A 57671-nucleotide genomic window follows, 5' to 3' on the forward strand; every position below is an offset into this window, starting at 1 on the left:
CGGACGGCGGCGCGCCCACGCCCAGGCTCAGCGGGGTGCCGCCGGCGGTGAGGAACCTGATCCGCTCGGTCAGGGTGTGGAACAGCTCCTCGAGGCCCTTGCGGTCCTGGGCGACCACGTCGAAGGAGACGAAGGCCGCGTAGCCGGGCGTCGGGTCGGTGACACCGGCCTGGTGGTCGCCGTGGAACGGGACGACACCGCGCTTGGCCGGGCTGCTGGTATCGGCGCTCGCCGAACCTGCCGAGACGGTGAAGGCGCCACCGGCTATGGCGGCGGCACCGGCGCCCGCGCCGAGCGCGGCCTTGACGAAGCTGCGGCGCGCGGGCCCGGCGGGGCAGCCGTCGGCCACCGGAGCGGCGGCGTGCGGGAAGGGGCAGGAGCCGGTAGCGGTCTGGTCGGTCATCAGGCGGACTTCCGGATCTCGAGCAGGTCGGGGATGGGTGCGAGGTCTTCGAGCAGTTGGCCGGTGGCGGCGTTCAGCTGCTGACGCGTGGTGGCGGCGAGCCGGTCGACCGGCGTCCAGCCGCCGTCCTGCAGGTGCGCGGCGGCGAGCAGGGCGTTGACCCGCAGCATTCCGGCGTCCACCTTGGTCAGCAACTCGGGCGACCGCTCCTTGATCAGGGGCTGGAGCACGGTCAGCAGCTCCTGGGTACCCGCCAGATTGGCCTGAGCGGTCGCCAGGTTGGTGCCGCTGCCCTGGTCGGTGTCACCGGTGAGCTCGAACTGGAGGGTGTTCTCCAGGATTTCGTGGGTCCGCAGCGGCAGGTCACCGACGTCGAACTGCTGGGTCGGGAAGGCCTTGGCGAGCCCGTCCACGTCGGTGACCAGCTGGTCGGCGACGGGGGTCAGGTCGGCGGCGCTCTGCTGGTGCCACAGGCCGTACTCCAAGCGGAGGAACCCGGCGAAGTCCTTGTCCTGGGACTTGTCGGGCAGGCCGTCGGGGCGCCCGTTGATCTTGCCGTCGAAGTCGGCGAATGTGCCGTACGCGGCGCCCAGCGCGGAGTACTGAAGGTGCGCGGTGAGCCAGTCGGCCCGGGCGGCGTTCAGGTCCCCGGCGTGGATGTCGGCCTGGAGCTTGCGGGTCTCGGTCTGCAGGGTGGCCAGGCCCTGGCCGACGTACGTCCGGTAGGCGGCCAGCGGCGCCTTCAGGTCGTCCTCGGCCACCGGGGCGACGGCCTTGACATCGGCTCCGCCGGTGACGTGGACGGCCGCCGAGGTGACGCTCTTCCCGCCGGTGGGGACGCAGCGCCAGGCGTAGTCGCCGGTGCCGATGGTGGCGGTCAGCGAGCGGGTGGTGGCGGGGGCCAGGCCCTCGATCTCGCCGTAGACGGCGCCGCTACCCGGGTTGATCAGGTAGACCTCGGAGGTCTTGTCACCCGTGTTGTGCATCTGGAAGACCTGCTGGCCGGGCTGCGGGGCGCCGAAGCCCTTGCCGCACTCCGTCTCGGAGACCGCGACGGTCGAGGCACCGGCGGGCTTGCCGTCACTGACCACGATCACCACGCCCGCCAGCACGGCGGGGGCGGCGACGAGCACGGCGGGGACCAGCCAGCGCGGGCGGCCGGCCTTCGCCTCGACGGCCTCGGCCTGAGCAGGGGCCTCGGCGGCAGGCGCAGGCACGGCGGAGCCCCGGACACCCTCGACGAAGAGGGTCATCACGATCGACAGGTAGGCGACGTACGCGACGACCTGAAGGACGGTCATCCTGACGGTGAGGTTGAGGACGCCCTGCACCAGGGTCGCGTACCAGGAGCCCTGGTCGAGGTGCGCGCCGAGGTCGAAGGCGTACGTGGAGCCGCCCGGCAGGACACCGGACTCCTGCAGGTCGCGCAGGCCGTAGCTGAGCACGCCCGCCGCGATCACGATCAGGACGGCACCGGTGACGCTGAAGAACCTGGTCAGGTTGATCTTCAGCACCCGGCGGTACAGGCCCCAGCAGAGCCCGATGGCGAGCAGCAGTCCGACGGCGGCACCGATCAGCGGGCCGGTCGAGCTCCTGGCGGTCTGGATGGTGCTCCACAGGAAGAGGGAGGTCTCCAGGCCCTCGCGGCCGACGGCCAGGAAGCTGGTCAGGACGAGGGTCCCGGCGCCCATGGCGAGCGCGGCGGCGACCTTCTCGCGGATCTCCGAGGAGAGGTTCCGGGCCGAACGGCGCATCCAGAACACCATCGCGGTGACGAAGGTGACGGCGATCAGGCTGAGCGCACCGCCGAACGCCTCCTGCGCGGGCCCGGAGAGCTTGGCGGCGGTGAAGGTGAGCACGGAACCGAAGCTGAGGGCCAGGGCCAGCGCGGCGAGCACGCCCGTCCAGACCTGCGGGAGGCGGGACTTCTCGCCGGAGCGCACCAGGGTGGCGACCAGGATGGAGACGATCAGCCCGGCCTCCAGGCCCTCACGTAGACCGATCAAGAAGCTTGGAAACGCGTCGTCCCACATGGCCTTACCCGTCCGATTGCCCGACGCCCCGGGCCACCTCGGACCGGAACGGCTCAGCCCGACGCCCCGGGCAGGGGGACTGCCCAGGGCGTCGCTACTTAGCTTAGGCATACCTTAGCCACAGCGAGGCCGGGCGTCCACGTTGGGGTACGAACGCTGGATGCTCCAGACCGGACGATCACTCAGGAAACGGCGCGTGAGTCGGCCCACACGCCTTCGAACTCCTCGCGGTAGACCTCCAGCAACCCCGGCTCCTGACCGCCCGACCGACCGCCCGGCTGGCCACCCGGCTGACCGCCTGTCTGCCCACTCGTCCCCAGGGCCACCGACCCCCGCAGCACCAGCGCGGGCGACTCGATCCCCCGGGACCGCCGTAGGTAGGGCTGGACCACCCCGATGTCCGTCGAGCGCCGTCGGCTCCCGGCCGGGCCGGCCACCCGGGGGCCCTCCACCAGGTAGGCGGTGAACCTCGGCGTCTCGTCGAAGACCCGGATCTCGAAGCCGCCCTGGTCCCGCAGCCCGGCCCGGACCCGGCGGACGTGCATGATGTTCATCTCGATCGAGCGGGCCAGTTCGCCCCGCCCGATCCCCAGCTCGCGCTCCCGGCGGCGCACCGCGCTGCTGGCCGGGTTGAGGAAGAGCAGCCGGACCCGGCAGCCGCCGGAGGCGAGCCGCACCAGCCGCTTGCCGGTGTAGTTCTGGCAGAGCATCCCGAGTCCGATGCCGACGGCGTCCAACCGCCGGGCCCCGTCGAGCAGGTCCTCCACCGGCAGGTCGCGCTGCAGCCGGACCCGGTCCGGGTGCACCGCGACCACGTCCGCGTACCGTCCGGCGACCAGCTCCTCGACCACGTCGGCGGGCACCCCGCCGGTGCCGCCGTCCAGCAGTACCAGCAGCCGGGCGGCGGCCCGCTCGGCCTGGGCCAGCACGGTCTGCGAGAGGCTGCGGTTGCGCGAGACCACGTGCCGGGCGACCTCCAGCTCGTCCAGCGCGAGTTCGACCTCGCGGCGGTCCAGCACGTACGGCTCGAAGCAGGGCCAGTGCTGCACCATCAGTTCGCGCAGCTGGGGCATGGTCAGGAAGACCAGCGGGTCGTCGTCGGACGGGTCGAGCAGGTAGCCCTTGCGGCGGCTCACCTCGCGGACCGCGCCCGCCCGGTGCACCCACTCCTCACCGGCGGGCCCGGCGGCGGCCGTCACCCAGTCCTCGCCGTGGGCCGGTGCGTAGACCGGGCGCAGCACCTCGTCCACCAACGCGCGCAGCCGCTGCTCGACCAGGTTCAGCCAGACGTACGCCCGGCCGGTCAGCCGGACGCGCTGGTGGGCCAGCTCCCACTGCTCGGCGGACCAGGCGAGCGGCAGCCCGTCGGGCGGCCCGGGCTGGGCCGGCACGGTGGCCCGGCCCGCCATGGACGCGCGCATGACCATCGTCGGCGCCTCGCTCCGCCCGGGGCCCTCGGACCCACCCCGGCCGTCGGAGGGGACCACCATGCGCTACCTCACCTCTCGGCCCGCCGGCCCCGACCCGCCGGGGTGACGCACCGTCCGCTGACACAGTCTTAGGCCACGGCGGCCTCGGCCTGGGCAGAGGCTGTCTCCGCTGGCGATTCCGGCGTGGAGTCCGGAGCGCGCCGGAAGATCACAGGGTACTGCGCGGGCCACGCGGGCCGCAGCCGCTTCCCGGCATCGCGGCGCGTACCAGGAGTCGGCGGCACCACCGGCGCGACCGCGCCGCCGTCCGGAATCCGAGCCGCGCACAACCCCCACCACGGACACCCGTTCGGGCGAACAACGAGTGAAAGCGCCCTAATGGCGGGCAGGCGTTGGGGAGTATGCCCCTGTGTCGTGTATCACGGTACGAACGGACTCGGCCTACCCGGGCAACCGGCCGGGCAGAGCCCAGTGGAGCGCCAATTCCCATGACGCCAAGGGAGTTTGAGGACTTATGCAGGTCTGGCCAGGTCAGCCGTACCCCCTCGGCGCCACGTACGACGGAGCCGGCACCAACTTCGCGGTGTTCTCCGAGAGCGCCGACCGGATCGAGCTGTGCCTGCTCTCCGAGGACGGCTCCGAGACGGCCGTCGAGCTCCGCGAGACGGACGCCTTCGTCCGGCACGCCTACCTGCCGGGCATCCAACCCGGCCAGCGCTACGGCTTCCGGGTGCACGGCCCGCACAACCCCGGTCTCGGCCAGCGGCACAACAGCTCCAAACTGCTGCTGGACCCGTACGCCAAGGCGATGAGCGGCCAGATCGACTGGGACGAGTCGGTGTACGGCTACCACTTCGGCGCGCCCGAGCGCCGCAACGACCTCGACTCCGCGCCGCACACCATGCACTCGGTGGTGATCAACCCGTACTTCGACTGGGGAAACGATCGTCCGCCCCGGACGGACTACCACCGCACGGTGCTGTACGAGGCCCATGTGAAGGGCCTGACGCAGCTGCACCCCGGCATCCCCGACGAGATCCGGGGCACGTACGCGGGCCTGGCGCACCCGGCGCTGATCGAGCACCTGGCCAAGCTGGGCGTCACCGCGATCGAGCTGATGCCGGTGCACCAGTTCGTCCGCGACCACCGGCTGCGGGACCTCGGGCTCTCCAACTACTGGGGCTACAACACCATCGGCTTCTTCGCGCCGCACTCCTCCTACTCCTCCGGGGGTGACCGGGGGCAGCAGGTGCAGGAGTTCAAGTCGATGGTGAAGGCGCTGCACGCGGCCGGGATCGAGGTCATCCTCGACGTGGTCTACAACCACACCGCCGAGGGCAACCACCTCGGGCCGACGCTCTCCTTCCGGGGCCTGGACAACGTCTCGTACTACCGGCTCGCCAAGGACCAGCGCTTCTACGAGGACACCACCGGCACCGGCAACAGCCTGCTGATGCGCAGCCCGCACGTACTCCAGATGATCATGGACTCGCTGCGCTACTGGGTCACCGAGATGCACGTGGACGGCTTCCGCTTCGACCTCGCGGCCACGCTGGCACGGCAGTTCCACGAGGTCGACCGGCTCTCCTCGTTCTTCGACCTCGTCCAGCAGGACCCGGTGGTCTCGCAGGCCAAGCTGATCGCCGAACCGTGGGACCTCGGCGAGGGCGGGTACCAGGTCGGCAACTTCCCGCCGCTCTGGACGGAGTGGAACGGCATGTACCGGGACACCGTCCGCGACCTGTGGCGCGGCGAGAACGCCAGCCTGGCCGAGTTCGGCTCCCGGCTGACCGGCTCCTCCGACCTCTACCAGGACGACGGCCGGCGGCCGATCGCCTCGATCAACTTCGTCACCTGCCACGACGGTTTCACCCTGCGCGACCTGGTCTCGTACAACGACAAGCACAACACCGCCAACGGCGAGGACAACCGGGACGGCGAGAGCTTCAACCGCTCCTGGAACTGCGGCGCCGAGGGCGACACGGACGACCTCGCCGTCCTGGAACTGAGAGCCCGTCAGCAGCGCAACTTCATCGCCACCCTGCTGCTCTCCCAGGGGGTGCCGATGCTCTCGCACGGCGACGAACTCGGGCGCACCCAGCGCGGCAACAACAACGCCTACTGCCAGGACAACGAACTCTCCTGGGTCCAGTGGCAGTCCGGCGACACGAAGCTGCTGGAATTCACCCAGGGCATGATCTGGCTCCGCCGCGACCACCCGGTCTTCCGCCGCCGCCGCTTCTTCCACGGCCGCCCGGTCTCCGGCACCCACGACGACCTCACCGACATCGGCTGGTTCACCCCCGCCGGGGAGGAGATGACCAAACGGGACTGGAGCACCAGCTACGCGAAGTCGCTGACGGTCTTCCTGAACGGCAACGCCATCTCCGAACCCGACCGGCGCGGCGGGAAGATCGTCGACGACTCCTTCCTGCTGATGTTCAACGCCCACTTCGAGCCCCTGGAGTTCACCGTCCCCGCCGACCACGGCCAGGAGTGGCAGGTCGTGGTCGACACCTCCGAGCCCATCCTCCCCGCCCCGGGCACCGGCACCCGGGTCAAGGCCGGCGACTCCCTCTGGCTCACCGACCGCTCCCTCCTCGTCCTCCAACGCCCGGCGTGAAGTTTTACACGTGGGCCAGTTGCACTATCAAGGGGCGCGGGAAACCGCGCGAAACCGGAAGGCGACAACCCGCACCCCCCGCAGCGAGCACCCCCACACCCGTTAGGGCCAACGCGGCGATAGCCAAGCCCCCGCAGGGGTAGGCATGTCCTCATGACCTCCGCCGAAGCCTCCGCTCAGCCACGCCCGGCCGGGGCCACCCCTCCCCCGACAGCCAGCTACCGCCTCCAGCTCCAGCCGGGCTTCACCCTGCGGGACGCCGAACGCGCCGTACCCTACCTCGCCGCGCTCGGCGTCTCCCACCTGCACCTCTCCCCGCTGCTGGCCGCCGTCCCCGGCTCGACCCACGGGTACGACACCGTCGACCACGGCCGGATCAGCGAGCAGCTCGGCGGCGAGAGCGCCCTGCGCGCGCTCGCCGCAGTGGCGCACCGGCACGGGCTGCGGCTGATCGCGGACGTCGTACCCAACCACATGGCGCTGCCGGTGCCCGAGCAGCTCAACCAGCCGCTCTGGCAGGTGCTGCGGGACGGGCCGGACTCGCCGTTCGCGCCCTGGTTCGACATCGACTGGACGGCCCAGCCGGGCCCTTCCGACGCCCCCGAGCGCGGCCGGCTGCTGCTCCCGCTGCTCGGCGGGCGGCTCGGTGAGGTGCTCGACGAGCTGACGGTGGACGGGGAGGTACTCCGCTACCACGACCACGCCTTCCCGCTCCGCCCCGGCACCACCGGGCTGCCGCTGCCCGAGCTGCTGGCCCGCCAGTGGTACCGGCTGGCCTGGTGGGAGCTGGCCGGCAGCGAGCTGAACTACCGCCGGTTCTTCACCGTCAACGAGCTGATCGCCGTTCGGGTCGAGGTGCCCGAGGTCTTCGAGGCGACCCACCGCACCCTGCTGCGGCTGCACGCGGACGGCGTCCTGGACGGCTTCCGGATCGACCACCCGGACGGCCTCGCCGACCCGCGCCGCTACCTGGAGCGCCTGGCGGCGGCCACCGGCGGGGCCTACACGGTGGTCGAGAAGATCCTCACGGGCGGTGAGCGGCTGCCCGCCGACTGGCCCTGCGCGGGCACCACCGGGTACGACGCGCTGCGCCGGATCGACGGCGTGCTCACCGACCACCTGGGCGCCGAGCACCTGATCACCGCGTACCGGCACGACACCGGCGCCGGCTCCGCACCCGAGGCGGCGCGGCAGGGCCGGGCCGAACTGACCGGCCCGCACGGGGAACTGGCCGCCGAGGTGGACCGGCTGGTCCGCCTCGCCCAGCGGATCTGCGCCGCCGAACCCGCGCTCGCCGACCACTCACCGCTCGCCCTGCGGGAGGCGCTCGGCGAGCTGCTGACGGCGTATCCGGTCTACCGGCCGTACGTCCGGCCGGGCGAGCCCGCTCCCCCGGAGGCCGTCGCGGACGTCGAGGCGGCGCTCGACGGCGATTCACCGACCGCCGCGCTGGTCCGCGAGCTGGCGCTCGGGCGGCTCGGGCGCAGCCCCGCGAAGGACGAGTTCTGCGCACGGCTCGGACAGACCGCCTCCGCCGTCGCGGCGAAGGGGGTCGAGGACACCGCCTTCTACCGTTGGAACGCCCTGCTCAGCCTGAACGAGGTGGGCGGCGACCCGGGCCGGCCCGGGGTGAAACCCGTCGACTTCCACCGCTGGTGCGCCTACCTGGAGGAGCACTGGCCGCACTCGATGACGGCGCTCTCCACCCACGACACCAAGCGCAGCGCGGACGCCCGCGCCCGGCTCGCCGTGCTGGCCGAGCTGCCCGAGCACTGGGCCGCCGAGTGCGCCGCCTGGACGACGGCGGCCGGGCTCTGTCCGGACCGCAGCTCGGCCTGGCTGCTCTGGCAGACCCTGGTCGCGGCCTGGCCGCTCGACGCGGACCGCCTGGTCGCCACCCTGCTCAAGTCCGCCCGCGAGGCCAAGCAGCAGACCTCCTGGACGGCCCCGGACGCCCGCTTCGAGCGCGCCCTGACCGACTACGCGCACGGCGTGCTGGCCAACGCCGGGCTCTGCCCGAGGATCGACGGCTTCGTCCGGATGCTCGCTCCGTACGCCCGCAGCAACAGCCTCGCGGCGGCCCTGCTGCACCTGACCGTGCCGGGCGTGCCGGACCTGTACCAGGGCAGCGAGGAGCCGCTGTACACCCTGGTCGACCCGGACAACCGCGCGCCGGTGGACCTCGGCGCGCTGGCCGTACGGCTGACGGACTCGCCTACGGACCGGGCGGGTGATCTGGCCCGCGAGAAGCTCCACCTCACCACCACCGCGCTCCACCTGCGCCGCGAACTCGGCCCGTACCGCCCGCTGGCGGCCGAGGGGCCCGCCGCCGACCACCTGCTGGCCTTCGGGCGCGGCCCCGGGGTGATCAGCGCGGTGACCCGGCTGCCGTACGGGCTGGAGCGGTCCGGCGGCTGGCGCGACACCGTGCTGGACCTGCCCGCCGGGCGCTGGACGGAGCAGCTGACGCAGCGCACGTTCGGCGCCGGGCCGGTCCGGTTGGACGCGCTGTTCGCCGTGCACCCGGTGGCGCTGCTGACGGAGGGCCCGTGACGGACTATCAGGTGTGGGCGCCGGACGCCGTCCTGGTCGAGGTGGAGGTGGACGGCACGGCGTACCCGCTGCGGCCGGATCCGGGCCGCCTCGGCTGGTGGCAGGCCGAGGCGCCCGCCGGGGACTACGGCTTCCGCCTGGACGGCGGCCCGCCGCTGCCGGACCCGCGCTCACCGCGCCAGCCGTACGGGCCGGACGGCCTGAGCCGGGCGGTCGACCACGCGGCATTCCACTGGTCGGACGTTCCCTGGCAGGGCCGGGCGCTGCCGGGTGGGGTGCTGTACGAGCTGCACGTCGGCACCTTCACCCCGGCGGGGACGTTCGAGGCGGCCGCCGAGCGGCTCGACCACCTGGTTGAACTCGGCGTGGACTTCGTGGAGTTGATGCCGGTCTGCCCCTTCTCCGGACGGCACGGCTGGGGTTACGACGGGGTGTCGCTCTGGGCCGTGCACGAGCCGTACGGCGGCCCGGACGGGCTGAAGCGCTTCGTGGACGCCGCCCATCGCAAGGGGCTCGGCGTGGTACTGGACGTGGTGCACAACCACCTTGGCCCGTCCGGCAATTACCTCCCGGCGTTCGGCCCGTACTTCACCGACCGGCACCACACGCCCTGGGGTTCGGCGGTCAACCTGGACGCGCCCGGCTCGGACGAGGTGCGGGACTACCTGATCGGCAGCGCGCTGGCCTGGCTGCGCGACTACCGGATCGACGGGCTGCGGCTGGACGCGGTGCACGCGCTGGCGGACGACCGGGCCGTGCACTTCCTGGAGGAACTGTCAGCCACTGTGGACAAGTTGGCCGTGTCGACCGGCCGGCCGCTGTTCCTGATCGGCGAGTCCGATCTCAACGATCCGCGCACCACCAACCCCCGGCAGGCGGGCGGCCACGGTCTGGCCGCGCAGTGGAGCGACGACTTCCACCACGCCCTGCACGCGCTGCTGACCGGTGAATCCCAGGGCTACTACGCCGACTTCGCCGAGCGTCCGTTCGCCGGGCTGACCAAGACGCTGACCCGGGGCTTCTTCCACGACGGCAGCTGGTCGTCCTTCCGCGGCCGGATCCACGGGCGCCGCTTCCCCGCCGGGTACGGGCACCGGCTGCTGGGCTACCTGCAGACCCACGACCAGGTGGGCAACCGGGCGACCGGCGACCGGCTCTCCGCCACTCTCCCGCCCGGCCGGCTCGCCGCCGGGGCGGCGCTGGTGCTGACCTCGCCGTTCACCCCGATGCTGTTCATGGGCGAGGAGTGGGGGGCAGGTACACCCTGGCAGTACTTCACCAGCCACACCGACCCCCAGCTCGCCGAGGCCGTCCGGCAGGGGCGGCGGCGGGAGTTCACCGAGCACGGCTGGACGGCGGAGGAGATCCCCGACCCGCAGGCCCCCGGCACGGTACTCGCCTCGACGCTCGACTGGACCGAACCGGCCCGCGCACCGCACTCCGAACTCCTCGACTGGTACCGCAGGTTGATCCGGCTGCGGCGGTCCTGCCCCGAACTCACCGACCCGGACCTCGCGGCCGTCCGGGTGTCGTTCGACGAGGAGCAGCGCTGGCTGGTGGTGCACCGGGGGCCGTACCGGATCGTCATCCGGATCGGCGGTGCCGCTCCGCTCGCGGTGCCGCTGGACCGGCCCTACGCCGGGACGCTCGCGCTGTTCGGTGACGCCTGGCCCGCTTCGGCCGAAGGCTCGCTCTTCCTCGCGCCGGACTCCACGGCGGTGGTACGGGTGGAGGCTCAGCGGAGGTAGCCGGTGATCCGCCCGCGCAGACCGGGCGCGTCCAGGCCGTAGGCGGCGAGGTGTTCGTCGATGGAGCCGTAGTGGCGGTGCTCCTCGCGCGGGACGCCGAGGCCGAGGACCCGGTGCGGGAGGTCGGCGAGCGCGTCGTGCGCCTCGTTGTTGGAGGTGCCCACGAGGTAGGGCTCGACCAGCACCACGTCGGCCTTCTCGCCGACGGCCGCGCGCAGCCCGGCCGCGTCGAACGGGCGGACGGTGGCGGCGTACAGCACGGTCACGTCCAGGCCCTCGGTGGCGGCGAGCACCGCGTCCAGCATCGGTCCGACGGCGAGCACCACGCCACGCGTTCCCTGGCGAACCGTCACAAACCGTCCTGGCGCGACCGGCTGAGCATCGGCGTTGCTGTGGTTGGAGAGCCGGACGTACACCTTGTTGTCTCCGTCGGCGGCGGCGTGGCGCAGCAGCGTCTCGGCCTCGTCGGGGTGTCCGGGCACGTGCACCGTCCAACCGGGCAGGGTGTCGAGCAGCGCGATGTCACCGGGTGCCATGTGGGTCCGGCCCCCGGCCGGCCAGTCGTACGAACCGGAGGCGCTGACCAGTACCGCGCCGACGCCCTGGTGCCCGAGGTCCAACTTGACCTGCTCGAAGGGGCGCTCGACCAGGAAGCTGGCGAAGGTGTGCGCGATCGGGCGCATCCCGGTCAGCGCCAGGCCGCCGGCGGCACCGATCAGCAGCTGCTCCCGGATGCCGACGTTGATCACCCGGTCGGGGTGGCGCTCGGCCGTGGGGGCGAAGGCGGCGGCGCTGATGTCGGCGAGCACCACGGCGATCCGGGGGTCGTGGTCGAGCAGGTCGGCGGTGGTGGCGAAGAAGCGGTCGCGCATGGTGTCCATCAGGGGGCCTCTTTCGGTGTGGGGTGTTCAGGCGTTCTTGGGCTCGACGCGGGCGACCACGGCGTGCGGCCGACCGGGGTGCGGCGCGGTGTACGCCGCGTGCAGGGCTTCGTGGTCGCGGCCGTCGACGGTCGCGGTGGACCAGCCCTCGGCCTCGAAGCGGGCGGCGATGCCGCCGCGCCAGCCGTGCGTCGCCGAGGAGTTGTCGATGGCGACGACGTGCAGCCGGTCCAGCCCGTACGAGCCGGCGAAGGCGATCGCCTCGTGGTTGCTGCCCTCGTCGAACTCGGCGTCGCCGATCAGCACCCAGACCGCCGGGTCGGCCAGCCCCTGGGCCCGCAGCCCGAGCGCGGTGCCGACCGCCAGCGGCAGCCCGTGCCCGAGCGAGCCGGAACCGATCTCCGCACCCGGCACGAGCAGCCGGTCCGGATGGTGGCCGAGCGGGGAGTCGTACGAGCCGAAACCCGGCAGCAGGTCGGGCGGGAGGAAGCCCTTGGCCGCCAGCACGGCGTAGTAGGCCATCGGGCCATGGCCCTTGGAGAGCAGGAAGCGGTCCCGGCCCTGGTCCCGGAAGGTCTCGGGGGCGACCCGCAGCACGCGGTCGTAGAGCACCCAGATCGCGTCGAGGGTCGAGGTGGCGGCGGCGGTGTGCTTCTCGGCGCCGGTCATCAGGGACATCAGGCGGGGCAGGTCGCCGAAGCCGAACTGCTCCTGCCGCCTGGGCTGCTGCGGCTCGGCCTGATGCGGGGTGGACTTCTGCGGGGTGATCGCTGCGGTGGTCATGAGAGAAGCGTGCAACTTGAAGCCGACTTCAAGTCAAGCGCTATCCTTACGGCCCGTGACCCTCTCCCGCCACGACCTCCTCACCATCGGCCAGCTCGCCGAGCGCAGCGGGCTGGCCACGTCCGCGCTGCGGTACTACGAGAAGCTCGGCCTGATCCACGCGACCCGGACGGCGGGCGGGCAGCGCCGCTACCAGCGGTCCACCCTGCGGCGGGTGGCGTTCGTCCGGGCCGCCCAGCGGGTCGGGCTCTCCCTGGAGGAGGCCCGGGCCGCGCTCGGCCGGCTGCCGCAGGACCGGGCGCCGAGCACCGGCGAGTGGAGCGGGGTCGCCACCTCCTGGCAGGACCGGATCGACCAGCAGATCGCCGAACTGGAGCGCCTGAAGAAGAAGTTGGGCGGCTGCATCGGCTGCGGCTGCCTCTCACTCTCCCGCTGCGCGCTCTACAACGCCGACGACCGGGCGGGCACCGCCGGCCCCGGCGCCCGCTATCTGCTCACCCGTGAGCCCAGCACCGGGCCGGGGCCGCATCCACCGACTGCCTGAGACCGGGCGGCCCGTTCGCTTATGCTGCCAAAACGACGTCAGCGGCGCTGTCGAAACCTCCGGGGGGAAGACCGACATGATCGAGCATCAGGACCAGTACGAGGCCGAGCACCAGGACGAGCTGCAGCACGTCTCGTTCGACTGGATGGGCGGGGAGGCCGAGGACCGCACCCCCGCCGACCTGAAGCCGGAAGTGCCGCACCCGGCACGGATGTACGACTACTTCCTCGGCGGCAAGGACAACTTCCCCGCCGACCGCGTGGCGGCCGAGAAGGTCCTCGCGATCAGCCCACTGGTCCGGATCGGCGCGCTCGCCAACCGGGCCTTCCTGCAGCGCGCCGTACGGCACCTCGCGGAGCAGGGCGTCAAGCAGTTCCTGGACATCGGCACCGGCATACCCACCGCCGGGAACACCCACGAGACGGCCCAGCGGGTGAACCCCGACTCCCGGGTCGCCTACCTGGACAACGACCCGATCGTGCTGGTGCACAGCCGCGCGCTGCTGGCGGGCGCCAGCCACGGCAGCGCCACCGTCGTCCAGGGCGACCTGCGCGACCCCGGCGCCGTCCTGGACGACCCGCAGATCCGCAAGGTGCTGGACCTCGGGCAGCCGGTCGCGCTGCTGCTCTTCGCGATCCTGCACTTCATCGACGACGCCGACGACCCGTACGGCCTGGTCCGGCACCTGGTCGACGCCCTCCCGTCCGGCAGCTACCTCGCGCTCTCGCACGGCACGGCCGACTTCATGTCCGCCGCCGACGCGGCCAAGGGCCCGGCCGTCTACCGCAGCGCCACCGCCCAGCTGACGATGCGCAGCAGGGAGCAGGTGCTGCGCTTCTTCGACGGACTGGAGCTGGCCGAGCCCGGCCTCGTCACCGCCCCGCTCTGGCGCCCCGACCAGCCCGCCCGCGAGACCGACGCCATGACCGGCATCTGGGCGGGCGTCGCGCGCAAGCCCTGACACCCGACCGGCTCTGCCTGCCCTGCCTGCCCTGCCTGCCCTGGCAGGATGCCCGTCATGGCATATATCGGTCTCACCACGCTCCTGGTCCGCGACTACGACGAGGCGATCGCCTTCTACGTGGACGCCGTCGGCTTCGAGCTGCGCGAGGACGCGCCGCGCGAGGACGGTGGCCGGTGGGTGGTCGTCGCGCCGCGCGGCTCGCGGGAGACCGGGCTGCTGCTCGCCCGGCCGGGCAAGCCCGAGCAGGTGGCCCGGATCGGCGACCAGACCGCCGGCCGGGTCGGGCTCTTCCTGAACACCGAGGACTTCGCGGGCGACCACCGGCGGATGACCGAGGCCGGGGTGGTCTTCCTGGAGGAGCCCCGGCACGAGGCGTACGGCCCGGTCGCGGTCTTCGCGGACCTCTACGGCAACCGGTGGGACCTGATCCAGCCGAAGGCCTGACGCGCCGCCGGCTGTCTCGGTGGTTTCGCTCAGCCCGCCTGACGCTCCGCCAGCTGCTGCCACACCTCGCGGACCCTGACGTCCAGGTCCTCCGGCGTGCCGCCGTTGTCGAGCACCAGGTCGGCGATCGACAGGCGGGCCTCGCGGGTCGCCTGCGCGGCCATCCGGGCTTTGGCCTCCGCCTCCGCCATGCCGCGCAGCCGGACCAGCCGGTCGAGGCGGACCTCGTCGGCGGCGTCCACCACGATCACCAGGTCGTAGAGCGGGGCGAGCCCGTTCTCGGCCAGCAGCGGGACATCGTGCACCACGAGGTCGTGCGGCCCGGCGGCGGCCTCCAGCTCGGCGGAGCGGGCCCGGACCAGCGGGTGGACGATGGCGTTCAGGGCGGCCAGCCGGTCCTGGTCGGCGAAGACCAGCGCACCGAGGGCGGGGCGGTCCAGCGCGCCGTCCGCCCGCAGGACGTCCGGGCCGAACTCCGCCACCACCGCGCGCAGCCCCTCAGTGCCCGGGGCCACCACCTCACGGGCGATCAGATCGGAGTCCACGATCACCGCGCCCAGCGCGGCCAGTCGCCCCGAGACGGCGCTCTTGCCCGCGCCGATCCCGCCCGTCAGTCCGATCCTCAGCATGCGGCCAGGCTACCGCTCGGGCCCCGGCCGGTGACGGGCCGGTCCCCGCCGGACAACGCGGGCGGTCGCGCGGGCGAACATCTGGCGGCGGTGGGGCGAACAGTGCGCAGGCCCGCCCCGCAACGCCCGGACAACCGGCTTCTGGCGCCTGACCAGGGCGGTTAGGGTGCCGGTCAGGCCCCCGCACACCTGACCGATCGGAGCTCCCCCATGTCCAGCCGCTGGCCCGCCGGCCCCCGCCGCGTCCTGGTCGTCGGTATCGACGGCGTCCGCCTCGACCTGCTGCCGGAACTGCACACCCCGCACCTGGACTCCGTCGCGGCCGAGGGCTTCCTCGCCCCGGTCCAGGTGGACGAGGTGACCCCGACCATGTCGGGCCCGTGCTGGACCACCATCGTCACCGGGGTCGGCGTCGCCAAGCACGGCGTGCTCGGCAACCACTTCGGCGGCAACCGGCTGGACGTCTTCCCGGACTTCACCACCCGCCTGGCCGCCGTCCACGGCCGCCGGACCTTCGCCGCCGGTGGCTGGGAGCCGCTCTTCCTGGCCCGCAGCGGCGGCCCGCTCTTCACCGCGCCCGGCCGGCTCTCGTACATCGCGCCGCTGCAGGACACGCCGGAGGCGTGGGAGGTCTGCGACGAGCGGGTGACGGCCGAGGCCGCGTACGTGCTGGGCAGTAGCGACGACGACCCGCAGGCGTCCTTCGTCTACCTGGGCGCGGTGGACGAGACCGCCCACTTCCTGGGCTGCGGCGAGGAGTACCGGCGTTCGGTCGAGACCGCCGACCAGCGGCTCGGCCGCCTGCTCGCGGCCGTCCGCAGCCGCCCCGGCCACGCCGAGGAGGAGTGGACGGTGATCGTCGTCACCGACCACGGGCACCTCGACCAGGGCGGCCACGGCGGCCGCACCGAGCTGGAGCGCACGGCCTGGATCGCGGCGAGCGGGCCCGGCATCACCCCGGGCGCGCCCGTCGCCGACCTGCACCACACCGATGTCGCCGCGCACGTCTACGCGGCACTGGAGATCGCCCCGGACCCGCACTGGACGCTCGACGGCCGCCCGTTCAGGCGGGCCGCCGAGCCCGCCCGGGCCGTCGTCAGCAGTGCGGTGCCGGTGTGACGCGAGCGGAGACCGACACCGGCTCGGGCTCCTCGGAGTCGGCCGCGTTGTAGACAGTCACGCCGGCCTTGATGGTCTCCTCGACGGTGAGGTCCTTGATCGCCTTCGCGGGGATCTGCAGGGGGTTGTCGCTGAGGATGACCAGGTCGGCGAGCTTGCCCACCTCGATGCTGCCCTTGCTGTCCTGTTCGAAGTACTGGCGGGCGGCGTTGATCGTGACGGACTTCAGCGCGTCCAGGGCCGACACACGCTGGTGCCGCCCCAGCACGTGGCCCGAGCGGGTGACCCGGGTGACCTGGCTGGACAGGATGGCGATCGAGTTGGGCAGCGCGACGGGGGCGTCGTGGTGCGAGGTGTAGCTCAACCCCCGGTCCAGCGCCCAGCGGGCCGGGGAGATCTCCGCCGCGCGCGTCTTGCCGAACACGGTCTCGCGGTACCAGTCACCCCAGTAGTAGGTGTGCATCGAGAAGAACGACGGGATGACGCCCAGCTCGGCGAAGGCGTCGAGCTGGTCCGCACGGGCCGTCTGGGCATGGATCGCGACCGGCCGACGGTCGGCGGGCCCGGCCTCGGCCGTGACCGTCCGCGCGGTCCGGACGAACTGGTCGATGGCGGCGTCACCGTTGACGTGCGCGATGACCTGCCAGCCGTTCTCGAACCCGGCCCGCAGTTGGGTCAGCGCGACGTCGTCCTCGATCGCGCGGTAGCCGCAGTAGCCCTCCTCCGTGCCATCCGGCCGGGTGGTGTACGGCTCGGTGAGCCAGGCGGTCCGGCCCTGTGGTGAGCCGTCCAGCACCATCTTGATCCCGCCCGCCCGCAGGCCCCCGACGTACTCCCGGCCGGCCCGGACCCTGCCTGGCTCCGCCACCGCCTCGCCCGCCTTCACGTACACGACCACGTCGGCCGGGAAGCCGCCCGGGTACTCATCGGCGGCCTCCCGCATGGCGTCCAGGACGTCCAGCGAGGCGGCCCCCTCCTGCACGGTGGTGAAGCCGAAGCTCGCCGCCGCCCGCAGCCCCTTGAACAGGAACTGTCCGACGTCCGCCGGATCCATCCCGTCGATCGCCAGGCCGGAGGCGGGGAGGAACGCGGACTCCTCCAGCACGCCGTTGGGCACCCCGTACGGCCGCACGAGATCGGACTCCCGCCGGATCACGCCGCCGGGCGGGTCGGGCGTGCCCTTGCCGTAGCCCAGTACCTCGAGCCCCTTGCTGTTGACCGCGCCCAGGTGGAACGACTGGTGGATCGCCAGCACCGGCCGCTCGGTGGACACCTCGTCCAGGTCCGCGCGGGTGGGGTGCTGCCGCCCGTCCAGCATCGAGTCGTCGTACCCGAAGCCGATGATCCACTCGGACCGCCGACCCACCGGACTGTCGGCGAACTCACGCAGCTTCTGCCGCAGCGAGTCGAGATCGGTGACATCACCGTCGGGCTCGGCCAGCAGATTGGCGATGGTGGCCTGCAGGCCGGTGCCCGTCAGATGGCCGTGGGCGTCGATGAAGCCGGGCAGCAGCGTACGGCCCCGGAGGTCCCGCAGCGCCGTCCCGTCACCCTGCCAGTCCTCGAACGCCCGGGAACGATCACCGACGAAGACGATCCTGCCGTCCCGGACCGCCACCGCCTCCGGCGCGAGCTCGGTCTCCTCGGCCGCCACGGTCACGATCTCACCGCCGAAGAAGATGACATCGGCGTCGCCGGACGCTGCTCCACCTGGAGGATCAATTGCCATGGCTGGCCACCCGCCTCTGTGTGTCGATCACCGAAAGCGTTGATCACTGGGAATGTCGATCACTGAAAGTATCGGATCGCATACTCTCAGAAGCGGGTGCACCCCGTCCATGACATTTCCGGCCTTGGCCGGCCTTGGATCCGGCTACCCCAGTTCGAGCTGCTCACCGGGCGCGGGCTGGCTGAATTCCGCCCCCGTGCCCGGCCCGCCCTCGCCGAGCAGCCGCCCGTGCACCAGCTGCCCGAGCTCGCTGAGCACCGCCTCGTGTACGGCGACCGCCCGCCGGGGCTTGACCTCCCGGACGTAGTCGATCAGCTCGGAGACCTTGGACCACGGCGCGGCGATCGGCAGCAGCAGCGTCTCGACCGGGTGCGGCGGCAGGGTCAGCGCGTCGCCGGGGTGGAACAGCTTTCCGTCCAGGAGGAAGCCGATGTTGCCGACCCGGGGTATGTCGGGGTGGATGACGGCGTGCCACTCGCCGTGCACACTCACGCCGAGGCCGTTGATGTCGAAGGCGTCGCCCTCCCCCACCACCGTCACCCGGGCGCCGAGGCCGTCCAGCTGCCCGGCCACCGCGCCGTTGGTCCAGATCCGCAGGTCGGGACGGGCTTCGGCGGCGGCGCGCAGCCGGTCCTCGACGAAGTGGTCCATGTGCTCGTGGGTGATCAGCACCGCGTCCGCGCCCGTGAGGGCCTCGGCGTCGGTGAACATCCCGGGGTCGATGACGACGGTGGTGCCGTCCTGCTCGACACGTACGCAGGCGTGTCCGAACTTGGTGATTCGCATACCCGAAACAATACAGCAAGGCTGTATAGATTTAGGATACTCCTACTCTTATGCCATGAACGATGTCGACCCTCTCGAAATCGCAGCCGAGCTGCGCACCGTGATCGGCACTCTGGTCCGGCGCCTGCGGGTGGACGACGAGCTGCCGCAGAACCAGGCCGCCGTACTGGGTTGGCTGGTCCGCGAGGGCCCGCGCACCACCAGCGAACTGGCCGACCTGCAGCGCGTCCGGCACCAGTCGATGGCCCGCACGGTGGCCCTGCTCACCGACGCCGGGCTGGTCGAGCAGCAGCGCCACCCCACCGACGGCCGCAAACTGGTGATCACCGCGACGGAGCCCGGCGTGCGCGCCCTGCACGACCAGCGCGCCCGCCGGGAGGGCGCCATCGCGGCGGCCATCACCGACCGGCTCACCCCGGCGGAACAGCGGCAGCTCCGCGACAGCGTCGCCCTGCTCGCCCGGGTCAGCCGCTGAGTACCTCAGAGCCCCGCGCCCCTGAAAAGCTCACCCGCTCCGCCAAGCGGGTGACTATCGCATTCCCCGGCGGCAGTCGCGGCGTTGAGCAGGGCGTTCCGCACCACCCCCGAAGGGAAGCCCTCAGTGACCACCGTCCGCAACACACTTCTCGTCGCCGCCGCCCTCTGCGGCCTGATGTTCGGCGCTGCCGGCAGCGCCTCCGCGTGCAGCGCGCTGGACGGCATCGCCGGGCTGGCCCCCGGCTTCGGGAACTCCTGCGTCAGCCGCTGACCGGGTCGGACCGGTCGGTCTCAGTCCGTGACGGTCGCCAGCGGCCGGTCCCGCTCGGCACGCGGGGCCGGGACCGTGGCGGCAGCGGCGATCGGTGGCAGTTCCACGTGCTCGCTCAGCCCGAAGCGGCGGTGCAGCCGCCGCAGCGGGGCCGGCGCCCACCAGTTGAACTCGCCGAACAGCGTCATCGCGGCCGGTACCAGCAGGCAGCGCACCAGCGTGGCGTCCACCGCGACGGCCACGGCCAGCGCGATGCCCATCTGTTTGACCATCAGCATGTCCCCGGCGGCGAACCCGGCGAAGACGATCACCATCAGCAGCGCCGCCGAGGTGATGATCCGACCGCTGCGCTGGAGTCCCAGCTCCACCGAACGGGTACAGCTGTACCCCTGGTCCCGGAGCTCCTTGATCCGCGAGAGCAGGAAGACCTCGTAATCCATCGACAGCCCGAACGCGAAGGCGAAGACCAGCACCGGAATGAAGGTCTCCAGCCCGCCGGTCGGGCTGAAGCCCAGCAGCCCGCTGAACCAGCCGTCCTGGAAGACCAGGGTGAGCGCGCCCAGTGAGGCGCCGAGCGAGAGCAGGTTCATCAGCAGGGCCTTGACCGGCATCACCAGCGAGCCGGTCATCAGGAAGAGCAGGATCAGCGTCCCGACCGCGACCAGGCCGAGCGCCCAGGGCCCCCGGTCGGTCAGCTCGTGCTGGAAGTCGACCACGGACGCGGCGCCGCCGGTGACGTAGGTCTGCAGGCCGCCCCGGTCCGCCCGCAGCTCGTTCACCACGGACTTCGCCGCGCCGCCCTGCGGATCACCGTTGACCAGCACGTCGATGGTGCTGATCTGGCTGCCGACCGGGGTCACGGCCCGTACGCCGCTGACGCCCGGCAGCTTCGCCACCACCGAGTCCGCGTAGTGCTGCGCCGTCGCCTGCCCGGCCTTCACCACCACGGTGACGGGGGCGGGCGCGACCTGCGGGAAGCGGTGGTCGATGGTCTCGGCCACCTGCCGTCCGGCCGAGGAGGTGGGCAGCACGGAGGCACCGGAGTCGCGCATCTGGGCGCTCGCGAACGGCGCACCGGCGGCCACCAGCAGCGCCGTACAGACCAGCACCACCGGGATCGCCCGCTTGCGGACCCGCCGCACGGTACGGGCGAAGAAGCCCTCGTCGGACACCGGCGCGGTGGGCGCCTTGATCCGGTGGCCCGCGAAGCCGAGCAGCGCGGGGATCAGCGTCAGCGCGGCGGCGACGGCGATCACCACCACGCTCACCCCGGCCGCCGCGACGGCGCCGAGGACGGGGTTGGTGAAGACGAACAGACCGCTCAGCGCGACCGCCACCGTCAGCCCGGAGAACGCCACCGTACGGCCGGCGGTCGCGGCGGTGCGTTCGACCGCCGCCGCGATGCCCGCGCCGTGGCCGCGCTCCTCGCGGAACCTGTTGACCATCAGCAGCGCGTAGTCGATGGAGAGCCCGAGGCCCAGCACGGTGGCGATCGGCAGCACGCTGGTGTCGATCGACATGATCTGGCTGAAGCCGAACATCGCCAGCAGCGCGCCGCCGACCGAGGCGACCGCGCCGATCACCGGCAGGCTCGCGGCCGCCAGGCCGCCGAAGACCAGCACCATCACGATCAGGGTCAGCGGCAGGGTGACGATCTCGCCGAACTTGGTGTCGCTCTGGGTCTGGTCCTTGACCTCCTGCTGGAGCACCAGGTCACCGCCGACGGTGACATGCGCGCCCTCGGCCTTGATCGAGTCCAGCCGTTGGGTGACGGCGTCCAGCTGCGCGCCGGTGCTGTCGACGGCCATCCGGACGTCCACCAGACCGGCCCTGCCGTCGGTCGAGGTCATCGACGGGCCGGCGGAGTAAGTGTCGGTGGCGGAGGTGACGCCCGGGAGCTTGGCGATGTCGGCGGTGGCCTGGGTGACGGCCGTCCGTACGGCCTGGCCGTTCACCGGCACGCCGTCCACGACCGCCGTGACACTGCCCAGGGACGGGTCCGCCGCCGCGACGGCGGCGGCACCCCGGTCCGCCTCGGAGGAGGCGGAGGACGCACCGGCCACCGTGCCCTCGAAGACCCGCCCGCCGATCAGCACACCGAGGGCGAGCACCAGCACCCAGAAACCGACCACCCACCGCCGCCGGCGGTGGCAGAACCGGCCGAGCGCCGCGAGGCGGCCGGCGACCTGGGCGGACGGGGGTGCTACTGCGAGGGTATTGCGCATATGTGCGTAAGCCTTTCGGGCAGTTCCCCTCAAAGCTAGGCGTAAACGGACCAATCCCCTAGAGCGCGACAGTGCGCTTCATATCACACGAATCGGGGGCACCAAACCGGCCCGGAACGCACGAACAGCCCAGAACGCACGGAACGCACGGAACGCACGGAACGCACGGAACGCACGAACAGCCCGGAACGGACGAACCCCCCACCCGGAGACCCGGATGGGGGGTTCGTTCAGCTACCGATCCTCAGAGGGACGAGCCCTCGGCGAGGATGAGATCAGCTCTGGCCGCCGGCCAGCTTCTCGCGCAGAGCGGCGAGCGCCTCGTCCGAGGCGAGGGCACCGGTGCCCTCGGTGCTCTCGGAGGAGTACGAGCCACCGGAGGCAGCGGCGACAGCGTCGCCACCCTCGGCAGCGGCCTCGGCGTCGGCCTCACGGCTCTTGATGACCTGGGCCTGGTGCGACTCGAAGCGCGACTGCGCCTCGGCGTACTGGGCCTCCCACGCCTCGCGCTGCTTCTCGAAGCCCTCGAGCCAGTCGTTGGCCTCGGGGTCGAAGCCCTCGGGGTAGATGTAGTTGCCCGCGTCGTCGTACGAGGCAGCCATGCCGTAGAGGGTCGGGTCGAACTCGGCCGTGGCCGCGTCCGCGCCCAGCGCCTCGTTGGCCTGCTTCAGCGAGAGGCTGATGCGGCGACGCTCGAGGTCGATGTCGATGACCTTGACGAAGATCTCGTCGCCGACCTGGACGACCTGCTCCGGGATCTCCACGTGGCGCTCGGCCAGCTCGGAGATGTGGACCAGGCCCTCGATGCCCTCGTCGACGCGCACGAACGCACCGAACGGAACGAGCTTGGTGACCTTACCGGGGACGACCTGACCGATCTGGTGCGTCCGGGCGAACTGCTGCCACGGGTCCTCCTGGGTCGCCTTCAGCGACAGAGAGACGCGCTCGCGGTCCATGTCAACGTCGAGAACCTCGACGGTGACCTCCTGGCCGACCTCGACAACCTCGGACGGGTGGTCGATGTGCTTCCAGGACAGCTCGGAGACGTGGACGAGACCGTCGACGCCGCCCAGGTCCACGAAGGCACCGAAGTTGACGATCGAGGAGACGACGCCGGAGCGCACCTGGCCCTTCTGCAGGGTGGTGAGGAAGGTCTGGCGGACCTCGCTCTGGGTCTGCTCCAGCCAGGCACGGCGGGACAGGACCACGTTGTTGCGGTTCTTGTCCAGCTCGATGATCTTGGCCTCGAGCTCCTTGCCCACGTAGGGCTGGAGGTCGCGGACGCGGCGCATCTCGACCAGGGAGGCCGGGAGGAAGCCGCGGAGGCCGATGTCGAGGATGAGACCACCCTTGACGACCTCGATGACGGTACCGGTGACGATCCCGTCCTCTTCCTTGATCTTCTCGATCGTGCCCCAGGCGCGCTCGTACTGTGCGCGCTTCTTGGACAGGATCAGGCGACCCTCCTTGTCCTCCTTCTGGAGAACCAGGGCCTCGATGTTGTCACCAACCTTGACAACCTCGTGGGGATCAACGTCGTGCTTGATCGAAAGCTCGCGGGACGGGATAACGCCCTCGGTCTTGTAACCGATGTCGAGGAGAACCTCGTCACGGTCGACCTTCACGATGACGCCCTCAACGATGTCGCCATCGTTGAAGTACTTGATCGTCTCATCGATCGCCGCGAGGAAAGCCTCGGCGTCGCCGATGTCGTTGATCGCAACCTGCGGGGTGGTGCTGACAGAGGTGTCGGTCGTCATTAGGAAAAGGGCTCCGGTACGGACATGAAGTCGTAGGTAATGCCACGCGGGGGGCCTGTATCGCTCCCACCGAAAGCCGACAGCCAAGAACACGGCCCACCATTCTGGTTACCCAAGAGGTGTCCGTCTTGCGACCGTGGGGTCTTCGACAGATGCGAGCGCGACCTGCTCCGTCCGAGGCGCGCAGGCCCGCAGCGCAACTTGTAGCATACGGGGACAGCCAGGCATGGTCAACGCCAGTGAAGGCGAGACGGTAGAGGCCAGGTTGGATCAGGCCATATCCTCCAACTGCGCACCTCACGCCCCATGATCGAACAGGGGTGTGGGCGGCAGCCGCAGGGGCCAGCTCCCCGGATGCCACCGCCTGTGCCGCCCCCTCTCACAGGGGCGGACGCGGGCAGTAGCGCTTCCGCAGCCACCACCCTACGCGACAGGCTCTATCACCTTGGCCACCACCCCTGACACTGTGCCGTCAATCCCCGGCGAGGAGGAGGACGGCGACGCCGTCCGCCGCGACGCCGCACCCGCCGAGAGCAGCCGCGCCAGCCGGTCCTGGTGGGACCGCAACGCCGACGAGTACCAGGACGAGCACGGCGAGTTCCTCGGTGACGACCGCTTCACCTGGTGCCCGGAGGGCCTGGACGAGACCGAGGCGCGGCTGCTCGGCCCGGCCGGCTCGCTGGACGGGCTGACCGTACTGGAGATCGGCTCCGGCGCCGCCCAGTGCTCGCGCTGGCTGGCCGCCCAGGGGGCTCGGCCGGTGGCGCTGGACATCTCCTTCCGGCAGCTCCAGCACTCCCGGCGGATCGACCTCGGGCGTGGCGCCGAGCCGGTCGCGGTGGTGCAGGCGGACGCGGCGGTGCTGCCGTTCGCGGACGGCGCCTTCGACCTGGCCTGCTCCGCGTACGGCGCGGTGCCGTTCAGCGCCGACACCGCCGCGCTGATGCGCGAGGTGCACCGGGTGCTGCGGCCGGGCGCGCGCTGGGTCTTCTCCGTCACCCACCCGATCCGCTGGGCCTTCCCCGACGAGCCCGGCGTCGAGGGGCTGACGGCGACCGCCTCGTACTTCGACCGCACGCCGTACGTCGAGCAGGACGAGAGCGGGCAGGCCACCTACGTCGAGCACCACCGGACGCTCGGCGACCGGGTCCGTGAGCTGACGGCGGCCGGATTCCAGCTGCTCGACCTGGTCGAGCCGGAGTGGCCGGACGGGCTGGAGCAGGAGTGGGGCGGCTGGAGCCCGCTGCGCGGGCAGCACATCCCGGGCACCGCGATCTTCGTGGCGCGCCGGGGCTGATGGTGCGTACCGCCGGGCTCGAACTCCCCGTCCGCACCGCCGTCCCCGCGCTGCGGCGCGCGCTCGACGAGCGGGGCGTCGCCGTACTCGCCGCGCCGCCCGGGACGGGCAAGACCACCCTGGTGCCGCTCGCGCTGGCCGGGCTGCTCGACGCCTTCCCCGGCCCGGGCCGCCGGGTCCTGGTGGCCGAGCCGCGCCGGCTGGCGGTGCGGGCGGCGGCCCGGCGGATGGCCTGGCTGCTGGGAGAGGAGGTCGGCGGGAGGGTCGGCTACAGCATCCGGGGCGACCGGCGGGTCGGGCCCGGGACGGTGGTGGAGGTGGTCACCACCGGGGTGCTGCTGCAGCGGCTGCAGCGCGACCAGGAGCTGCCCGGCGTCGACGTGGTGGTACTGGACGAGTGCCACGAACGGCACCTGGACGCCGACACCGCGCTCGCCTTCCTGCTCGACGTCCGCGCGGCGCTCCGCCCCGAACTGCGGCTGGTCTGCGCCTCGGCGACCTCGGACACCGACGCCTGGGCACGGCTGCTCGGGGGCGAGGACGAGGGCCCGGCCCCGGTGATCGAAGCACACAGCACCTCGCACGCCGTCGACGTGATCTGGGCGCCCCCCGCGCGCCTCGCCCGCCCGGCGCAGGGGACGCGTACCGATCCGGCGCTGCTGGAGCACGTCGCGGCGACCGTCCGGCGGGCGCTGTCGGAGCGCGCGGGCGACGTGCTCTGCTTCCTGCCGGGCGTCGGCGAGATCGCCCGGGTGGCCTCCCGGCTGGACGTCGACGCCGAGGTGCTGCAGCTGCACGGGCAGGCGCCGCAGGCCGTCCAGGACGCGGCGCTCACCCCGGGGAGCGGACGCCGGGTGATCCTGGCGACCTCCGTCGCCGAATCGTCGCTGACCGTCCCGGGCGTGCGGATCGTGGTGGACTCCGGGCTCGCCCGGGAGCCGCGCACCGACCACGCGCGTGGGCTCGCCGGCCTGGTGACGGTACGGGCTTCGCTCGCGGCCGGCCGCCAGCGCGCCGGGCGGGCCGGGCGCGAGGCGCCGGGCGTGGTGTACCGCTGCTGGTCGGAGGCGGAGGACGCGCTCGCCGTCCGCTTCCCCACCCCCGAGATCGCACTCGCCGACCTGACCTCGTTCGCGCTGCAGGCCGCCTGCTGGGGCGACCCGGACGCACGCGGGCTCGCGCTGCCCGACCCGCCGCCGGGCGGGGCGATGGCCGCCGCGCGGCAGACCCTGGCCGCGCTCGGCGCGGTCGACGCCGACGGGCGGGCCACCGAACGCGGCCGCCGGATCGCCCGCGCCGGGCTGCACCCCCGGCTCGGCCGGGCCCTGCTGGACGGCACGGCCCTGGTCGGCTCGCGGCGCGCGGCGGAGCTGGTCGCGCTGCTCTCCGAGGAGCCGCCCAGGGCGCTCGGCGACGACCTGCTCGCCGTCCTGCACGCCGTGCGCGCCGGGCGCGACCCGTACGCGGGGCGCTGGCGCGAGGAGGTGCGGCGGCTGCGCGCCGGGGACACGCCCGGGACGGCACTGCCGGACGGCGTTGCGGCGGGCCTGGTGGTCGCGCTCGCCTACCCCGAGCGGATCGCCCGGGCCCGGACCGCCGAAGGCCCGTACCTGATGGCCTCCGGCACGGCCGCCGACGCCACGCCCGGCTCGGCCCTCGCCGGGGCGCCCTGGCTCGCGATCGCGGTCGCCGACCGGCCCGCCGGCTCGCCGTCGGCGCGGATCAGGCGCGGGGTGGCGCTGGACGAGGAGACCGCGCGGCTGGCCGGGGAGTCGCTGCTGACGGACCGTGAGGAAGTCAGCTGGGCCACTCCCCCGGGCGGGCGGCGCGGCGAGGTGGTGGCCCGGCGGGTCGAGGCGCTGGGGGCGATCGAGCTCGCCTCGGTACCGCTCGCGTCCCCTGACCGGGCGCTGGTACGCGAAGCCCTGCTGGACGGGCTGGCGCGGGAGGGCGTCGGCTCGGTGCTGACCTGGTCCGCGGCGGCCGTCGCCCTGCGGGAGCGGCTGGCCTTCCTGCACCGCGCGCTCGGCGCGCCCTGGCCCGACGTCGGCGACGCGGCGCTCGCCGCGCCCGACTGGTTGGAACCGGAACTGTCCCGGGCCCGGCGCCGGGCCGATCTGGAACGGATCAGCGTCGCCTCGGCGCTGCAGCGGCTGCTGCCCTGGAGCACCGGCGAGGCCGGACGGCTGGACGAGCTGGCGCCGGAGCGGATCGCCGTCCCGAGCGGCTCCAAGGTCCGGGTCGACTACTCGGACGAGCGGCCCGTACTCTCCGTCAAACTCCAGGAGCTGTTCGGCTGGCAGTCCGCACCCGCCCTGGCGGGCGGCCGCGTCCCGCTCACCATCCACCTGCTCTCCCCCGCCGGCCGCCCGGCCGCCGTCACCGGCGACCTCGCCTCCTTCTGGCGCGAGGGCTACCGCGCCGTCCGCGCCGACCTACGCGGCCGCTACCCCCGCCACCCCTGGCCCGAGGACCCCACCACTGCCGAACCGACCAGGCGCCTGAACCCCCGCAAGTGAGGGCCGGCCCCCTTCAGGGGCGCGGGGAACTGCGCGACCAGCCCACGACACACCTGCACGGTTGATCGCACAGCTCCCGCTCCCCGCCCGGGTTGCCCTGAGCGCACAGCACCCCCGACCGGAGGTCAGTGCGCAGCGACCTCCCAGTTCGCGCCGACGCCCACCGACACGTCCAGCGGCGCGCGCAGCGGATACGCTCCGGCCATCTGCTCGCGGACGATGGACTCGACCTGTTCGCGCTCGCCCGGCGCCAGCTCGAGGACGATTTCGTCGTGGACCTGGAGCAGCATCCGGGTCTTGACGCCGGCCTCCGTCAGGGCCCGGTCGACCTTCAGCATCGCGATCTTGACGATGTCGGCCGCCGAGCCCTGGATCGGGGCGTTGAGGGCCATCCGCTCGGCCATCTCGCGGCGCTGGCGGTTGTCGCTGGTCAGATCGGGCAGGTAGCGGCGGCGGCCGAGCAGCGTCTCGGTGTAGCCGATGGCGCGGGCCTCCTCGACGACGCGGTGCAGGTAGTCGCGGACGCCGCCGAAGCGCTCGAAGTAGGTGTCCATCAGGCCCTGGGCCTCGCCCGGCTTGATGCCGAGCTGCTGCGAGAGCCCGTACGCGGAGAGCCCGTACGCGAGGCCGTAGGACATCGCCTTGATCTTGCGCCGCATCTCGGCGTCGACCGAGCCGTTGGAGACGTTGAAGACCTGGGACGCGACGGTGGTGTGCAGGTCCTCGCCGCTGGCGAAGGCTTCGAGCAGCGCCTCGTCCTCGGAGAGGTGGGCCATGATGCGCAGCTCGATCTGCGAGTAGTCGGCGGTGAGCAGCGACTCGTAGCCCTCGCCGACCACGAAGGCGCGTCGGATCATCCGGCCCTCCTCGGTGCGGACGGGGATGTTCTGCAGGTTCGGGTCCTGCGAGGAGAGGCGGCCGGTGGCGGCGACCATCTGGTTGAAGGTGGTGTGGATCCGGCCCTGCGGCGAGACCGTCTTGAGCAGGCCCTCGACGGTGGTGCGCAGCTTGGCCTGGTCGCGGTGGCGGAGCAGGATGACGGGCAGTTCGTTGGTGGTCTGGGTGGCCAGCCAGGTGAGCGCGTCGGCGTCGGTGGTGTACCCGGTCTTGATCTTCTTGGTCTTGGGGAGGGCCAGCTCGCCGAAGAGGATCTCCTGCAGCTGCTTGGGCGAGCCGAGGTTGAAGGGGCGCCCTGCGGCGGCGTGCGCCTCCTCGACGACCCGCTGGATCTCGGTGGCGAACTGGGCCTCGATGGTGGTCAGCCACTCGCGGTCGGCGGCGATGCCGGTGCGCTCCATCCGGGCGAGCAGCTCGGCGATGGGCAGCTCCATCTCGTGCATCAGCTCGGTCGCGCCGACCTCGGCGAGCCGGGTCTCGAAGTGCGCGGCGAGGTCGAGGACGGCGCGGGCCTGCGTCATCAGGGCCTGGGCGCCGGCCGTCGGGTCGTGCTCGGGCGCGTCGAAGGAGAGCTGGCCGCTCTCGGCCTCGGCGGCGGCGGCGAGCGAGCGGAAGAGGTACTCCTCGGCGAGCACGTCCAGGGTGAAGGTGCGGCGGCCGGGCTTGTCGAGGTACGCGGCGAGGGCGGTGTCGGCGGTGACGCCGGCGATCTGCCAGCCCTGCTCGGCGAAGGCGCGCATCACCTGCTTGGCGATGTGCAGCGCCTTGGGCCGCTCGGGGTCGGCGAGCCAGGCGGCGAAGGCGCGTTCGTCGGCCTCGTCGAGCTCGGCCGGGTCGAACCAGGCGGCGGTGTCCCCGACGGCCAGCGCGATCTCCTGGACCCGGCCGCTGCCGAGCGCCCACTCGTAGACGGCGGCGACGGCGATCCGGTGGCCCTCGGTGTGCTGGTCGAGCCAGGCGGCGAGCGCACCGGGCTCGGTGAGCAGCTCACCCTCGACGGCCAGGCCGGGCGAGGCCGCGACCTCCTCGGCGAGTTCGACGCCGCCCGGGTCGACGCCGTAGACGCGCTCGCGGAAGTTGGGGTTGCGGAACTCCAGGCTCTCCAGCAGCTGGCCGACGGCCTCCCGGTCGAACGGGGTGCGGGCCAACTCTGGAACGGTGAGCGGGAGTTCCACCTCGCGGACCAGCTCGGTGAGCACCCGGTTGCGCTTGACGGAGTCGAGGTGCTCGCGGAGCTTCTCGCCGATCTTGCCCTTGACCTCGTCGGCGCGGGCGACCAACTCGTCGAAGGAGCCGAACTGGTTGACCCACTTCGCGGCCGTCTTCTCGCCGACGCCGGGGATGCCGGGGAGGTTGTCCGACGGGTCACCGCGCAGCGCGGCGAGATCCGGGTACTGGGACGGCGTGACGCCGTACTTCTCGGCGACCTTCTCGGGGGTGTAGCGGGTGAGTTCGGAGACGCCCTTGGTGGGGTAGAGCACGGTGACGCGCTCGCTGACCAGCTGGAGCGCGTCCCGGTCGCCCGTGACGATCAGGACGTCGAAGCCCTCGGCCGCGGCGGCGGTGGCAAGAGTCGCGATGACGTCGTCCGCCTCGAAGTTCTCCACGGACATCCGGGGGATCCTCATCGCGTCGAGCAGCTCGTGGATCAGGCCGATCTGGCTCTTGAACTCGTCGGGCGTCTTGGCGCGGTTCGCCTTGTAGTCGGGGAACTCCTCGGAGCGGAAGGTCTTCCGGGAGAGGTCGAAGGCCACCGCGAGGTGGGTCGGCTGCTCGTCCCGCACGGTGTTGGCGAGCATCGAGGCGAAGCCGTACACCGCGTTGGTGGGCTGACCTGTGACGGTGTTGAAGTTCTCCACCGGCAGGGCGAACCACGCCCGGTAGGCCATGGAGTGTCCGTCGAGCAGCATCAGCCTGCCACTCGCCGCACTCTTCCCTGCACTCTGCGTAGCCACGTCAACGTCCGTTCCTGCCGATTCCACTGCCGGTCACTGATCCTATGGCCCATCACCGACAAGTCCTTCGACCACACGGGCCCCGGTCGTACGATCACTGGCAGCAGGCACCACCCGACCCGCGCCCGACCCTCGACGGCAGGAGCACCATGACCGACCCGGCCCCGGTTCTGAAAGTCCCGCAGGACGTCCTCGACCACTTCTCGAAGCTCGGCGTCGACCCGTCCACGTTCAGCGGCGGCCTGCTCGGCGAGAAGCTCGGCCTGCGGATCGTCGAGGCGTCCGGGGACCGGGTGGTCGGCACGATGCCGGTCGAGGGCAACCAGCAGCCGTACGGGCTGCTGCACGGCGGGGCCTCCGCCGCGCTCGCCGAGACGCTCGGCTCGATCGGGGCGATGCTGCACGCCGGACCCGGCCGGTACGCGGTCGGCGTCGACCTGAACGCCACCCACCACCGCTCGGCCACCTCCGGCCTGGTGACGGGCGTGGCGACCGCCGTCTTCAAGGGCCGGACGGCCGCCACCTACGAGATCGCGATCACCGACGACACCGGGAAGCGGATCACCAGCTGCCGGCTCACCTGCATGCTGCGCGATCTCTGAGGGACCGTCACCAGGCAGGGCCCGGCGCCGCCCCAAACCGTTATCAGCCCCACCACCGCCCCCTCGTTTGTCCGCCGCCCCACCTGGGCAGGCCATGACCGGACGAGGGGGCGGTGGCATGTCCAAAAGCGGGCACGGGAGCAGCGGGCCGACCGGCCCTCAGGCGGCATCCGCTCCGGTCGCGGTGCGCCCGGGGCACAGCGCCGGCCGGGGCTGCCCGGCCGCACGACGCGGGCCGGCCTTTCCCCGATGTAACGCTACGTAACACACGGGCAATGCAGGTTCTCGATCGGATCCGGGGACGGACAGTTCGCCCGACCTGTCCGAAAACCCGCGCAGCACCCGCCTGATACCGATATCCGGACATCCGCGTCCGTTTCAGCCTTCCCGGACCGGTGTATCCGATATCCGGACACGGCCCTTATTACCAGGCTTTCTCGGCGCACGGACCCTTCCGCCACCTGAGATCTCTTCTCACATCCAACGCCGGCTCAGGCCCCAACGCCCAGAATGTGAGACTACTCGGTCAGGTCCGCATAACAAGAGAATCACAGCATGCCCGCACCCCTGCCCGAGCCGCCGAAGCCGGTTTAGAGTCACGGCCAGTCACCGCGCCAACGGATTGAGCCCGGCCCCCAGCGCGCGACCCGGCACCCGGCCATGTCCGGCCCCGTGCCTTTCCTCAGAAAGGGAACCCTCGTGCGTAATCGTTCACTGCTCGTCGTGAGCCTCGCAGTCGTCGGAGCGCTCTCCGTCTCCGCCTGTGGCTCGCGCGGTGGAAGCAAGACCGGCACCGACAACGCGGGCGGGACCACCGTCACCATCGGCGTCGACGCCCCGCTCACCGGCGACCTCTCCGCCCTCGGCCTCGGCATCAAGAACTCGGCGGACCTCGCCGCCAAGCAGGCCAACGAGAAGAACGAGGTCCCCGGGGTCACGTTCAAGATCGAAGCCCTGGACGACACCGGCAAGCCGGCCCCCGGCCAGCAGAACGCCACCCAGCTCGTCGCCGACAAGACCGTCCTCGGCGTGGTCGGCCCGCTCAACTCCAGCGTCGCCCAGTCGATGCAGCAGATCTTCAACGACGCCAACCTGGTCGAGGTCTCCCCCGCCAACACCGGCGTCGCACTCAGCCAGGGCGAGAAGTGGGCCACCGGCGTCAAGGCCCGCCCCTTCAAGTCCTACTTCCGCACCGCCACCACCGACGCCGTGCAGGGCCCGTTCGCGGCCCAGTACCTGATCGGCGCGGCGAAGAAGAAGGTCTTCCTGATCGACGACCAGAAGACCTACGGCGCCGGCCTCGCCGCCACCTTCAAGGGCGAGTTCACCAAGCTCGGCGGCACCATCGTCGGTGAGGAGCACGTCAACCCCGACGACCGCGACTTCAGCGCCATCGTCACCAAGGTCAAGGCCGCCGGGGCCGACGCGGTCTACTACGGCGGCGAGTACCCGGCCGCCGGCCCGCTCTCCCAGCAGCTCAAGGACGCCGGCGTCAGCATCCCGCTGATGGGCGGCGACGGCATCCAGAGCGACGAGTTCATCAAGCTCAACAACAAGGCCGAGGGCGACCTCGCCACCTCCGTCGGCCTCCCCGTCGAGCAGCTGCCCTCGGCCGCCAAGTTCATCGCCGACTACAAGGCCGCCGGCTACAAGGACGCCTACGAGACCTACGGCGGCTACTCCTACGACAGCGCCTGGGCGATCATCGAGGGCGTCAAGGCCGTCGTCGCCGCCAACAACGGCAAGGTCCCCAGCGACGCCCGCGCCAAGGTCATCGCAGCCGTCCAGGCCGTCTCCTTCAACGGCGTGACCGGCACCGTCTCCTTCGACGAGTACGGCGACACCACCAACAAGCAGCTCACCGTGTACGCCGTCAAGGCCGGTAAGTGGGCGGTGGAGAAGTCCGGCACCTTCGCCGGCTGACCCACCTTCAAACACTGAACAACCCGCGCGGGGGCGCCACGAGCGCCCCCGCGCCAGAGCCTGGGCTCTTACATCCACCCCCACCACGCGTATAACGCACACGGAGGCCGAGCGGTGAACCAACTACCGCAGCAGCTGGCCAACGGCCTGATCCTGGGAGCCCTCTACGGGCTCGTCGCGATCGGCTACACGATGGTCTACGGCATCGTCCAGCTCATCAACTTCGCCCACGGCGAGATCTTCATGGTCGGCGGCTTCGGAGCCCTCACCGCCTTCCTCGCCCTCCCCGGCGGCACCACCCTCTGGATAGCCATCCCGCTCATGCTGGTGGCCGGCATCCTCGTCTCCGTCCTGGTCGCGATCGGCGCCGAACGCTTCGCCTACCGGCCGCTGCGCACCGCCCCCCGGCTCGCCCCGCTGATCACCGCCATCGGCCTCTCGATCGCGCTGCAGCAACTGGTCTTCTCCTTCTACCCGGACGCCAAGAAGGCCCGGGTCTTCCCGCAGATCCCCGGCTCGCCGTTCAACATCGCCGGCATGACCATCCAGCGCAGCGACCTCTTCCTGATCGTCGCCGCCCCCGTCTGCATGCTCGCCCTCGGCTGGTTCGTCACCAAGACCCGCTCCGGCCGCGCCATGCAGGCCACCTCGCAGGACCCCGACACCGCCAAGCTGATGGGCATCGACACCGACCGCATCATCGTGATGGCCTTCGCCATCGGTGCCGCGTTCGCCGCCGTCGCCGCCGTCGCGTACGGGCTGCGCACCGGGCAGATCGACTGGCACATGGGCTTCGTCCTCGGCCTCAAGGCGTTCACCGCCGCCGTCCTCGGCGGCATCGGGAACATCTACGGCGCCATGCTCGGCGGGCTCGTCCTCGGCCTCGCCGAAGGACTCGCCACCGCCTACATCCAGCACGTCCCCGGCATGCAGCTCTTCGGCGGCGGTGCCTGGAAGGACGTCTGGGCCTTCGTACTCCTCATCGTCGTCCTCCTCGTGCGGCCGCAGGGCCTGCTCGGCGAGCGCGTCGCGGACAGGGCGTGACCACCATGACGACCACCGAAACCACCCCGGTCATCCCGCTCCCGGCCGGCACCGCCCGCATCCTGACCGCCGTCGGGGCCACCGCCACCGCCGCCTCCGCCTTCCTCGCCTGGACCTGGACCTCCGACTTCCCCGGCGACCTCACCGTCACCGGCTACCCCGGCGGCCTGCAGTGGCTCACCCTCGTCGCCGGCGCCCTCACCCTCGTCCTCACCCTCGCCTCGTACGGCCTGCGCGGCCTGCGCTGGACCAGCCCCACCCGCAGCGACAACGGCATCCTGCTCGCCGCCACCGGCGGCGCCGTGGTCACCTGGGGCACCCTGATCGCCATCGGCGTCGAACTCGGCGGCATGGCCAACCTCGAACCCGGCGGCTGGGTCGCGGGCGTCGCCTCCGCCCTCACCCTGATCGGCGCCCTCGGACTGCCGCTGGACCGGCACACCCGGCGGCCGCTGCAGGTCCTCAACAAGTGGTGGTTCACCGCCGTCCCCGTCACGCCGCTGCTCTACCTCGCGGCGACCGGCGTGGACTCCTCCCGCCCGGTCGCCCCCGTCCTCGTCGTCCTCGCCCAGGGCGGCCTGGCCGCCGCCGGTGGCGTCGTCCTGGTGCAGGCACTCATGCTGCTCCGCACCTGGCTCCGGCTCACCACGATCGAACGCCGGACCGCGCCGCCCCTCGAACTGCCCTCCTGGGTCGAGGTGCTGCTCATCATCGCGGCCTTCTCCGTCGGCCTGTTCGCCATCACCTTCGGCATCGACACCGAGTACGGCGAACTCTTCACCGGCTACCTCGTCCTGGCGGGCACCGGCGTCGCCGCACTCACCAAGTCCGGACTGATCGCCCGGCTGCGCGCCCTGACCGTCAAGCACCGCCCGGTCACCACCGGCGCCGCCTTCGCCGCCGCCGCCGGCTTCCCCTTCACCCAGAGCAGCGACCAGTACACCTCCGTCGCCACCAACATCCTGATCTTCGCGACGGTCGCACTCGGCCTCAACATCGTGGTCGGCCTGGCCGGCCTGCTCGACCTCGGGTACGTCGCCTTCCTCGGCGTCGGCGCCTACGCCGCCGCCCTGGTCTCCGGCTCCCCCGCCTCCCCGATCCACGTCGCGTTCCCGTTCTGGGGAGCCGTGCTGACCGGCGCGGCCGCCTCGATGATCTTCGGCGTACTGATCGGCGCCCCCACCCTGCGGCTACGCGGCGACTACCTCGCCATCGTCACCCTGGGCTTCGGCGAGATCTTCCGCATCACCATGAACAACCTCAACGGGACCACCGGACCGAACCTCACCAACGGCTCCAACGGCATCCCGCGCATCCCCGACCTGAACATCTTCGGCTTCGACCTCGGCAAGACGCACACCGTCTTCGGCATCGACCTCGGCCGGTTCTCCAACTACTACCTGCTGATGCTGATCGTCACCGCCTTCGTGGTGCTGGTCTTCTCCCGCGTCGGCGACTCCCGGATCGGCCGCGCCTGGGTCGCCATCCGCGAGGACGAGACCGCCGCCCAGGCCATGGGCATCAACGGCTTCCGGCTCAAGCTGCTCGCCTTCGCCCTCGGCGCCTCGCTGGCCGGCCTGGCCGGCACCGTACAGGCCCACGTCAGCTACACCGTCACCCCCGACCAGTACACCTTCGCCGAGGCCCTGCCGCCGAACTCCGCGTTCCTGCTGGCCGCCGTCATCCTCGGCGGCATGGGCACCATCAGCGGCCCGCTGCTCGGCGCCACCCTGCTCTTCCTCATCCCGAAGAAGCTCGAGTTCCTCTCCAACTACCAGCTGCTCGCCTTCGGCATCGCGCTCATCGTCCTGATGCGCGTCCGCCCCGAGGGCCTGATCGCCAACCGGCGCAGGCAGTTGGAATTCCACGAGGCGGACATCCCGGCCCAGGCCGCCCCGAGCGACACCGCACTCACCAAGGCAGGGGCGTGAACAGCCACATGACCACCTCCACCGCCCCCGTCACCACCACCGGGGACCCCGTCCTCGAAGCGACCGGCGTCATCATGCGGTTCGGCGGCCTCACCGCCGTCAACAACGTCGACCTCACCGTCAACAGCGGCGAGATCGTCGGCCTGATCGGCCCCAACGGCGCCGGCAAGACCACCTTCTTCAACTGCCTCACCGGGCTGTACGTGCCGACCGAAGGCACCGTCAAGTACAAGGGCACCGTCCTGCCGCCCAAACCCCACCTGGTCACCCAGGCCGGGATCGCCCGGACCTTCCAGAACATCCGGCTGTTCGCCAACATGACCGTCCTGGAGAACGTCCTGGTCGGCCGGCACAGCCGCACCAAGGAGGGCCTCCTCTCCGCCGTACTGCGCGGCCCCAAATACAAGCGCGCCGAGGCCGAGAGCCGCGAAAAGGCCATGGGACTCCTGGAGTTCGCCGGCCTCGCCGACAAGGCCGACCACCTCGCCCGCAACCTCCCCTACGGCGAACAGCGCAAGCTCGAGATCGCCCGCGCCCTCGCCAGCGAGCCCGGCCTCCTCCTCCTGGACGAACCGACCGCCGGCATGAACCCCCAGGAGACCCGGGCCGCCGAGGAGTTGGTCTTCGCGATCCGGGACAGGGGTATCGCCATCCTGGTCATCGAGCACGACATGCGGTTCATCTTCAACCTCTGCGACCGGACGGCCGTCCTGGTCCAGGGCCAGAAGATCGTCGAAGGCGACCGCGAGACCGTCCAGAGCGACGAACGCGTCATCACCGCGTATCTGGGTGCCCCGCTCGAAGGCACTGCCGAGGCTCCTGCGGCTGCGGACGCGGACGCGGATGCAATCGCGGACGCGCCGGCCGATCTGCCGGCAGAGGCAGCTGCGGATCCGGTCGAGGAAGCGGACGCAGAGCCAGCAGCGGAAGCAAGCACCGCCAGCGCTACCAGCACTACCGGTACGGAGGACGAGAAGTGACCGCTCTCCTTGAGGTCGAGGACCTCCGCGTCTCCTACGGCAAGATCGAGGCCGTCAAGGGCATCAGCTTCACCGTCAACCAGGGCGAAGTCACCACCCTCATCGGCACCAACGGCGCCGGCAAGACGACCACGCTGCGCACCCTCTCCGGTCTGCTCAGGCCCACCGCCGGGAAGATCACGTTCGACGGGCAGCCGCTGAACACCGTCCCCGCGCACAAGATCGTCGCGCTGGGCCTGGCCCACTCCCCCGAAGGCCGGCACATCTTCCCCCGGATGAGCATCGAGGAGAACCTCCTCCTCGGCGCGTTCCTCCGCCGGGACCCGGTCGGCATCACCGAGGACGTGGAGCGCGCCTACACGCTCTTCCCGATCCTCGGCGAACGCCGGAAGCAGGCGGCGGGCACCCTGTCGGGCGGCGAGCAGCAGATGCTCGCGATGGGACGGGCACTGATGTCCCGGCCCAAGCTGCTGATGCTGGACGAGCCTTCGATGGGGCTCTCGCCGCTGATGATGCAGAAGATCATGGCGACGATCATCGAACTCAAGTCCACGGGCACCACGATCCTGCTGGTCGAGCAGAACGCCCAGGCGGCGCTCTCGCTCTCCGACCAGGGCTACGTCATGGAGACCGGCCGCGTCGTCCTCACCGGGACGGGCACGGACCTGCTGCACGACGAGTCGGTCCGGAAGGCGTACCTCGGCGAGGACTGACCACGCGTCACACACCCACCTGCTTCGCCCCGCCGGATCGCGGTTCGCCCGGCGGGGCGAAGTGCTGTCCGGGCCTGGCACCCGACAGTTCTCGGCGGCTCGACCGGCCGCCCACTCCCACAAGGCCCCGCCGGGGGCCCACGACGGAGCGCGGCAGTGCCAGGCCGCCGACGCCGGCACCCGCCACTCCACCCCGCTCGTCTGCCAGCTGTCACCGGCACGCTGACCACCCAGCGCAGGACGGGCGCCCCAGGGGCAGCACTTCGCCCCGCCGGATTCAGACACATCCGGCGGGGCGAAGTCGCGAGTTCTCCCGGGTCGAGCGGTCAGCCCTCGGACGGCGACTCGGCCTCGGACTTCTTCCTGTCCTGGGCCACACCCTCCTCGATCACTGCCTCGGCGACGGCGGCCATCGTCATCCGACGGTCCATCGAGGTCTTCTGGATCCACCGGAAGGCGGCCGGCTCGTTCAGGCCGAACTTCGTCTGCAGCACGCTCTTCGCCCGGTCGACCAGCTTGCGGGTCTCCAGGCGCTGCGAGAGGTCGGCGATCTCCTCCTCGAGCGTGCGCATCTCCGTGTAACGGGAGACCGCCATCTCGATCGCGGGAACGAGGTCGCTCTTGCTGAACGGCTTCACGATGTACGCCATCGCACCGGCGTCCCGCGCCCGGTCGACCAGCTCGCGCTGTGAGAAGGCGGTGAGCATCAGCACGGGGGCGAGATGCGCGGCGTGGATCTGCTCGGCGGCGGACAGACCGTCCAGGATCGGCATCTTCACATCGAGGATCGCCAGGTCCGGGCGGAGCTCCTCGACCAGCTTCACCGCAGTCGCTCCGTCTCCGGCCTCGCCGACGACGGTGTAACCCTCTTCTTCCAGCATCTCCTTCAGGTCGAGACGGATCAGCGTCTCGTCCTCGGCGATGACAATTCGGGTGATCTGGGGCGAGTCGGTGTCAAGCGCCACGGGCTGCTCGTCGGCGGTACTCAAGGGACTCCTCGTTCTGGCGGGGGCTGCATGCACGAGGGTACCTAGACACTGTATGTTTGAAGCACGCACTCAGGGGTTTCACCTTTGATTGCCAGGCCCCGATAGCCCAATTGGCAGCAGGCGAAGGTCTCAAACACCTTACAGTGTGGGTTCGAGTCCCACTCGGGGCACTTTTCCTTCGATTCGAAGGCTCTTTACCAAGTATTTGCCGTTGGCGATCTTCATACCTGCGGATGAAGATACTGCCGAATCCATCATGCGAGACGGCTTCCCCTGCTAACTGTTCGTGACATGTACGACATGGCTACGCGTCAGCACGCAGTCGCCCTCCACGAGTCCGGACTCACCATCAGCGAGGTCAGTCGAGCGACAGGAGTCTCGCGGTTCTCCGTCCGTGAATGGACGATCCGCATCACTCCGAGCCCCCTGATGACAGCCGAATGTCCCGTCAGATCAGGAACGCTCTCCACGGACCGTCCAAGGGCCGACTACGCCTACCTGCTGGGCCTGTACCTGGGCGACGGTTGCATCAGCGAAGGCCGTGGGGGCGTCCACGCCCTGCGCATAGCGTGCGGGAACGCCTGGCCCGGGCTCATCGACGAGTGCGCGCGGGCGGTCACGGCGGTGCTGCCGACCAATGGTGTCTCCCGCGTATCAGCCCCCGGCTGCACGTCAGTTGTCAGTACCAGCAAGCACTGGCCCTGCCTCTTCCCTCAGCACGGACCGGGGCCGAAGCACCTGCGCCGCATCAGCCTGACGGCGTGGCAACAGCAAATCGTCGCGGAACATCCGTGGGAGTTGCTGCGCGGGCTGATCCACTCCGACGGCTGTCGGATCACCAACTGGGCCACCAGGACGGTCGCGGGTCAGTCCAAGCGCTACGAGTACCCGCGCTACTTTTTCACCAACACGTCCGCCGACATCGTCCGGATCTTCACGGGCACCCTCGACACCCTCGGCGTGGAGTGGAAGGTGGCCGCGCGCTCGAACGGAGCCGTGAACGTCTCCGTCGCCCGCCGGGCGTCAGTCGCCCTGATGGACGAGCACATCGGCCCCAAGTACTGACGGTCGCCACGAGTGCATCGAAGTCCAGCGCCCTCGCACTCCAGCACGCCTGATCGGAGGGGTTCGCGGCGCGGGAGCCGTCCCGTGCCGCGAACCCCCCGGATTTCCGCGCTAGAAGGCCGCCGTGCGGTCTGAGCTGCGCGGGTCGGTCACCTGGTGCCCGGCGTACACGCCCGCGCGCGACTCACGACGCCAGGGGCGTGCGTAGGTCACCGCTTCGGCGGCGGCCTCGGAAGCGTCGTCGAGGTCCACGACCGCCACCGACGGCGAACCGTCCGCAGGGCACCGCTCCAGCCAGTCGCCGCCCGGGGCGATGACTCCGGACGGTGCCGTCGCGCTGTGCTGCGTCGGCACCGAGAAGCTGACCCAGTAGCTGTTGGCCGCAGCGTGGCCCTGGGCCTGGACGGCGGCGTTGCCCGGGGAGACGCCGGTCGTGGAGAACAGGACGCAGTCGACGTCCAGTTTCTCGTACTCGGCGAACAACTCCGGATAGTGGATCTCCATGCCGAGCAGGCAGCCGAAGCGCACACCGTCGACGTCGAAGGTCACTGGCGAGCTGCCCGGCGAGTACAGGTACGAGACCTTCGTGTTCGACAGCAGGCGCTCGTCGTACCGCGTGACCACCTCGCCTCGATCGGAGATGACGTAGAGGCTGTTGTGCGGGCGGTTCGGCTCGCCCAGGCGGTGCACCGAGGCGATCACCGTCCACAGCCGCAGCTCACGTGCCGACTTGGCGATCGAGGCCAACTCCGCTTGCAGGACCGGCCACTGGCACCGCTCCCAGTCCGCCGGACCGACCGCGTCCGGGCTGTCGACGGACATCACGAGCTTGTGGGGAGAGCAGATCGCGCCTTCCGGGAAGTGCACGATCCTCGCGCCCCGAGCACTCGCCTCACGCATCAGAGCACGGACCTGACGGCCGCTCTCGCGCAGCGCGTCCACATCGCGGGGGTCCTCGCGGACGGGGGTCTGCGCGACGGCGAGCCGGACGCGCTTGGGGTTCGCTGCTGCCGGCCTGACGTCCGTGACGTCCGTGACGTCTCCCGAAGGAGTCGGACGGAAGTGCCGGAGGGCGGAGGTGTAGGACTCGCCGGTCTTGGCGGCACGGGCGCGCACCTGGCGCTTGAAGTTGCTGTGGGCTGTCATAGCGGCCTTCCACGCCTTGAGCGACGGCTCCCCAGCAACCTCGCCCGAGGCGATCGGGCTGCGACAGCGACCTGAGACGGCTGGTCCCTTTGCCTCCGCTGGGAGACCGTGCTGGGGACGGTCGCGGGAGGTTCGGCGTAGGCCACGCAGTCCGTCATCATGCCGTCGCCCACGGGCTCCGTCAACCTCCCTCGACTTCCGTCAACCTGTCCGGCGCGCCGTCGAATTCAACCGACCCGCGCCCGGAAGACCTGCGGACGGCCGGCTCCGAAGTGACGACCCGGCACTTGCGATCGGCAACTCGGGCCGACCGGCAAAACGGTGGGCGGCGTCGCGACGCCAGGACGGTCGCCCGGTCGGCTCGCGAAGTCCGTCGGGAGTTGACGCGGGAGTCCGCGTCATGCCGCGTAGGGGCCGGAGATCTGGTGTCGTGCGGCACTGTCGGCATTGCCGTGCCATGTCAGGGATGCGCGCTTCCCGGCCGGACGGCATGCGCCTGACGTTCACGCCGACCTGGCCTGCCCGTCGCAGTCGGCATCCTCCGCGCAGGCTGCGGCCAGGTCGTCCAGCGACAGGTCCAGCGCGTAGGCCAGGGCCGCCACGGTGAAGAAGGCCGGGGTCGGGGCCCGGCCGGTCTCGATCTTGCGGAGTGTCTCTGCGGACACCCCGGCCGCCGCTGCCACGTCCACCATGCTGCGGTCGCCGCGAGCCTGGCGGAGCAGAGCGCCGAAGCGCTCTCCGCGTTGCCGCTCCTGCGGACTCAAAGGAACTCTCACCATACCCGTGATACTAATACCGGTATAAGTATTGGACAGCGACGCATCGCAGAGGAGTCACGACACATGGTGGAGATCAAGACCGACATGGCACTGGAGACGATGCGAGAAGCCGGGCGGGTCGTGGCCCACGCACTCGCTGCCGCCCGCGAAGCGGCAGCCGTGGGGGTCCGCCTGCGCGAGCTCGACGAAGCCGCCCGCACCGTCCTGACCAAGGCCGGGGCGCACTCTCCGTTCCTGGGCTACCAGCCCTCCTTCGCCCCCGTCCCCTTCCCCGCCGTGATCTGCGCCTCCGTCAACGACGCCGTCGCGCACGGCATCCCCGACGGCTACCGCCTGCGCGACGGCGACCTGGTCAGCATCGACTGCGGAGCCGAACTCGACGGCTGGACCGGCGACGCCGCGATCAGCTTCACCGTCGGCACCCCCCGCCCCGCCGATCTGGACCTCATCGCCGCCACCCAGCGGGCGCTGGACGCCGGCATCGCCGCCGCCACCGTCGGCCACCGCATCGGAGACATCTCCCATGCCATCGGCACGGTCGCCCGCAAGGCAGCGTGCGGCATGCCGGCCGACTTCGGCGGCCACGGCATCGGCCGCCAGATGCACGAAGACCCCCACGTCCCCAACCACGGACGCCCCGGCCGAGGGTTCCCCCTGCGCCACGGCCTCACCCTCGCCATCGAACCCATGCTGATGGCCGGAGGACGCAACGACTACTACACCGACCCCGACGGATGGACCCTGCGCACGATCGACGGCAGCCGAGCCGCCCACATCGAGCACACCGTCGCCATCACCGACGACGGCCCCCGCATCCTCACCCTGCCCTGACCTCGAATCCGCTCACACCCGGTAGCCGCGCCGCCTGCTCCGCACTTCTGCCACCCGGCCCGAATGGCTTCCGAGGACTTCGAGGCTTCCGAAGCCGACCGCCAGGACCGGCCGTCGACGGCCCCGGACAGCTGTCGGCGACCGCCCCGCCCGCAGCGCAGACGAACGGGCGGCGTTCCCTCGAAAGGAGGGCGCCGCCCGCGTATGTCCGTACGAGAGCCGTGCGGGGTGCTGGGCGTCAGTTGTCGAGTTCGCCGACGTGGTGGACGCGGACGAGGTTGGTGGAGCCGGCCAGGCCGGGGGGTGAGCCGGCCGTGATGACGACGATGTCGCCCTTCTGGCAGCGGCCAAGACTGAGCAGCTGGGAGTCGACCTGGGCGACCAGTTCGTCGGTGGTGGGGGCGAACGGGCCGAGGAAGGTCTCGACGCCCCAGGTGACGGCGAGTTGGCTGCGGACGGCCGGCTCGTAGGTGAAGGCGAGGACGGGGATGGGCGAGCGGTAGCGGGTCAGCCGGCGGGCGGTGTCGCCGCTCTGGGTGAAGGCGACCAGGTACTTGGCGTTCAGGAAGTCGCCGATCTCGGCGGCCGCGCGGGCGACCGCGCCGCCCTGGGTGCGGGGCTTGTTGCGCTCGGTGAGCGGGGGGAGGCCGGCCGCGAGGACGTCCTCCTCGACGGCCTCGATGATGCGGCCCATGGTGCGGACGGTCTCGACGGGGTACTTGCCCACCGAGGTCTCGCCGGAGAGCATCAGCGCGTCGGTGCCGTCGAGGACGGCGTTGGCCACGTCGGACGCCTCCGCCCTGGTCGGCCGGGAGGCGTTGATCATCGAGTCGAGCATCTGGGTGGCGACGATGACCGGCTTGGCGTTGCGCTTGGCGAGCTTGATGGCCCGCTTCTGCACCAGCGGGACCTGCTCCAGCGGCATTTCGACGCCGAGGTCGCCACGGGCGACCATGATGCCGTCGAAGGCTTCCACGATGGATTCGAGGTTGTCGACGGCCTGCGGCTTCTCGATCTTGGCGATGACCGGGAGGTAACGGTTCTCCTCGGCCATGATGCGGTGGACGTCCTCGATGTCCTTGCCGCTGCGGACGAAGGAGAGGGCGATCAGGTCGGCACCGGTCCGCAGGGCCCAGCGCAGGTCGGCGACGTCTTTGTCGCTGAGCGCGGGGACCGAGACGGCGACGCCGGGGAGGTTGAGGCCCTTGTGGTCGGAGATCAGGCCGCCTTCGATGACGATGCAGTGCACGCGTCCGCCGTCGACGTGGGTGACTTCGAGGCAGACCCGGCCGTCGTCGATGAGGATGCGCTCGCCGCGGGAGACGTCCGCCGCGAGGCCCTTGTAGGTGGTGCCGCAGATGTCGCGGTCACCGACCACACCGTCCTCGACGGAGATGGTGAACTCGTCGCCGCGTTCAAGGAGTACCGGCCCGTCGGCGAAGGTGTCGAGTCGGATCTTCGGACCTTGGAGGTCGACCAGGACGCCCACGCTGCGGCCGGTCTCGTCGGAGGCCTTGCGGACGCGGCGGTAGCGTTCCTCGTGCTCCAGCTGGGAGCCGTGGCTGAGGTTGAATCGGGCGATGTCCATGCCGGCGTCGACCAGGGCCTTGATCTGGTCGAACGAGTCGGCGGCGGGCCCGAGGGTACAGACGATTTTTGCTCGGCGCATAGTCACGAGCGTAGGCATTACCGGTGCGTAACAACGACGTTCCAGTGGTCCGCCCGGTGGCAGTTGGCGAACGATTCGGTGAACGGGCTGACACGGTGTGACTTCGACTTCTGCGAGGTCGAGTTGGAGCGCCGTGCCGATCCGGGGCCGGGCGGTGGGCCTCCCCGGCATCGGCACGGACCACCGGGACATCAGCACTTCGAGTGATGGAGAGCGGTGACGTTGACTCACACTCGCGTCACCTGCGGGTCTTCCAGTACTCACTTGTTGGAAACCTTCGGGGGCTGTTCGCCGACCGGATTCTTGTGCAGACTTCTACGCGCGTCACTAGTACTTGCTGACGGTCCGTCTTCTTGCCCCACGTTGGAGTCGTCCATGCCCTTGAATCGTCGTGACTTCGTCACCCGCTCGGCCGCCACCGCAGCCGGCGCCGCCATGGTCGGCGGCCTGCCGGTGATCACCGCCACCCCGGCGGCAGCGGCCGAGGTGGCCCCCGAGTGCCACCAGCCCCCGCAGAAGCAGACGTTCACCGTGATGGGCACCACCGACCTGCACGGCCGGGTGCTGAACTGGGACTACTTCACCGACGCCGTCTACGCCGACAAGGCGCACAACGACGTCGGCCTCGCCAAGATCTCCACCCTGGTGAACCGGATCCGCGCCGAGAAGGGCCGCTGCCACACCCTGCTGATCGACGCGGGTGACATCATCCAGGGCACCCAACTGACGTACTACTACGCCCGGGTGGAGCCGATCACGGCCAAGCAGCACGCACCGAAGCACCCGATGGCGCTGGCCATGAACGCCATCGGCTACGACGCCGCCGCGCTCGGCAACCACGAGTTCAACTACGGCATCCCGACCGTCCGGGCCTTCGAGGAGCAGCTGAACTTCCCGCTGCTGGGCGCGAACGCGCTGCACGCGAAGGACGAGAAGCCGGCCTTCCAGCCGTACGTGATCAAGGAGCTGCACCTCGGGCACGGCCGTCCGGTGCGGGTGGGCATCCTGGGTCTGACCAACCCGGGCATCGCGATCTGGGACAAGGCGAACGTCGCGGGGCAGATGATCTTCCCGGGCATCGTCGAGATGGCGAAGAAGTACGTGCCCCGGATGAAGGCCGCCGGTGCGGACATCATCGTGGTGTCGGCGCACTCTGGCATCGACGAGCCGACCACGTACGGGGACCAGCTGCCCTACCCGGAGGACGCCTCGGGTGAGATGGCGGAGACCGTGCCGGGCATCGACGCGGTGCTGGTGGGCCACACCCACAAGGAGGTGCCGCAGCGGCTGATCGTCAACAAGCAGACCGGGAAGACGGTGGTCCTCTCCGAGCCGCTCTGCTGGGGCCAGCGGCTCTCCTGCTTCGACTTCGAGGTGGAGTTCGACAAGGGCGGGTGGCATGTCACGTCGCTCTCCGCGCGGGTGTTGAACTCCAACACCGTGCCGGAGGACCCGAAGATCGTGAAGCTGCTGACCGAGCAGCACAAGAAGGTCGTCAAGTACGTCAACCAGCCGATCGGCACCTGCAAGGTGGCCCTGTCGATCGCCGAGGCGCCGTACAAGGACGTGCCGATCATCGACCTGATCGGGCGGATCCAGGCGGACACCGTGAAGGCGGCGCTGGCCCCGACCCAGTACGCCAAGCTGCCGGTGCTGGCCCAGGCGGCGCCGTTCAACCGCACGGCGCTGATCCCGGCGGGGACGGTGAAGCTGCGGGACGCGGCCGGCCTGTACATCTACGAGAACACCCTGGAGGCCCGCATTCTGACGGGTAGTCAGATAAAGGACTACCTGGAGTACTCGGCCCGGTACTTCGCCCAGCTGGCGGTGGGTGCGCCCGTCAACCTCGACACGCTCACCAACCAGCAGAACACGCCGGACTACAACTACGACTCGATCTACGGGATTTCGTACGACATCGACCTCACCCAGCCGGTCGGCTCGCGGATCGTCAAGCTGTCGTACGCCGGCAAGCCGATCGACCCGGCGGGGCAGTTCGTACTCGCGGTGAACAACTACCGGGCCAACGGCGGCGGCAACTTCCCGCACGTCGCGACGGCGCCGAAGGTGTGGGCGAACTCGGACGAGATCCGCAACACCATGATCGCCTGGGTGAAGGCGAAGGGCGTCATCGACCCGAAGGACTTCGCCGCCGTGAACTGGCGCCTGGTGCGCAAGGGTGTGCCGCTGTTCTAATCCCTGGAGGGTGTGTGGAAACCGGTCGGCGGCACTGTGCGTCACAGTGCCGCCGATCCGGCGTTCCCGGCTCAGAGCGCGAAGCGACCGACGGCGACGAGGACGGCCAGCACGAGCAGCACGGCGTTCACCGGCAGTGTCTTGCGCTCACCTCGCTGCAGGTGGAGCCGGGCGGCGAGGACCTGGACTATCGCCAGCCCGACGGCGGCGAGCGGGGCGAGCAGCGGGGCGATGCCGGTCGCCTGCGGCAGGACGAGCCCGAGGGCGCCGAGCAACTCGATGACGCCGATGACCCGGACCGGGACTGGGTAGTCGGCCGTCCAGGCGAACTGCGGGTCGGCGAGCAGCTTCTCGCGGGGCTGGGCGGCCTTGTGCAGCCCGGCGAGGAGGTAGGCGGCGGCCTGGAGGCCGGCGGCGATCCAGAGGGCGAGGTTCACGGCGGGATCCTTCGGGGCTCGATGGTTACCATTAGTGCGTAACGGCATGATGCGTGACTTTCACGACCCCCACAAAAGGCACACGGGTGTGCGCCACGAACACGGAGGTGCCTGATGGCCGGTACGAGCATCGCGGAGCCGTCGGCCTGCCCGGACCAGCCCGAGGGGCGGGCGATCCGTGAACTGCTGGACCGGGTCGGCGACAAGTGGAGCCTGCTGGTGATCGGCTCACTGCAGTGCGGTCCGCTCCGGTTCGGCGCGATCCAGCAGGAGGTGGACGGCATCTCGCAGCGGATGCTGACCCTGACCCTGCGCCGCCTGGAGCGGGACGGGCTGGCCACCCGGACCGCGTACGCCGAGGTGCCGCCCCGGGTGGAGTACGAGCTGACCGACCTCGGCCGCACCCTGATGGCGCCGGTGCTGGCGCTGGCGGAGTGGGCGAAGCGGAGCTATCCGCAGATCGACGCCAACCGGGCGCGGTTCGACGCCCGGGCCTGAATCGGTTTGCCCCCGCCTACCGTTCGAGCCGGAGCAGCACGGGGACGGCGGCGAGGCTGAGCGCCGCGAGGAAGAGCCACGGGCAGGGGGCGCCGTAGCCGAGCAGCAGGGTGAGCAGGGCGGGGGCGGTCGTCTGGCCGACCGTCCAGGAGAGTTGGTAGACCGCCAGGTAGCGGCCACGCAGGCCGGGGTCGGCGAGGCGGACGCTGAGTTCCTCCCGGTACGGGGTCGCGACCGTCTCGGCGGCGTTGTAGACCAGCATCGCGGCGTACAGGCCCGCCGTGACGGCCCAGGCGGGGGCTGCGGAGAGCGCGGCGAAGAGGCCGAAGGCGAGCGCGTTGAGCAGCGATCCGGCGGCGATGACCCGGGTGGGGCGGTACTTGGCGAGCCTGCGGGCGACGGCGGTCTGGGTGAGGGCGACCTGTGCGCAGTTCAGCAGCAGCAGTGAGCCGGCCATCCAGGCCTGTCGGTGCAGGCCGTCGGTGAGGTAGATGGCGAGCAGCAGGCTGAGCACGAGCGAGGCGAAGACGAAGCTCAGGTTGACGGTGACCAGCAGCAGGTAGCGCCGGTCGTGCAGGACGGTGCGGTAGCTGCCCTCGACTGCCGTACGGTTGACGGGAGTTCGGGCGGGGTGGGTGGGGCGCCAGGTGGCGAGCAGGGCGGCGGCGAGGGCGTAGCTGGCGGCGTTGGCGAGCACCGTGATCCGCAGTCCGCCGGTGCCGCCGGTCGCGAGCAGTACGGCGCCCAGCGCGCCGCCGGCGGCGAGGCCGGCGTTGCGCAGTGAGCCGATCAGGGCGAACCAGCGCGGGCGGTCCGGTTCTTCGGCGGCGAGCACCACCAGGCCGGTGCTGGCGGTCCAGTAGGCGGCGGCACCGATCTGGGCGAGGGCGACGACCGTAACGATCTGCCAGACCTGCCCGGCGGCGAGGAAGCCGGTGTACGCGAGGGCGGAGATCAGGTTGGCACCGGCCGCGACCCGTCGGGCGTCGAAGCGGTCGATGACCGGTCCGACGAGCAGTGCGGTGGGCAGGGCGAGCAGTCGGCCGAGGCTGATCGCGGCGCCGACGGCGGGCAGGGTGAGCGTGGTGGTGCGGGCGAACCAGACGACGGTGAAGGCGAGCAGTAGTCCGCTGCCGAGGCTGTCGATCAGGTGTGCGCCGATGAGGTTACGCTGACCGGCGGCCCTCGGAGGTGTGCGGCGGCGCAGGTCAGGGGTCATGGTGGTCATGGCCTGATCCTCGGGCGGTACCCCGGTGGGGCCCAGAGATTTCGTCCTGATCGAATCCTGGAGGGTCGAATCCTGGAACGGGAGGGTGGAGGAGCGTGCTCACGCTGGAGTTCTCGGCTCAGGATCTGGCGGTGACGCGGTTCGCCTCTTCGCCGTTGTGGGAGATCACCAACAGTGTGCAGGTGCTGAAGGAGCCGGGCGAGCACGCGGTCCACCTGCCGTGGGTACGGTCGGCGCGGGGGCGGCTGCGCGGGGTGGGGTTCGAGCTACTGTCACAGCTGGTCCCGATCCCGACGGTGCACACCCCGGACTTCCTCACGCCGGTGCCGGTGGGTTCCGCGCCCGGGATCAGGGCGGAGCTGGATCAGCTGCTGGCCACCGATCCGGCCCAGGTGGTGGTCGATCTGGACCGGTACCAGGGTGAACTACCGCCGCTGGTGGCCGAGTTCCGGTCCGATCCGGAGGCGGGGCTGGTGCGCCTGGCGGCGGAGGTGCTGGCGTACTGGGACGCCGCCGTCGCTCCGTTCTGGCCGCGCATCCAGCGACTGGTGGAGGGCGAGATCCTGTACCGGGCGCGGCAGATGGCGACGGGCGGTCCTGCCTCGCTCTTCAGCGACCTGCATCCGAGGGTGAGTTGGGAACGCGGCACGCTGCGGGTGGCGCACCGCTGGTTCCGGGCGGAGCGGAGTCTGGACGGCGAGCGCGGGCTGGTCCTGGTGCCGTCGGTGTTCGCCTGGCCGGGCGTGTACTCGCAGACCGATCCGCCGCACCAGCCGGGTCTGATCTACCCGCCGCGCGGGGTCGCGACGCTCTGGGAGCGGGCTACGCCCGTGCCGGACGGCCTGGCCGGCGTCCTCGGCCGGGCCCGGGCCCTGCTGCTGGCCGAGCTGGACTCCCCCGCCTCGACCACGGAACTCGCCCTCCGTACGGGCCTGTCGGCGCCGAACGTCTCGCACCACCTGTCGGCGCTGAGCGGTGCGGGGCTGGTGTCCCGGCACCGGGCGGGCCGGGCGGTGCTGTATCTGCGCACCGCCCTGACCGATGCCCTGCTGGCGGGCTGCGCCGCGCCGGACGCCTGAGGCTCCGGGCGCGGCCTCGACGGCGGCCGGCCAGGCCAGCAACTCCGTTACTGCAGAACACTTCTGACCATTGCTCAGTACTCCTGGTGCAGTGCGCCACGCCTGGATCGATCGTCTGACACGAATGAGTGAGACGTTTATCTTGCACACTTGTCCAACTCTCCCCTATGGTCGTCGTACCGGCCGGGAACGCCCGCCGGCACCACGGGGAGGCAGTCATGAGCAGCACCGCCAAGCACGTCCTGGTCTCCGGCGCGAGCATCGCCGGGCCCGCCCTCGCCCACTGGCTGACCAGGTACGGCTACCGGGTGACGGTGGTCGAGAAGGCTCCCGCACTCCGCGAGGGCGGCTTCAACGTGGACTTCCGGGGGCACGTGCACCTGGCGGTGCTGGAGCGGATGGGCGTACTCGACGAGATCCGCGCCCAGCAGACCAACATGGGTGACATGGTGCTGGTCGACGAGCAGAACCGGCCGCAGGCCACGCTGCCGTCCTCGTTCATGGCGGGCGACGTCGAGATCGAACGCGGAAAGCTCAGCCGGATCCTCTACGGCCGGACCAAGGACAGCGCCGAGTACGTCTTCGGCGACTCGATCGCCTCGCTCACCGAGACCGCCGACGGCGTGCAGGTGACCTTCGACCGGGGCGAGCCGCGCACCTTCGACCTGGTGGTGGGCGCGGACGGCCTGCACTCCAACGTTCGGCGGCTGGCCTTCGGCGACGAGGCCGAGTACGTCCACCACCTCGGCTACTACGTGGCCGGCGGTTACAGCGTGCCCAACCGGCTCGGCCTGGAGCGCGAGGGGCGGGTCTTCAGCGTGCCGGGGCACAGCGCGATGCTGACCAGCGTCGAGCCGGAGACCGCCGGCGCGGGCTTCATCTTCGCCGCCGGTCAACTGACGTACGACCGGCACGACATCGACGAGCAGAAGCGGATCGTCGCCGAGCGCTACGCCGGTATCGGCTGGGAGGTCCCCGGGCTGCTGACCGCGATGTGGGAGTCACCCGACTTCTACTTCGACGCCATCTCCCAGGTGCGGATGGACAGTTGGTCCTCGGGCCGGGTGGTACTGCTCGGTGACGCCGGGTACGGCGCGACCATGGGCGGCCTGGGCACCGGGCTCGCGGTGGTCTGCTCGTACGTCCTGGCGGGCGAGTTGGCGCGGGCCGACGGCGACCACCGGGTCGCCTTCGCCCGCTACGAGCAGGCGATCCGCAAGTACGCCAGGGGCTGCCAGAAGCTCGCGGAGGGCGCCGGGCCGTTCCTGGCTCCACAGACCAAAGCGCAGATCCGGCAGCGCAACCTCGGCTACCGGATGCTCTCCTCCCGCTTCATGGCAGGCGTTTTCAGCCGGATGACCACCAAGGCCGCCAGCGCGATCACCCTGGCCGACTACCCGGCCTAGCGGGATGGGCCACCCCAGGAGCGCGGGGCTCTGCTTGATGAAACGCGTGCGCGAAACCGGAAGGCAACAGGCCCGCAGCCCTCCGACCTCGCGCAGCCGCCGCCTCAGCGAGCGAGCCCGGCGCCCCGGGCCCCGCGTGGGCGGGTGAGGGTGAAGCGGTCGACGGGGACGAGGTCGCCGTACGGGCCGGTGACGGCGTAGTAGGTGACCGTGATGGTGGTGTCGCCGCCGCGCTCGCCGGGGTCGACCTCGAAGGCCGCGAAGCCGTAGGAGTGGTCGCCGTCCCGGAAGGCGGACCAGGGGGCGTCCTCGACGACGTACAGCGGCGGGCGCTTGCCGGTGGCCGGGTCGACGGGCCCGACGCCGGTGATGACCCGGCACTTCTCGGGGCTGTAGAAGAGGTGGTTGGACGGCGCGGAGGTGCCGCCGCCGCCGATGACCATGTGGACGGTGCCCTTGGTGGTGTCGATCAGCTCGGTATCGGTGGCGACCGGGATCGGGGTGCGGGTGTCGGTGGGCTGCTGGCCCCGGATCGGGTGCGAGCGTTCGTAGTGGTGCTCGTGGCCGCAGACCACCAGGTCCACGCCGTAGCGGTCGAACAGCGGCACCCAGGTCTCGCGGATGCCGAGGTCGGCGCCGTTGAACTTGTCGGCAGTGGAGATCACCACCTGGTGCATGCAGACCACGATCCAGTCGATGTCCGGATCGGCATCGGCAGCCGCCAACTCGCTTTCCAGCCAACGCTGCTGGGCGCCTCCCGAGTAGCCGTGCACGTAGGAGCTGCCGGCGTCCTGGTAGGCGATGTCGTCGTTGTTGAGGCTGATGACCCGGACCGCGCCCGCCGTGAACGAGTACCACAGGCCGCCGAGTTGCTCGTCCGCACCGGCCTCCGGCACGCTGAAGTACGCCTGGTACGCGCCGTATCCGACCGGTCCGTTGCCGAGCTCGTTCTCGTGGTTGCCCGCTGCGGGCATCCAGGGGCGGTGCCGGGCGGAGCGGGAGTTGTTCTCGAACCAGTCCGACCAGGTGCGGACCCGGTCGGTGGACAGGTTGGCGTAGCAGAGGTCGCCGTTGACCAGGTGGAAGAGCGGGGCGATGCGTTCGACACCGGCCGTGGTGTCCCCGGCCGCCGGGCTGCCGAGGTTGTCGTTTACGTAGCCCGTGCTGGTGAGCTTGCCCAGTGTCGGCGTGCCCTGGTCCCCGAAGCTGGTGAAGGTGAAGGCGCCCCGGCCGCGCGGAGCGGTGCGCAGCGTCCCGAGCTCGGGGGTCACGCCGTCGTGCAGGGCGGCGTAGACGTAGTCGGTGTCCGGGTGCAGGCCGGTCAGCCGGGCGTGGTGCACCTGGACCTCGGTACCGGACTTGGCGTCGCGATAAGTAGTGGTCTGCGCCTGCACGGCGCGGCCGAAGCCGCCCTGCGAAGTTCCGTACCTGACCCGGGGGTTGGAGACCGAGGTGGTGGTGTGCCAGGAGACGACGGCCTCGCGGGAGGCGTCCGAACCGAACTGCAGGTGCAGGCCGGCCACCCTTGGGGCACCCGACCGGCCCGGCCGCTCCCAGAGCAGCGGACTGGCCGCTGCCGCCGGAGCGGCCGCGACACCGGCCAGTCCGATCCCGGTGGCGCCGGCGATGAGACCGCGCCTGCTGACAGTGGGACGCTCAGCGGAATTCGAAGCACTCATGGCCCGTCAGCCTGCCGCCCGGAAGGTGAACGGCGCCAGAGCTTTGACGTGAACAAGCTTCTCCAGTCAGCCAGTTGCCCGACGGTTACGCCGTCAGAACGGGAACCTGCTGCGCTCGTGCTGGATGGAGATCCACTTCAGCGTGGTGAACGCCTCCACCGTCGCGTCGCCGTTGAGGCGGCCGACACCGGAACTCTTCTCCCCGCCGAAGGGGACGATCGGCTCGTCGTGGATCGTGCCGTCGTTGATGTGGATCATGCCGGTCTCGATCTGCTGGGCCAGCCGCACGCCGCGCTCGATGCTGCCGGTGTGGACGGCGCCGCTGAGGCCGAACGGGGTGTCGTTGGCCAGCCGGACGGCCTCGTCCTCGCCGTCGAAGGGGACCAGCAGCACCACCGGGCCGAAGATCTCCCGGTGCAGGATGGGTGCGTCCTCGGCCAGGCCGGTGAGCACCACCGGGTCCATCAGCGTGCCGACCGTGGCGCCGCGCAGCAGGACGATGGCGCCGTCCGCCACGGCCGCGTCGACCTGCGCGGTGATGGCGTCGGCCTGGGCGGTGTTGATCAGCGGGCCGATCTGGGTCTCCGGGTCCTGCGGGTCGCCGACCTTCAGCGAGGCCGTCTTGCGGACGAACTTCTCGGTGAACTCCGCCAGCACCTTGACGTCGACCAGCACCCGGTTGGCGGCCATGCAGACCTGGCCCTGGTGGGCGAAGCGGCTGAACACGGCGGCGTCCACGGCGTAGTCGAGGTCGGCGTCGTCCAGCACGATCAGGGCGCTGTTGCCGCCGAGTTCGAGTACGGTCCGCTTGAAGTGCCCGGCGGCCACCTGGGCGACGTGCCGGCCGACCTGGTCCGAGCCGGTGAAGGCGATCACCTTGGGCACCGGGTGCTCGATGAAGGCATCACCGATCTCCGCGATGTCGGTGAGCACCACGTTGAGCACGCCAGCCGGCAGGCCGGCCTCCTCGAAGATCTTCGCGATCAGCGTGCCGCCGGTGATCGGGGCGTCCTGGTGCGGCTTGAGGACCACGCCGTTGCCGAGTGCCAGCGCAGGCGCGACGGCCTTGAGCGACAGGAACAGCGGGAAGTTGAACGGGCTGATCACGCCGACCACGCCGACCGGGAGCCGGTAGAGTCGGTTCTCCTTGCCGTCCACCGGCGAGGGCAGGATCCGGCCCTCGGCGCGGAGGGCTATCTGCATCGCCTCGCGCAGCGCGTCCTTGGTGAGCGACAGCTCGAAGGCGGCCTTGAGCGCGGTGCCGCCGAGCTCGGCGATGATCGTCTCGGTGATCTCCTGCTCGCGCTCCTCGATGATCCGGATCGCCCGCTCGAAGACCAGCCGGCGGGCGTACGGGTTGAGCTTCCCCCAGGGCTTCTGCGCGCGCTCCGCCGCCCGGTACGCCTGGTCGACCTCCTCGACGGTGGCGATGGTGATCGAGGCCAGCTTCTCGCCGCTGTACGGGTTCAGGTCGACGATGTCCCAGCGACCGCTGCCCGGCCGCCACTCACCATCGATGTACTGCAGTGACAGTTCCGAGAAGTAGGACATCTGATCCCTTTCACCGAGGGGACGAGCACCCCTACAAGTTGACGGATCATCATCGTACTTATCTGTTAAAGCTCCTGGAGGGCCGACTCGAGAAGTGTCAGGGTCCGATCCGGCGGCAGGCTCTCTTCCCGGAGCCGCTCCATGGCCGTGGTGTACTCGGCGACCTCGGCCGGCTTGTCGAGGTAGAGCGCGGTGGTGAACTGCTCCAGGTAGACCAGATCGTGCAGGTCGGGCCCGGGGAAGCCCAGGACCGAGAAGGCGCCGCTCTGCGCGGCGAGCCCGTCCGTACCCAGCGGCATGACCTGCAGCGTCAGCCGGGGCAGCGCGGACAGCTCGATCAGACGGCGGAGCTGGTGGCGCATCACCTCGGGCCCGCCGCAGAGCCGGCGCAGCGCAGCCTCGTCCACGATGGCCAGGATCTCGGGGCCGTCGGCGCCGAGCAGCAGGTGCTGACGTCGCAGCCGGACGGCGACCCGGCGCTCGATCTCCTCGGGCGGCGCGGCGGAGTTGCCGAGCAGGATCACGGCGCGGGCGTAGTCCTCGGTCTGCAGCAGCCCGTGGATGAACTGGGCCTCGTAGCTGCTGATCGTCCGGGCGGACTCCTCCAGCCCCAGGTAGGTCTGGAACCAGGGCGGCACCACGTCGCTGTAACCGTGCCACCAGGCAGGGGTGTTGGTCTCACCGACCAGGTCGAGCAGGGCAGCCCGCTCGGCCTCGTCGTCGACGCCGTAAAGGGTGAGCAGGTCGGCGACATCGCGCTGTTTGAAACCGACCCGGCCGAGTTCCATCCGGCTGATCTTCGATTCGGAACCCCGGATCGAGTAGCCGGCGTCCTCTCTGGACACCCCTCTCGCCTCCCGGAGGCGGCGCAACTGGGAACCGAGCTGCATACGCCGCGCGGTCGCGCCGGTACCCGCCTGCACGCCGGTCATTCGTATCAGCCTCCGCCTGTGGTCCGTGCTCCGCCCCGGGCGAAGTCTGCCAGTTCCGGCCTCCGCCGGACCAGCAAACGGTCCCGTTACCGGCGGACTGTCAGAAACCGCACAGCTTGGGCACCGGGCCCGGGCCCGAGGGGAAACACGGAACGGCGCCTGCCCCCAACTTGGTCGGGGAGGGGGCAGGCGCCGAAGGACCGCATTGGCCCGGCAGCTCTGGCGGGTCGGCGGGTGGAGCAGCCGGACGGGGAACATCCGGCGGTAATGGGTGAGGGATTTTTCAGCCACCCCGAGGGTCAGCCACCTCAAGGGGCGGTCAGACCACCAGGGGGCGGTCGGTGGGGCGGATCGGTGCGGGCAGGGCGGTCTTGCCACCCAGGTACTTGTCCACGGCGGCGGCCGCGGACCGGCCCTCGGCGATGGCCCAGACGATCAGCGACTGGCCGCGCCCGGCGTCACCGCAGACGTACACGCCATCGACACTGGTGGCGAACGCTGCGTCCCGGTCGATATTACCCCGGGCGTCGAGTTCGACGCCCAGCTGCTCGACCAGGCCGTTCCGGACGTCGGTGCCGGTGAAGCCCATCGCCAGGGTGACCAGCTGCGCCGGGATCGAGCGCTCGGTGCCCTCGATCGGCTGGAACCGGCCGTCCTTGAACTCGACCTCGACGAGGTGGAGTTCCGAGACGTTGCCGTCCTCGTCGCCGGTGAAGTGGGTGGTGTTGACCGCGTAGACGCGCTCACCGCCCTCCTCGTGCGCCGAGGTGACCTTGTACGTCATCGGCATGGTCGGCCAGGGCTGGTGTCCGGGGCGCTCGTCGCTCGGGCGCGGCATGATCTCCAGCTGGGTGACCGAGGCCGCGCCCTGCCGCAGGGCCGTGCCGAGGCAGTCGGCGCCGGTGTCGCCGCCGCCGATGACGATGACGTGCTTGCCCTTGGCGCTGATGGGGGGCTCGACGAAGTCGCCCTCCTGCACCTTGTTGGCCAGCGGCAGGTACTCCATCGCCTGGTGGATGCCCTTGAACTCCCGGCCGGGGACGGGCAGGTCACGGGCGGTCGTCGCACCGGCCGCCAGCACCACCGCGTCGAAGCGCTCCCGCAGCTGCTGCCCGGTGATGTCCTCGCCGACGTGCACGCCGGTACGGAAGCGGGTGCCCTCCGCGCGCATCTGCTCGATGCGGCGGTTGATGTGGCGCTTCTCCATCTTGAACTCGGGGATGCCGTAGCGCAGCAGGCCGCCGATCCGGTCGGCGCGCTCGTACACCACCACGGTGTGCCCGGCCCGGGTGAGCTGCTGGGCGACGGCGAGCCCGGCGGGGCCGGAGCCGACGACGGCGACGGTCTTGCCGGAGAGGCGCTCGGGGATCTGCGGGGTGACCCCGCCACGGTCCCATGCCTTGTCGATGATGGTGACCTCGACGTTCTTGATGGTCACCGCGTCCTGGTTGATCCCCAGCACGCACGCGGACTCGCAGGGAGCCGGGCAGAGGCGGCCGGTGAACTCCGGGAAGTTGTTGGTCGCGTGCAGCCGCTCGATCGCGCCGGTCCAGTCCTCCCGGTAGGAGAGGTCGTTCCACTCGGGGATCAGGTTCCCGAGCGGGCAGCCGTTGTGGCAGAACGGGATGCCGCAGTCCATGCAGCGGCCGGCCTGCTTGGTGATGATCGGCAGCAGACTGCGTTCGACGTAGACCTCGTTCCAGTCACGAAGCCGGACATCGACCGGTCGCCGCTCGGCGAGCTGCTTGGGCGTGGTCAGGAAGCCCTTCGGGTCAGCCACGTGCCGCCTCCATCATCTTGCGAGTGGTCTCGGACTCGGAGAGCCCGTCGCGCTCAGCGGCATCCTTGGCGGCGAGCACAGCCTTGTAGTCGGTCGGCATGATCTTGGTGAAGCGGGAGACCCCGCTGCCCCAGTCGGCCAGGAGCGCGGCGGCGACGGTGGAGCCGGTCTCCTCGTAGTGCTGCTGCACCGTCTGGCGCAGCCATTCGCGGTCGGCGGCGGTCGGGGCCTCGATGCCCACCATGCCGTCGTTCACGTTCGCGGGGCGCAGGTCCAGGACGTACGCGATACCGCCGGACATGCCCGCTGCCAGGTTACGCCCGGTCTCGCCGAGGACGACGACCCGGCCGCCGGTCATGTACTCCAGGCCGTGGTCGCCCACGCCCTCGACGACCAGGGTGGCACCGGAGTTACGGACGGCGAAACGCTCACCGGCCTTGCCGCGCAGGTGGATCCGGCCGCTGGTGGCGCCGTACCCGATGGTGTTGCCCGCGATCACGTGGTGCTGGGCGTCGGCGCCGATGGCGGCCGCCTCCCGCGCCGGGCGGACGATGACCACCCCGCCGGAGAGACCCTTGCCGACGTAGTCGTTGGCGTCGCCCTCCAGCCGCAGCGTGATGCCGCGCGGCAGGAAGGCGCCGAAGGACTGGCCGGCGCTGCCGGTGAAGGTGACGTCGATCGTCCCCTCGGGCAGGCCCTCGCCCCGGTACCGCTTGGTCACCTCGTGGCCGAGCATGGTGCCGACCGTGCGGTTGACGTTGCGGATCGGCAGCTGGATCCGGACGGTCTCGCCGTGCTCCAGCGCCTCGGCGGAGAGCGCGATCAGCTCGTTGTCCAGCGCCTTGTCGAGCGAGTGGTCCTGGGTGGTGGTGTTGTGCAGCGCGGTGCCCTCGGGCAGCTCGGGCACGTGGAAGAGCGGGGTCAGGTCGAGACCGGCGGCCTTCCAGTGGGTGATCGCGTCGGCGGCGTCGATGTGCTCGGCGTGGCCGACGGCCTCCTCGATCGAGCGGAAGCCCAGCTCGGCGAGGATCTCCCGGACCTCCTCCGCGATGAACTCGAAGAAGTTCACCACGAACTCGGGCTTGCCGGAGAAGCGCTCGCGCAGCACCGGGTTCTGGGTGGCGACGCCGACCGGGCAGGTGT

The 57671-nt window shown here is 71.0% G+C and carries 45 protein-coding genes and 1 tRNA gene (1 of these 46 running past the window's edge); 24 read left to right on the forward strand and 22 right to left on the reverse strand.

The genetic code is table 11. The annotated features are described in order from the left end of the window. The 3 genes from P3T29_RS17785 to P3T29_RS17795 form a co-directional block, all read right to left on the reverse strand. Positions 1-403: Dyp-type peroxidase domain-containing protein (locus P3T29_RS17785; RefSeq protein WP_280717473.1), on the reverse strand; the 403-nt coding region annotated here is incomplete at its 3' end. Then, positions 403-2436 carry an iron uptake transporter permease EfeU gene (gene efeU, locus P3T29_RS17790; protein WP_280717475.1) on the reverse strand — a complete coding sequence of 678 codons (2034 nt, stop codon included), beginning with the start codon at positions 2434-2436 and terminating at the stop codon, positions 403-405. The genes P3T29_RS17785 and efeU, both read right to left, overlap by 1 nt. Positions 2437-2618: 182 nt before the next feature. Continuing rightward, a complete protein-coding gene (locus P3T29_RS17795) occupies positions 2619-3926 on the reverse strand; it encodes an SAV2148 family HEPN domain-containing protein (RefSeq protein WP_280717476.1) in 1308 nt (435 codons plus the stop codon). 454 nt (positions 3927-4380) lie between these two features. Between P3T29_RS17795 and glgX the strand changes: the two genes are divergently transcribed. The 3 genes from glgX (at position 4381) to treZ (ending at position 10790) form a co-directional block, all read left to right on the forward strand. After that, positions 4381-6489 carry a glycogen debranching protein GlgX gene (gene glgX / locus P3T29_RS17800; protein WP_280717477.1) on the forward strand — a complete coding sequence of 703 codons (2109 nt, stop codon included), beginning with the start codon at positions 4381-4383 and terminating at the stop codon, positions 6487-6489. A 153-nt stretch (positions 6490-6642) separates the two neighbouring features. Next, entirely contained in the window at positions 6643-9042 is a 2400-nt protein-coding gene (gene treY, locus P3T29_RS17805; protein WP_280717478.1) for a malto-oligosyltrehalose synthase, read from the forward strand. Further along, complete coding sequence (gene treZ / locus P3T29_RS17810; RefSeq protein WP_280717479.1) at positions 9039-10790, forward strand: malto-oligosyltrehalose trehalohydrolase; 1752 nt, start codon at positions 9039-9041, stop codon at positions 10788-10790. The genes treY and treZ overlap by 4 nt, the downstream gene beginning before the upstream one ends. On the opposite strand, the gene P3T29_RS17815 is transcribed toward treZ, so the two are convergent. Both P3T29_RS17815 and P3T29_RS17820 read right to left on the reverse strand, forming a co-directional pair. Beyond that, positions 10778-11671: a transketolase C-terminal domain-containing protein gene (locus P3T29_RS17815; RefSeq protein ID WP_280717480.1), complete on the reverse strand. Its 894-nt coding sequence runs from the start codon at positions 11669-11671 to the stop codon at positions 10778-10780. The two genes, treZ and P3T29_RS17815, sit on opposite strands and share 13 nt — an antisense overlap. 27 nt (positions 11672-11698) lie before the next feature. Then, positions 11699-12349, reverse strand: a complete 651-nt coding sequence (locus P3T29_RS17820; RefSeq protein WP_280717574.1) for a transketolase — start codon at positions 12347-12349, stop codon at positions 11699-11701. A gap of 160 nt (positions 12350-12509) precedes the next feature. Here P3T29_RS17820 and soxR point away from each other — a divergent pair, with 160 nt between their 5' ends. From soxR to P3T29_RS17835, 3 genes are all read left to right on the forward strand, one after another. Further along, complete coding sequence (gene soxR / locus P3T29_RS17825; protein ID WP_280717481.1) at positions 12510-12998, forward strand: redox-sensitive transcriptional activator SoxR; 489 nt, start codon at positions 12510-12512, stop codon at positions 12996-12998. 145 nt (positions 12999-13143) lie between these two features. Beyond that, positions 13144-13959, forward strand: a complete 816-nt coding sequence (locus tag P3T29_RS17830) for an SAM-dependent methyltransferase (RefSeq protein WP_280717575.1) — start codon at positions 13144-13146, stop codon at positions 13957-13959. Positions 13960-14016: 57 nt separating this feature from the next. Further along, positions 14017-14406, forward strand: coding sequence for a VOC family protein (locus tag P3T29_RS17835; protein ID WP_280717482.1), 390 nt, complete (start codon positions 14017-14019; stop codon positions 14404-14406). 29 nt (positions 14407-14435) lie between these two features. Here P3T29_RS17835 and coaE read toward each other — a convergent pair whose 3' ends face one another. Beyond that, on the reverse strand, positions 14436-15035 hold the full coding sequence (gene coaE, locus P3T29_RS17840; protein WP_280717483.1) for a dephospho-CoA kinase: 600 nt from the start codon (positions 15033-15035) through the stop codon (positions 14436-14438). Between the two features lie 210 nt (positions 15036-15245). Between coaE and P3T29_RS17845 the strand changes: the two genes are divergently transcribed. Further along, positions 15246-16154 (forward strand): alkaline phosphatase family protein, encoded by a 909-nt coding sequence (locus P3T29_RS17845; protein ID WP_348532837.1) that lies wholly within the window; start codon positions 15246-15248, stop codon positions 16152-16154. Here the strand turns inward: P3T29_RS17845 and P3T29_RS17850 are convergent. Both P3T29_RS17850 and P3T29_RS17855 read right to left on the reverse strand, forming a co-directional pair. After that, positions 16132-17883 carry an amidohydrolase gene (locus P3T29_RS17850; RefSeq protein ID WP_280717484.1) on the reverse strand — a complete coding sequence of 584 codons (1752 nt, stop codon included), beginning with the start codon at positions 17881-17883 and terminating at the stop codon, positions 16132-16134. The two genes, P3T29_RS17845 and P3T29_RS17850, sit on opposite strands and share 23 nt — an antisense overlap. 144 nt (positions 17884-18027) lie before the next feature. Next, entirely contained in the window at positions 18028-18669 is a 642-nt protein-coding gene (locus tag P3T29_RS17855; RefSeq protein WP_280717485.1) for an MBL fold metallo-hydrolase, read from the reverse strand. Between the two features lie 55 nt (positions 18670-18724). On the opposite strand from P3T29_RS17855, the gene P3T29_RS17860 reads away from it, so the two are divergent. Beyond that, positions 18725-19144: a MarR family transcriptional regulator gene (locus P3T29_RS17860; protein WP_280717486.1), complete on the forward strand. Its 420-nt coding sequence runs from the start codon at positions 18725-18727 to the stop codon at positions 19142-19144. A 126-nt stretch (positions 19145-19270) separates the two neighbouring features. Beyond that, the gene (locus tag P3T29_RS17865; RefSeq protein ID WP_280717487.1) at positions 19271-19417 is read left to right on the forward strand and encodes a hypothetical protein; all 147 of its coding nucleotides are present in this window, start codon (positions 19271-19273) and stop codon (positions 19415-19417) included. 20 nt (positions 19418-19437) lie between these two features. On the opposite strand, the gene P3T29_RS17870 is transcribed toward P3T29_RS17865, so the two are convergent. Then, positions 19438-21642 (reverse strand): MMPL family transporter, encoded by a 2205-nt coding sequence (locus P3T29_RS17870; protein WP_280717488.1) that lies wholly within the window; start codon positions 21640-21642, stop codon positions 19438-19440. A 275-nt stretch (positions 21643-21917) separates the two neighbouring features. Then, positions 21918-23402 carry a 30S ribosomal protein S1 gene (rpsA, locus tag P3T29_RS17875; protein WP_280717489.1) on the reverse strand — a complete coding sequence of 495 codons (1485 nt, stop codon included), beginning with the start codon at positions 23400-23402 and terminating at the stop codon, positions 21918-21920. Positions 23403-23847: 445 nt separating this feature from the next. Between rpsA and P3T29_RS17880 the strand changes: the two genes are divergently transcribed. Next, complete coding sequence (locus P3T29_RS17880; protein ID WP_280717490.1) at positions 23848-24699, forward strand: methyltransferase domain-containing protein; 852 nt, start codon at positions 23848-23850, stop codon at positions 24697-24699. After that, on the forward strand, positions 24699-27218 hold the full coding sequence (gene hrpB, locus P3T29_RS17885) for an ATP-dependent helicase HrpB (RefSeq protein ID WP_280717491.1): 2520 nt from the start codon (positions 24699-24701) through the stop codon (positions 27216-27218). The genes P3T29_RS17880 and hrpB overlap by 1 nt, the downstream gene beginning before the upstream one ends. A gap of 125 nt (positions 27219-27343) precedes the next feature. On the opposite strand, the gene polA is transcribed toward hrpB, so the two are convergent. After that, positions 27344-30025: a DNA polymerase I gene (polA, locus tag P3T29_RS17890; RefSeq protein WP_280717576.1), complete on the reverse strand. Its 2682-nt coding sequence runs from the start codon at positions 30023-30025 to the stop codon at positions 27344-27346. A gap of 194 nt (positions 30026-30219) precedes the next feature. Between polA and P3T29_RS17895 the strand changes: the two genes are divergently transcribed. The 6 genes from P3T29_RS17895 (at position 30220) to P3T29_RS17920 (ending at position 37263) form a co-directional block, all read left to right on the forward strand. Beyond that, positions 30220-30672, forward strand: coding sequence for a hotdog fold thioesterase (locus P3T29_RS17895; RefSeq protein WP_280717492.1), 453 nt, complete (start codon positions 30220-30222; stop codon positions 30670-30672). A 699-nt stretch (positions 30673-31371) separates the two neighbouring features. Beyond that, positions 31372-32595, forward strand: coding sequence for a branched-chain amino acid ABC transporter substrate-binding protein (locus tag P3T29_RS17900; RefSeq protein ID WP_280717493.1), 1224 nt, complete (start codon positions 31372-31374; stop codon positions 32593-32595). Between the two features lie 114 nt (positions 32596-32709). Beyond that, entirely contained in the window at positions 32710-33639 is a 930-nt protein-coding gene (locus tag P3T29_RS17905) for a branched-chain amino acid ABC transporter permease (RefSeq protein WP_280717494.1), read from the forward strand. A gap of 5 nt (positions 33640-33644) precedes the next feature. Continuing rightward, positions 33645-35570, forward strand: a complete 1926-nt coding sequence (locus tag P3T29_RS17910) for a branched-chain amino acid ABC transporter permease (RefSeq protein ID WP_280717495.1) — start codon at positions 33645-33647, stop codon at positions 35568-35570. Between the two features lie 8 nt (positions 35571-35578). After that, complete coding sequence (locus tag P3T29_RS17915; protein WP_280717577.1) at positions 35579-36550, forward strand: ABC transporter ATP-binding protein; 972 nt, start codon at positions 35579-35581, stop codon at positions 36548-36550. Further along, positions 36547-37263 carry an ABC transporter ATP-binding protein gene (locus tag P3T29_RS17920; protein ID WP_280717496.1) on the forward strand — a complete coding sequence of 239 codons (717 nt, stop codon included), beginning with the start codon at positions 36547-36549 and terminating at the stop codon, positions 37261-37263. The genes P3T29_RS17915 and P3T29_RS17920 overlap by 4 nt, the downstream gene beginning before the upstream one ends. Positions 37264-37589: 326 nt before the next feature. Here P3T29_RS17920 and P3T29_RS17925 read toward each other — a convergent pair whose 3' ends face one another. Continuing rightward, a complete protein-coding gene (locus tag P3T29_RS17925; protein ID WP_280717497.1) occupies positions 37590-38252 on the reverse strand; it encodes a response regulator in 663 nt (220 codons plus the stop codon). A gap of 95 nt (positions 38253-38347) precedes the next feature. Between P3T29_RS17925 and P3T29_RS17930 the strand changes: the two genes are divergently transcribed. Both P3T29_RS17930 and P3T29_RS17935 read left to right on the forward strand, forming a co-directional pair. Continuing rightward, positions 38348-38422, forward strand: a tRNA-Leu gene (locus P3T29_RS17930). Positions 38423-38681: 259 nt separating this feature from the next. Further along, on the forward strand, positions 38682-39317 hold the full coding sequence (locus P3T29_RS17935; RefSeq protein ID WP_348532838.1) for a hypothetical protein: 636 nt from the start codon (positions 38682-38684) through the stop codon (positions 39315-39317). 111 nt (positions 39318-39428) lie between these two features. On the opposite strand, the gene P3T29_RS17940 is transcribed toward P3T29_RS17935, so the two are convergent. Beyond that, on the reverse strand, positions 39429-40463 hold the full coding sequence (locus tag P3T29_RS17940) for a carbon-nitrogen hydrolase family protein (protein ID WP_280717499.1): 1035 nt from the start codon (positions 40461-40463) through the stop codon (positions 39429-39431). A 503-nt stretch (positions 40464-40966) separates the two neighbouring features. After that, a complete protein-coding gene (locus tag P3T29_RS17945) occupies positions 40967-41242 on the reverse strand; it encodes a helix-turn-helix transcriptional regulator (RefSeq protein ID WP_280717500.1) in 276 nt (91 codons plus the stop codon). Between the two features lie 63 nt (positions 41243-41305). On the opposite strand from P3T29_RS17945, the gene map reads away from it, so the two are divergent. Beyond that, positions 41306-42073: a type I methionyl aminopeptidase gene (map, locus tag P3T29_RS17950; protein ID WP_280717501.1), complete on the forward strand. Its 768-nt coding sequence runs from the start codon at positions 41306-41308 to the stop codon at positions 42071-42073. 238 nt (positions 42074-42311) lie between these two features. On the opposite strand, the gene pyk is transcribed toward map, so the two are convergent. Continuing rightward, positions 42312-43742: a pyruvate kinase gene (gene pyk, locus P3T29_RS17955; protein ID WP_280717502.1), complete on the reverse strand. Its 1431-nt coding sequence runs from the start codon at positions 43740-43742 to the stop codon at positions 42312-42314. Positions 43743-44117: 375 nt separating this feature from the next. Between pyk and P3T29_RS17960 the strand changes: the two genes are divergently transcribed. Then, positions 44118-45938 carry a 5'-nucleotidase C-terminal domain-containing protein gene (locus P3T29_RS17960; RefSeq protein ID WP_280717503.1) on the forward strand — a complete coding sequence of 607 codons (1821 nt, stop codon included), beginning with the start codon at positions 44118-44120 and terminating at the stop codon, positions 45936-45938. A 71-nt stretch (positions 45939-46009) separates the two neighbouring features. Here P3T29_RS17960 and P3T29_RS17965 read toward each other — a convergent pair whose 3' ends face one another. Further along, positions 46010-46375, reverse strand: coding sequence for a DoxX family protein (locus P3T29_RS17965; protein WP_280717504.1), 366 nt, complete (start codon positions 46373-46375; stop codon positions 46010-46012). A gap of 114 nt (positions 46376-46489) precedes the next feature. Between P3T29_RS17965 and P3T29_RS17970 the strand changes: the two genes are divergently transcribed. Further along, positions 46490-46873, forward strand: a complete 384-nt coding sequence (locus P3T29_RS17970) for a helix-turn-helix domain-containing protein (RefSeq protein ID WP_280717505.1) — start codon at positions 46490-46492, stop codon at positions 46871-46873. A gap of 16 nt (positions 46874-46889) precedes the next feature. Here P3T29_RS17970 and P3T29_RS17975 read toward each other — a convergent pair whose 3' ends face one another. After that, a complete protein-coding gene (locus P3T29_RS17975) occupies positions 46890-48101 on the reverse strand; it encodes an MFS transporter (RefSeq protein WP_280717506.1) in 1212 nt (403 codons plus the stop codon). 95 nt (positions 48102-48196) lie between these two features. Here P3T29_RS17975 and P3T29_RS17980 point away from each other — a divergent pair, with 95 nt between their 5' ends. Continuing rightward, a complete protein-coding gene (locus P3T29_RS17980; protein ID WP_280717507.1) occupies positions 48197-49180 on the forward strand; it encodes an ArsR family transcriptional regulator in 984 nt (327 codons plus the stop codon). Positions 49181-49398: 218 nt separating this feature from the next. Continuing rightward, positions 49399-50586 carry an FAD-dependent monooxygenase gene (locus tag P3T29_RS17985; RefSeq protein ID WP_280717508.1) on the forward strand — a complete coding sequence of 396 codons (1188 nt, stop codon included), beginning with the start codon at positions 49399-49401 and terminating at the stop codon, positions 50584-50586. Between the two features lie 104 nt (positions 50587-50690). On the opposite strand, the gene P3T29_RS17990 is transcribed toward P3T29_RS17985, so the two are convergent. The 5 genes from P3T29_RS17990 to gltB all read right to left on the reverse strand — a co-directional run. Then, positions 50691-52265, reverse strand: coding sequence for a metallophosphoesterase family protein (locus tag P3T29_RS17990; RefSeq protein ID WP_280717509.1), 1575 nt, complete (start codon positions 52263-52265; stop codon positions 50691-50693). Between the two features lie 93 nt (positions 52266-52358). After that, positions 52359-53816, reverse strand: a complete 1458-nt coding sequence (locus P3T29_RS17995) for an aldehyde dehydrogenase family protein (RefSeq protein WP_280717510.1) — start codon at positions 53814-53816, stop codon at positions 52359-52361. 65 nt (positions 53817-53881) lie between these two features. After that, positions 53882-54748, reverse strand: coding sequence for a helix-turn-helix transcriptional regulator (locus P3T29_RS18000; RefSeq protein WP_280717511.1), 867 nt, complete (start codon positions 54746-54748; stop codon positions 53882-53884). Between the two features lie 319 nt (positions 54749-55067). Continuing rightward, entirely contained in the window at positions 55068-56528 is a 1461-nt protein-coding gene (locus tag P3T29_RS18005; protein ID WP_280717512.1) for a glutamate synthase subunit beta, read from the reverse strand. Next, positions 56521-57671, reverse strand: the end of a protein-coding gene (gene gltB, locus P3T29_RS18010; RefSeq protein WP_280717513.1) for a glutamate synthase large subunit. 3454 nt of this gene lie beyond the right edge of the window; 1151 of the gene's 4605 nt are visible here — the last part of the coding sequence; its start codon lies off the right edge, out of view; its stop codon occupies positions 56521-56523. Before gltB ends, P3T29_RS18005 begins: the two co-directional genes overlap by 8 nt.

This window comes from Kitasatospora sp. MAP5-34 (assembly GCF_029894335.1).
Classification (GTDB): domain Bacteria; phylum Actinomycetota; class Actinomycetes; order Streptomycetales; family Streptomycetaceae; genus Kitasatospora.

Excerpts from the sequence above, each read along its gene's own strand:
- P3T29_RS17960 (WP_280717503.1), top strand. The coding sequence starts at position 44,118 with ATGCCCTTGAATCGTCGTGACTTCGTCACCCGCTCGGCCGCCACCGCA.
- P3T29_RS17915 (WP_280717577.1), top strand. The coding sequence starts at position 35,579 with ATGACCACCTCCACCGCCCCCGTCACCACCACCGGGGACCCCGTCCTC.
- P3T29_RS17835 (WP_280717482.1), top strand. The coding sequence starts at position 14,017 with ATGGCATATATCGGTCTCACCACGCTCCTGGTCCGCGACTACGACGAG.
- P3T29_RS17945 (WP_280717500.1), bottom strand. The coding sequence starts at position 41,242 with ATGGTGAGAGTTCCTTTGAGTCCGCAGGAGCGGCAACGCGGAGAGCGC.
- P3T29_RS17895 (WP_280717492.1), top strand. The coding sequence starts at position 30,220 with ATGACCGACCCGGCCCCGGTTCTGAAAGTCCCGCAGGACGTCCTCGAC.
- P3T29_RS17860 (WP_280717486.1), top strand. The coding sequence starts at position 18,725 with ATGAACGATGTCGACCCTCTCGAAATCGCAGCCGAGCTGCGCACCGTG.
- P3T29_RS17870 (WP_280717488.1), bottom strand. The coding sequence starts at position 21,642 with ATGCGCAATACCCTCGCAGTAGCACCCCCGTCCGCCCAGGTCGCCGGC.
- P3T29_RS17855 (WP_280717485.1), bottom strand. The coding sequence starts at position 18,669 with ATGCGAATCACCAAGTTCGGACACGCCTGCGTACGTGTCGAGCAGGAC.
- P3T29_RS18000 (WP_280717511.1), bottom strand. The coding sequence starts at position 54,748 with ATGACCGGCGTGCAGGCGGGTACCGGCGCGACCGCGCGGCGTATGCAG.
- glgX (WP_280717477.1), top strand. The coding sequence starts at position 4,381 with ATGCAGGTCTGGCCAGGTCAGCCGTACCCCCTCGGCGCCACGTACGAC.
- rpsA (WP_280717489.1), bottom strand. The coding sequence starts at position 23,402 with ATGACGACCGACACCTCTGTCAGCACCACCCCGCAGGTTGCGATCAAC.
- P3T29_RS17815 (WP_280717480.1), bottom strand. The coding sequence starts at position 11,671 with ATGGACACCATGCGCGACCGCTTCTTCGCCACCACCGCCGACCTGCTC.
- P3T29_RS17995 (WP_280717510.1), bottom strand. The coding sequence starts at position 53,816 with ATGTCCTACTTCTCGGAACTGTCACTGCAGTACATCGATGGTGAGTGG.
- P3T29_RS17820 (WP_280717574.1), bottom strand. The coding sequence starts at position 12,349 with ATGTCCCTGATGACCGGCGCCGAGAAGCACACCGCCGCCGCCACCTCG.
- coaE (WP_280717483.1), bottom strand. The coding sequence starts at position 15,035 with ATGCTGAGGATCGGACTGACGGGCGGGATCGGCGCGGGCAAGAGCGCC.
- hrpB (WP_280717491.1), top strand. The coding sequence starts at position 24,699 with ATGGTGCGTACCGCCGGGCTCGAACTCCCCGTCCGCACCGCCGTCCCC.
- polA (WP_280717576.1), bottom strand. The coding sequence starts at position 30,025 with ATGCTGCTCGACGGACACTCCATGGCCTACCGGGCGTGGTTCGCCCTG.
- P3T29_RS17935 (WP_348532838.1), top strand. The coding sequence starts at position 38,682 with ATGACAGCCGAATGTCCCGTCAGATCAGGAACGCTCTCCACGGACCGT.
- P3T29_RS17990 (WP_280717509.1), bottom strand. The coding sequence starts at position 52,265 with ATGAGTGCTTCGAATTCCGCTGAGCGTCCCACTGTCAGCAGGCGCGGT.
- efeU (WP_280717475.1), bottom strand. The coding sequence starts at position 2,436 with ATGTGGGACGACGCGTTTCCAAGCTTCTTGATCGGTCTACGTGAGGGC.
- P3T29_RS17940 (WP_280717499.1), bottom strand. The coding sequence starts at position 40,463 with ATGACAGCCCACAGCAACTTCAAGCGCCAGGTGCGCGCCCGTGCCGCC.
- P3T29_RS17910 (WP_280717495.1), top strand. The coding sequence starts at position 33,645 with ATGACGACCACCGAAACCACCCCGGTCATCCCGCTCCCGGCCGGCACC.
- P3T29_RS17795 (WP_280717476.1), bottom strand. The coding sequence starts at position 3,926 with ATGGTGGTCCCCTCCGACGGCCGGGGTGGGTCCGAGGGCCCCGGGCGG.
- map (WP_280717501.1), top strand. The coding sequence starts at position 41,306 with ATGGTGGAGATCAAGACCGACATGGCACTGGAGACGATGCGAGAAGCC.
- P3T29_RS17970 (WP_280717505.1), top strand. The coding sequence starts at position 46,490 with ATGGCCGGTACGAGCATCGCGGAGCCGTCGGCCTGCCCGGACCAGCCC.
- P3T29_RS17845 (WP_348532837.1), top strand. The coding sequence starts at position 15,246 with ATGTCCAGCCGCTGGCCCGCCGGCCCCCGCCGCGTCCTGGTCGTCGGT.
- P3T29_RS17850 (WP_280717484.1), bottom strand. The coding sequence starts at position 17,883 with ATGGCAATTGATCCTCCAGGTGGAGCAGCGTCCGGCGACGCCGATGTC.
- P3T29_RS17985 (WP_280717508.1), top strand. The coding sequence starts at position 49,399 with ATGAGCAGCACCGCCAAGCACGTCCTGGTCTCCGGCGCGAGCATCGCC.
- pyk (WP_280717502.1), bottom strand. The coding sequence starts at position 43,742 with ATGCGCCGAGCAAAAATCGTCTGTACCCTCGGGCCCGCCGCCGACTCG.
- P3T29_RS17830 (WP_280717575.1), top strand. The coding sequence starts at position 13,144 with ATGGGCGGGGAGGCCGAGGACCGCACCCCCGCCGACCTGAAGCCGGAA.
- P3T29_RS17975 (WP_280717506.1), bottom strand. The coding sequence starts at position 48,101 with ATGACCACCATGACCCCTGACCTGCGCCGCCGCACACCTCCGAGGGCC.
- treY (WP_280717478.1), top strand. The coding sequence starts at position 6,643 with ATGACCTCCGCCGAAGCCTCCGCTCAGCCACGCCCGGCCGGGGCCACC.